This window comes from Curtobacterium sp. PhB190 (genome assembly GCF_004365385.1).
Classification (GTDB): Bacteria; Actinomycetota; Actinomycetes; order Actinomycetales; family Microbacteriaceae; genus Curtobacterium.
The window spans coordinates 57,672-115,342 of record NZ_SODN01000001.1 but is presented as its reverse complement, the minus strand read 5'-3'; the positions used below and the strand labels follow the sequence as shown (position 1 = coordinate 115,342).

Annotated in this window: 46 protein-coding genes (2 of these 46 cut by a window edge); 13 read left to right on the top strand and 33 right to left on the bottom strand. The window is 70.2% G+C overall.

Going from position 1 to position 57,671, the window contains the following annotated elements; all coding sequences use genetic code 11:
• Together lepA and EDF47_RS00475 are read right to left on the bottom strand one after the other, a co-directional pair.
• Nucleotides 1-593, bottom strand: the 5' portion of a protein-coding gene (gene lepA / locus EDF47_RS00480; protein ID WP_123292544.1) for a translation elongation factor 4. Its footprint begins 1,255 nt before the window's first position; the window shows 593 of its 1,848 coding nt (coding positions 1-593); the start codon lies at nt 591-593; the stop codon falls past the left edge of the window.
• Between the two features lie 144 nt (nt 594-737).
• Entirely contained in the window at nt 738-1,904 is a 1,167-nt protein-coding gene (locus EDF47_RS00475) for an aminotransferase class I/II-fold pyridoxal phosphate-dependent enzyme (protein WP_133938209.1), read from the bottom strand.
• A gap of 200 nt (nt 1,905-2,104) precedes the next feature.
• Here EDF47_RS00475 and rpsT point away from each other — a divergent pair, with 200 nt between their 5' ends.
• Entirely contained in the window at nt 2,105-2,365 is a 261-nt protein-coding gene (gene rpsT / locus EDF47_RS00470; RefSeq protein WP_111085752.1) for a 30S ribosomal protein S20, read from the top strand.
• Nucleotides 2,366-2,590: 225 nt separating this feature from the next.
• Here rpsT and holA read toward each other — a convergent pair whose 3' ends face one another.
• The 12 genes from holA to EDF47_RS00400 all read right to left on the bottom strand — a co-directional run bounded on the left by holA (nt 2,591) and on the right by EDF47_RS00400 (nt 19,773).
• The gene (gene holA, locus EDF47_RS00465) at nt 2,591-3,610 is read right to left on the bottom strand and encodes a DNA polymerase III subunit delta (protein ID WP_123292542.1); all 1,020 of its coding nucleotides are present in this window, start codon (nt 3,608-3,610) and stop codon (nt 2,591-2,593) included.
• Between the two features lie 2,455 nt (nt 3,611-6,065).
• Complete coding sequence (locus EDF47_RS00450) at nt 6,066-6,782, bottom strand: helix-hairpin-helix domain-containing protein (protein WP_243833980.1); 717 nt, start codon at nt 6,780-6,782, stop codon at nt 6,066-6,068.
• 211 nt (nt 6,783-6,993) lie between these two features.
• Nucleotides 6,994-9,534 (bottom strand): leucine--tRNA ligase, encoded by a 2,541-nt coding sequence (gene leuS / locus EDF47_RS00445; RefSeq protein ID WP_131846233.1) that lies wholly within the window; start codon nt 9,532-9,534, stop codon nt 6,994-6,996.
• 50 nt (nt 9,535-9,584) lie between these two features.
• A complete protein-coding gene (cydC, locus tag EDF47_RS00440; protein ID WP_131878950.1) occupies nt 9,585-11,273 on the bottom strand; it encodes a thiol reductant ABC exporter subunit CydC in 1,689 nt (562 codons plus the stop codon).
• The gene (gene cydD, locus EDF47_RS00435) at nt 11,270-12,928 is read right to left on the bottom strand and encodes a thiol reductant ABC exporter subunit CydD (protein ID WP_131878952.1); all 1,659 of its coding nucleotides are present in this window, start codon (nt 12,926-12,928) and stop codon (nt 11,270-11,272) included. The genes cydC and cydD overlap by 4 nt, the downstream gene beginning before the upstream one ends.
• Before the next feature lie 10 nt (nt 12,929-12,938).
• Nucleotides 12,939-13,943 (bottom strand): cytochrome d ubiquinol oxidase subunit II, encoded by a 1,005-nt coding sequence (gene cydB / locus EDF47_RS00430; RefSeq protein WP_123340389.1) that lies wholly within the window; start codon nt 13,941-13,943, stop codon nt 12,939-12,941.
• A gap of 1 nt (nt 13,944) precedes the next feature.
• Nucleotides 13,945-15,357: a cytochrome ubiquinol oxidase subunit I gene (locus EDF47_RS00425; protein WP_123292497.1), complete on the bottom strand. Its 1,413-nt coding sequence runs from the start codon at nt 15,355-15,357 to the stop codon at nt 13,945-13,947.
• Between the two features lie 274 nt (nt 15,358-15,631).
• The gene (locus EDF47_RS00420; protein ID WP_133938205.1) at nt 15,632-16,552 is read right to left on the bottom strand and encodes an ABC transporter substrate-binding protein; all 921 of its coding nucleotides are present in this window, start codon (nt 16,550-16,552) and stop codon (nt 15,632-15,634) included.
• The gene (locus EDF47_RS00415; protein ID WP_111085762.1) at nt 16,549-17,277 is read right to left on the bottom strand and encodes an ABC transporter permease; all 729 of its coding nucleotides are present in this window, start codon (nt 17,275-17,277) and stop codon (nt 16,549-16,551) included. Before EDF47_RS00415 ends, EDF47_RS00420 begins: the two co-directional genes overlap by 4 nt.
• Nucleotides 17,274-17,990, bottom strand: coding sequence for an ABC transporter permease subunit (locus tag EDF47_RS00410; RefSeq protein ID WP_123292494.1), 717 nt, complete (start codon nt 17,988-17,990; stop codon nt 17,274-17,276). The genes EDF47_RS00415 and EDF47_RS00410 overlap by 4 nt, the downstream gene beginning before the upstream one ends.
• Nucleotides 17,987-18,910 carry an ATP-binding cassette domain-containing protein gene (locus EDF47_RS00405; protein WP_123292493.1) on the bottom strand — a complete coding sequence of 308 codons (924 nt, stop codon included), beginning with the start codon at nt 18,908-18,910 and terminating at the stop codon, nt 17,987-17,989. The genes EDF47_RS00410 and EDF47_RS00405 overlap by 4 nt, the downstream gene beginning before the upstream one ends.
• 215 nt (nt 18,911-19,125) lie before the next feature.
• A complete protein-coding gene (locus EDF47_RS00400) occupies nt 19,126-19,773 on the bottom strand; it encodes a TetR/AcrR family transcriptional regulator (RefSeq protein ID WP_166673162.1) in 648 nt (215 codons plus the stop codon).
• Nucleotides 19,774-19,912: 139 nt separating this feature from the next.
• On the opposite strand from EDF47_RS00400, the gene EDF47_RS00395 reads away from it, so the two are divergent.
• On the top strand, nt 19,913-20,977 hold the full coding sequence (locus EDF47_RS00395; protein ID WP_131878956.1) for a phosphatase domain-containing protein: 1,065 nt from the start codon (nt 19,913-19,915) through the stop codon (nt 20,975-20,977).
• A 122-nt stretch (nt 20,978-21,099) separates the two neighbouring features.
• A complete protein-coding gene (locus tag EDF47_RS00390; RefSeq protein WP_131878958.1) occupies nt 21,100-23,031 on the top strand; it encodes a glycoside hydrolase family 15 protein in 1,932 nt (643 codons plus the stop codon).
• A 102-nt stretch (nt 23,032-23,133) separates the two neighbouring features.
• Here EDF47_RS00390 and EDF47_RS00385 read toward each other — a convergent pair whose 3' ends face one another.
• The 6 genes from EDF47_RS00385 to EDF47_RS00360 all read right to left on the bottom strand — a co-directional run bounded on the left by EDF47_RS00385 (nt 23,134) and on the right by EDF47_RS00360 (nt 29,938).
• A complete protein-coding gene (locus tag EDF47_RS00385) occupies nt 23,134-24,507 on the bottom strand; it encodes a glucose-6-phosphate dehydrogenase (protein WP_133938203.1) in 1,374 nt (457 codons plus the stop codon).
• Nucleotides 24,508-24,740: 233 nt separating this feature from the next.
• Nucleotides 24,741-25,157, bottom strand: coding sequence for a cytochrome c oxidase subunit 4 (locus EDF47_RS00380; RefSeq protein WP_111085768.1), 417 nt, complete (start codon nt 25,155-25,157; stop codon nt 24,741-24,743).
• 4 nt (nt 25,158-25,161) lie between these two features.
• Nucleotides 25,162-26,898, bottom strand: coding sequence for a cytochrome c oxidase subunit I (gene ctaD, locus EDF47_RS00375; RefSeq protein ID WP_173168381.1), 1,737 nt, complete (start codon nt 26,896-26,898; stop codon nt 25,162-25,164).
• A gap of 11 nt (nt 26,899-26,909) precedes the next feature.
• Nucleotides 26,910-27,812, bottom strand: coding sequence for a cytochrome c oxidase subunit II (gene coxB / locus EDF47_RS00370; RefSeq protein WP_111085770.1), 903 nt, complete (start codon nt 27,810-27,812; stop codon nt 26,910-26,912).
• A gap of 268 nt (nt 27,813-28,080) precedes the next feature.
• Complete coding sequence (locus EDF47_RS00365) at nt 28,081-28,452, bottom strand: iron-sulfur cluster assembly accessory protein (RefSeq protein ID WP_111085771.1); 372 nt, start codon at nt 28,450-28,452, stop codon at nt 28,081-28,083.
• A 58-nt stretch (nt 28,453-28,510) separates the two neighbouring features.
• The gene (locus tag EDF47_RS00360; protein ID WP_131878960.1) at nt 28,511-29,938 is read right to left on the bottom strand and encodes a dipeptidase; all 1,428 of its coding nucleotides are present in this window, start codon (nt 29,936-29,938) and stop codon (nt 28,511-28,513) included.
• Nucleotides 29,939-29,991: 53 nt separating this feature from the next.
• Between EDF47_RS00360 and EDF47_RS00355 the strand changes: the two genes are divergently transcribed.
• Nucleotides 29,992-30,567 (top strand): DUF3043 domain-containing protein, encoded by a 576-nt coding sequence (locus tag EDF47_RS00355; protein WP_235035956.1) that lies wholly within the window; start codon nt 29,992-29,994, stop codon nt 30,565-30,567.
• 419 nt (nt 30,568-30,986) lie between these two features.
• On the opposite strand, the gene EDF47_RS00350 is transcribed toward EDF47_RS00355, so the two are convergent.
• The 3 genes from EDF47_RS00350 to hisD are packed head-to-tail and all read right to left on the bottom strand — an operon-like array spanning nt 30,987 to nt 33,926.
• On the bottom strand, nt 30,987-32,063 hold the full coding sequence (locus EDF47_RS00350) for a quinone-dependent dihydroorotate dehydrogenase (protein WP_131878962.1): 1,077 nt from the start codon (nt 32,061-32,063) through the stop codon (nt 30,987-30,989).
• The gene (gene nrdR, locus EDF47_RS00345; RefSeq protein WP_131878964.1) at nt 32,060-32,605 is read right to left on the bottom strand and encodes a transcriptional regulator NrdR; all 546 of its coding nucleotides are present in this window, start codon (nt 32,603-32,605) and stop codon (nt 32,060-32,062) included. Before nrdR ends, EDF47_RS00350 begins: the two co-directional genes overlap by 4 nt.
• A 13-nt stretch (nt 32,606-32,618) precedes the next feature.
• The gene (hisD, locus tag EDF47_RS00340; protein ID WP_131878966.1) at nt 32,619-33,926 is read right to left on the bottom strand and encodes a histidinol dehydrogenase; all 1,308 of its coding nucleotides are present in this window, start codon (nt 33,924-33,926) and stop codon (nt 32,619-32,621) included.
• Nucleotides 33,927-33,978: 52 nt separating this feature from the next.
• On the opposite strand from hisD, the gene EDF47_RS00335 reads away from it, so the two are divergent.
• The 4 genes from EDF47_RS00335 (at nt 33,979) to EDF47_RS19680 (ending at nt 39,750) form a co-directional block, all read left to right on the top strand.
• A complete protein-coding gene (locus EDF47_RS00335) occupies nt 33,979-35,373 on the top strand; it encodes a hypothetical protein (RefSeq protein ID WP_133938201.1) in 1,395 nt (464 codons plus the stop codon).
• Nucleotides 35,370-36,854: a glycosyltransferase family 2 protein gene (locus EDF47_RS00330; protein WP_131878970.1), complete on the top strand. Its 1,485-nt coding sequence runs from the start codon at nt 35,370-35,372 to the stop codon at nt 36,852-36,854. Before EDF47_RS00335 ends, EDF47_RS00330 begins: the two co-directional genes overlap by 4 nt.
• Nucleotides 36,854-39,493 (top strand): glycosyltransferase, encoded by a 2,640-nt coding sequence (locus EDF47_RS00325; RefSeq protein WP_131878972.1) that lies wholly within the window; start codon nt 36,854-36,856, stop codon nt 39,491-39,493. Before EDF47_RS00330 ends, EDF47_RS00325 begins: the two co-directional genes overlap by 1 nt.
• 101 nt (nt 39,494-39,594) lie before the next feature.
• The gene (locus EDF47_RS19680) at nt 39,595-39,750 is read left to right on the top strand and encodes a hypothetical protein (protein WP_165900991.1); all 156 of its coding nucleotides are present in this window, start codon (nt 39,595-39,597) and stop codon (nt 39,748-39,750) included.
• 82 nt (nt 39,751-39,832) lie between these two features.
• On the opposite strand, the gene EDF47_RS00320 is transcribed toward EDF47_RS19680, so the two are convergent.
• Both EDF47_RS00320 and EDF47_RS00315 read right to left on the bottom strand, forming a co-directional pair.
• Entirely contained in the window at nt 39,833-40,402 is a 570-nt protein-coding gene (locus tag EDF47_RS00320; protein WP_243698061.1) for an SGNH/GDSL hydrolase family protein, read from the bottom strand.
• A gap of 102 nt (nt 40,403-40,504) precedes the next feature.
• Nucleotides 40,505-41,185, bottom strand: a complete 681-nt coding sequence (locus EDF47_RS00315; RefSeq protein WP_166673161.1) for an SGNH/GDSL hydrolase family protein — start codon at nt 41,183-41,185, stop codon at nt 40,505-40,507.
• Nucleotides 41,186-41,256: 71 nt separating this feature from the next.
• Between EDF47_RS00315 and EDF47_RS00310 the strand changes: the two genes are divergently transcribed.
• Nucleotides 41,257-42,372 (top strand): glycosyltransferase, encoded by a 1,116-nt coding sequence (locus EDF47_RS00310; RefSeq protein ID WP_131878978.1) that lies wholly within the window; start codon nt 41,257-41,259, stop codon nt 42,370-42,372.
• A gap of 43 nt (nt 42,373-42,415) precedes the next feature.
• On the top strand, nt 42,416-43,264 hold the full coding sequence (locus EDF47_RS00305) for a DUF6270 domain-containing protein (RefSeq protein ID WP_131878979.1): 849 nt from the start codon (nt 42,416-42,418) through the stop codon (nt 43,262-43,264).
• 20 nt (nt 43,265-43,284) lie between these two features.
• Here EDF47_RS00305 and EDF47_RS00300 read toward each other — a convergent pair whose 3' ends face one another.
• Nucleotides 43,285-44,988: a glycosyltransferase family A protein gene (locus tag EDF47_RS00300; RefSeq protein WP_131878980.1), complete on the bottom strand. Its 1,704-nt coding sequence runs from the start codon at nt 44,986-44,988 to the stop codon at nt 43,285-43,287.
• Nucleotides 44,985-46,550 (bottom strand): glycosyltransferase family 2 protein, encoded by a 1,566-nt coding sequence (locus EDF47_RS00295; protein WP_131878981.1) that lies wholly within the window; start codon nt 46,548-46,550, stop codon nt 44,985-44,987. Before EDF47_RS00295 ends, EDF47_RS00300 begins: the two co-directional genes overlap by 4 nt.
• 120 nt (nt 46,551-46,670) lie before the next feature.
• On the opposite strand from EDF47_RS00295, the gene EDF47_RS00290 reads away from it, so the two are divergent.
• Complete coding sequence (locus EDF47_RS00290; protein WP_131878982.1) at nt 46,671-49,400, top strand: CDP-glycerol glycerophosphotransferase family protein; 2,730 nt, start codon at nt 46,671-46,673, stop codon at nt 49,398-49,400.
• Here EDF47_RS00290 and EDF47_RS00285 read toward each other — a convergent pair.
• The 3 genes from EDF47_RS00285 to EDF47_RS00275 are packed head-to-tail and all read right to left on the bottom strand — an operon-like array spanning nt 49,334 to nt 51,605.
• Entirely contained in the window at nt 49,334-50,032 is a 699-nt protein-coding gene (locus tag EDF47_RS00285) for an acyltransferase (RefSeq protein WP_243698055.1), read from the bottom strand. The genes EDF47_RS00290 and EDF47_RS00285 overlap by 67 nt on opposite strands.
• Before the next feature lie 26 nt (nt 50,033-50,058).
• Nucleotides 50,059-50,787, bottom strand: a complete 729-nt coding sequence (locus EDF47_RS00280; RefSeq protein WP_222660739.1) for an ABC transporter ATP-binding protein — start codon at nt 50,785-50,787, stop codon at nt 50,059-50,061.
• Nucleotides 50,784-51,605: an ABC transporter permease gene (locus EDF47_RS00275; protein ID WP_111103526.1), complete on the bottom strand. Its 822-nt coding sequence runs from the start codon at nt 51,603-51,605 to the stop codon at nt 50,784-50,786. Before EDF47_RS00275 ends, EDF47_RS00280 begins: the two co-directional genes overlap by 4 nt.
• A 168-nt stretch (nt 51,606-51,773) precedes the next feature.
• On the opposite strand from EDF47_RS00275, the gene EDF47_RS00270 reads away from it, so the two are divergent.
• Together EDF47_RS00270 and EDF47_RS00265 are read left to right on the top strand one after the other, a co-directional pair.
• A complete protein-coding gene (locus EDF47_RS00270) occupies nt 51,774-53,144 on the top strand; it encodes a glycosyltransferase family 4 protein (protein WP_131878983.1) in 1,371 nt (456 codons plus the stop codon).
• Nucleotides 53,141-54,595, top strand: coding sequence for a glycosyltransferase family 2 protein (locus tag EDF47_RS00265; RefSeq protein WP_131878984.1), 1,455 nt, complete (start codon nt 53,141-53,143; stop codon nt 54,593-54,595). The genes EDF47_RS00270 and EDF47_RS00265 overlap by 4 nt, the downstream gene beginning before the upstream one ends.
• Before the next feature lie 53 nt (nt 54,596-54,648).
• Here EDF47_RS00265 and EDF47_RS00260 read toward each other — a convergent pair whose 3' ends face one another.
• The 3 genes in view from EDF47_RS00260 to dnaE are tightly spaced (at most 13 nt apart) and all read right to left on the bottom strand, a layout consistent with a single transcriptional unit that may run on beyond the window.
• A complete protein-coding gene (locus tag EDF47_RS00260) occupies nt 54,649-55,500 on the bottom strand; it encodes a hypothetical protein (RefSeq protein ID WP_131878985.1) in 852 nt (283 codons plus the stop codon).
• On the bottom strand, nt 55,497-55,847 hold the full coding sequence (locus EDF47_RS00255) for a DUF2200 domain-containing protein (RefSeq protein WP_131879175.1): 351 nt from the start codon (nt 55,845-55,847) through the stop codon (nt 55,497-55,499). The genes EDF47_RS00260 and EDF47_RS00255 overlap by 4 nt, the downstream gene beginning before the upstream one ends.
• A gap of 13 nt (nt 55,848-55,860) precedes the next feature.
• Nucleotides 55,861-57,671, bottom strand: partial view of a DNA polymerase III subunit alpha gene (gene dnaE, locus EDF47_RS00250; protein ID WP_131878986.1) — the 3' portion only. It continues 1,723 nt past the right edge of the window; the window shows 1,811 of its 3,534 coding nt (coding positions 1,724-3,534); the start codon falls outside the window, past its right edge; its stop codon occupies nt 55,861-55,863.

The window sequence follows — 57,671 nt, the reverse complement described above, 5'->3', positions numbered from 1 at the left end:
ACCGGTGCCGGCACACGCCGGACCACCAGGTCGAGGAGCTCGGGGACACCGACGCCGGTCTTGCCGGAGACGCGCAGGACGTCCTCCGGCTTGCCGCCGATGAGCTGCGCGAGCTCGGCCGCGTACTTCTCGGGTTCGGCCGCCGGCAGGTCGATCTTGTTGAGGACCGGGATGATCTCGAGGTCGTTCTCGAGCGCCAGGTACAGGTTCGCCAGCGTCTGCGCTTCGATGCCCTGGGCGGCGTCGACGAGCAGGATCGCGCCCTCGCACGCTGCCAGGGAACGCGAGACCTCGTACGAGAAGTCGACGTGCCCGGGGGTGTCGATCATGTTGAGCGCGAAGGTCTCACCGTCGAGCTCCCACGGCATGCGGACGGCCTGCGACTTGATCGTGATGCCGCGCTCGCGCTCGATGTCCATGCGGTCGAGGTACTGCGCGCGCATCGCGCGCTCCTCGACGACGCCGGTCATCTGCAGCATGCGGTCGGCCAGCGTGGACTTGCCGTGGTCGATGTGCGCGATGATGCAGAAGTTGCGGATCGCGCCGGCCGGGGTCGCGGCGGGCTCGAGCGGAGCGGATGCTTGTGGGCTCACGGTTCCTCAGGTGGGTCGGACGGTCGGCCCAGTCTCCCATGCTTCACCCGCTCTGGAGGCACGGCGCGGCTGCGCGACGTGCGATGCGGAACGCGGGGCGGGCCTCCCGTGCGTCACCCGCCCCGGTCCGGACGGTCGCCGCCGTCAGACGGAAGCGTGCGCCGGCGCCGGCAACGCGCCCAGGCCGCGCCGCAGGTCGTCAGGGGTGGCGGCCAGGCAGACGCGGATCCAGCCCTCGCCGGTGCGGCCGAACGCGCTGCCGGGCGCGACCGCGACGGCCTCGCGCTGCAGGAGGCCGAGCGCCCACGCCGCGACGTCGCCGTCCGAGGCGTGCGACACGTCGACCCAGAGGTAGAAGGCGCCCCGCGGGTCGAGGTACCGGATCCCGGCGGCGTCGAGGACCTCCTTCGCGACCTCGAGGTTCGCCCGGTAGTGCTCGCGGGCGTCGCGGACCGCGGAGTGGTCCCCCACGATCGCCGCCAGCGCCGCGTACTGGTCGGGCTCGGCGACGCAGCTGATCATCGCCTCCTGCGTGGTGCGCATCGTCGGCCCGAGGCCCTTCGGCGTGACGAGGTACCCGACCCGGACACCCGTCATCGCGTAGGTCTTGCTCAGCGAGAACGCGGAGAACACCCGGTCGTCCTCGTCGAGCGCGGCCAGGCTGACGTGACGGGTGCCGTAGGTGAAGTACTCGTAGACCTCGTCGCTGATCACCCACAGGTCGTGCCGCTTCGCGAAGGAGAGCAGCGCGCGGAGGGTGTCCTCGCTGAACACCGAGCCGAGCGGGTTCGACGGCGAGTTCACCACGAGCACGCGCGTGCGCTCGGTGACGCTCGCCTCGAGTGCCTCGAGGTCGGGTTCGAACCCGTGCTGCGGTTCGAGCCGGTACGGCACCGGCGTGGCCCCGAGGATGTGCGCGTTCATCGTGAAGGTCGTGTAGCCGGGGTCCGGCACCAGGACCTCGTCGCCGGGGCTCAGCGTCAGCGTCATCGCCTGGAACAAGGCCTGCGTCGCACCGATCGTCATCCAGATCTGTTCGAGGTCGGCCTCGATGCGGTTCTCGCGGCGGAGCTTGTCGCGGATCGCCTCGCGCAGGGGTGCGATGCCGCCGTTCGGCGTGTAGTCGGTGCGGTCCTCGGTCCACGCGCGACGGGCCGCGTCGCCGATGTGCGGCGCCACGGCCACGTCCGGTTCACCGATCACGAGCATCGTGACCGCGGTGCCGGCGGACTGCAGCAGCGCTGCCTGCTCGAAGACCCTCCGGATGCCGGAGGCGGGCACGGTGTCGATCCGAGGCGCGAGGGATGGCATGCCCGTCACCGTATCCGGTGCATGTTGCCGCGAGATCACGCCGATCCGGCGGTGTTTCGTGCTTTGGTGGCGGGCCGTTCGCCTGGTAATGTTGGTGGCTGGCTTGCGCGTTCCCCGCCCACGGGTGGAACGCGATGCGACCGAGGGCCCCTCTACCCCGCGGTCGCGCCCACCCGTACGAGACGAAGCAGGAGCTACACATGGCGAACATCAAGTCGCAGATCAAGCGAATCAAGACCAACCTCAAGGCCACCGAGCGCAACAAGGCCTACAAGTCGGAGCTGAAGACGTTCATCCGTCACACCAACGACGCCGTTGCCGCTGGCGACAAGGACAAGGCCGTTGCCGCTCTGGCCACCGCGTCGAAGAAGCTCGACAAGGCCGTGAGCAAGGGTGTCATCCACCGCAACCAGGCCGCGAACCGCAAGTCGGCCATCGCGAAGAAGGTTGCGTCGCTCTGATCTCCTGAGCGCTGCACGAAGGCCCCGCACCGAACGGTGTGGGGCCTTCGTCATGTGCGGGGTGTGTTGGGCGTGGGCGGTGGGCGTCTGGGTGGTGGCGGCGGCGAGCCGCACGCTTCGTGAGCAGAAATGGTCGAGTGCCGGTCGGCACTCGACCATTTCTGCTCACCAAGTGCGCGGGTGTGGGCGCGACGAGCGCGCGACGACCGGGAGGCGCGGGTCGCCTCAGCGCGCCTCGCCGCGTCGGGCGATGGTGCGGACCATGACCTCGAGTGCGTAGTGCGCGTCGCGCGAGCCGCCCTTCACCGCGGTGTCCGCCTCGGCGATGCTCGTGATCGCGTTCGCCAGACCGGTCTCACTCCACGAGGCGACGTCACGCTGCGCGCGCTGCACCTGCCACGGAGCCATGCCGAGCGCCGACGCCGCCTGACCGCTCGGCCCGCGGAACGCGCTGACCTTCGCCATCGTGCGGATCTTGCTCGCGAACGCCGCGACGATCGGCACCGGTGCTTCGCCCGTCGCCAGCGCGTGCCGCAACTCGACGATCGCCGGAGCGGACCGTCCGGCCAGGGCGATGTCGGCCACCTTGAACGCGTTCGTCTCGACGCGGCCGCCGTAGTACTTGTCGACGACCTTGTCGGTGATCTCCTGCGCTTCGTCCGCCAGGAGCTGGCGGCACGCGGCGGCGAGCTCGGCCAGGTCGTCCGCGAAGGCGACCACGAGGGTGCGGACCGCCGACGGCGCGATCTTGCGTCGGGCGGCGCGGAACTCGGCGTTGACGAAGTCGATGCGGTCGGTCTCGCGCTTGAGTTCGTCGCACAGGACCTCGACCCCGCCGCCGACCCCGCTGCGGATCGTGTCGAGCAGCTTCTTGCCACGCACCCCGCCGCCGTGCCGGAGCACCAGGGTGACGTCGTCGGCCGGGGCCTGCAGGTACGAGATGGTCTCGGTGATGAAGGCGTCGGTGCACTTCTCGACGTTGGTGACCCGCACGAGTCGCGGCTCGCCGAACAACGACGGGCTGGCGAGGGTCGCGAGCAGCCCGGGAGCGTACTGGTCGGCCTCGAGGTCGTGCACCTCGAGCGCCGGGTCCTCGCCCACGAGCAGGTCTTTGAGCACACTGCTCGCCCGGTCGGCCAGGAACGCCTCGGGCCCGGTGACGAGCACGACCGGGGCCGGGCGGATCCCCGACCAGGGGACCTGGTCGATCTTCGCTGCGGCGCGCGCGGGCTTCTTGGCGGGCATGCGGTCCTTCCGGTGGTGCCGACCCGGACGGTGCCGGTGCGACGAGTGCTCCGACGATCCTACGGGCGGCCACCGACGGCGTGTGCTCCGTCCACACCCGCAGGTCGTCCGCACCCGTCCGACCCACCACGACGGTGCCGAGTTCGTCGGTCCGGTAGGTGGCGGTCCCCGACGATGCGAGCGTCGACAGCGCCGACCGTGTCGGGTGGCCGTAGGTGTTGTCCGCGCCGACGCCGACGAGTCCGACGCGGGCCGCGAGCTGCCGGTACAGCAGCGGGTCCTGGTCGGCCGAACCGTGGTGCGAGACCTTCACGACGTCGACGGCGCCGTCGGGGAGCGCACTGCCGGAGCGGACCCGACGCTGCGCGGTCTCCCCCAGGTCGCCGAGGAACACCCCGGACAGGCACGTGGGGCAGTCGCCGCCCGGCAGCGGTTCGGTCACGAGCACGATGCTCGCGTCGTTGCCGGCGTCCGGGCTGCCCGCCCGCGGCCACACCACGCGCCAACCGAGCGGCCCGAGCACACCGGACACCCGGTCGTCGGCCTGCCGGACGTCGACGCCGCCGCGCTGCAGGTCCTGCACGACGCGGCTGTCCGACGCACGGCCGACGGGTCCGACGAGCGCCGTGTCGACGATGCCCGCGACCTCGTCGACCGCCCCGACGTGGTCGCGGTCGAAGTGCGTGAGGACGAGCAGGTCGATCCGGCGGACCCGCAGCAGGTCGAGGCAGGCCCGGAGGCGGTCCGGGTCGTCCCCGGTGTCGATCAGTGCCGTGCTGTCGCCGCCACGGACCAGCACGGCGTCACCCTGTCCGACGTCGCACGCCGCGACCGCCCAGTCGCGCGGGACGGTACCGCGCACGACCAGCACGGGTACCGCGACGGCGGCGACACCGACCACGACGACGACTCCCGCGACGAGCAGCAGGCGGCTCCGCACCATCGGAGTGCTCAGCACGGCGACCGCGAGGCACGCGCTGACGACCACGGCGCCGACCACCCCGACGGTCCCACCCGGCCACGGCGCCGACGCGTACGGCAGCAGCGCTGCGCCGTGGGCGATGCCGCCGACCGCCGACGCGGGGGCCCAGGCGACGGCTGCCAGCACCGACCCACCCCACGGCCAGACCGGCGCGAGCAGACACACACCGAGGCCGACGACGGTGACGATCGGTGCCAGGGGCTCGGCGAGCAGGTTCGCCGGCACCGCGTAGGTCGGCAGCGCCGCGGACAGCGGGATCGTCACGGGCCAGCAGGCGACCTGCGCCGCTACCGGCACGGCGAGGGCAGCGGCCGCCGGGTTCCACAGCCGTCGGGCGAGGAGCGTGGTGAGCGGTGGTCCGAGCACCACGATGCCGGTCGTGGCGAGCACCGACAGCGCGAACCCGAACGACTGCGCGAACCAGGGGTCGACCACCAGCATGCCGATCGCGGCCAGGGCGATGAGGGGCACGCCACGCACGGGGCGGCCGGACAGGTGCACGACCAGCACGACGACCGCCATCACCGTGGCCCGGACGATCGACGGGTCTGGCCGTACGAGCACCACGAACGCGAGCAGCACGGCGACGGCCGACGCCGCCCGGAGCCCCCGAGGCACCCCGCAGAGTCGCCCGACCACCACGACGAGGCCGACGATCACCGCGCAGTTCGCCCCGGACACCGCGGTCAGGTGGGTCAGCGCCGAGGTCTCCATCGCTGCCTCGGTCGCGGCGTCGAGGCCGGACCGGTCGCCGATCGCCAGGCCTCGCAGGAGCGCGGCCCCGGGCTCGGGCAGGTCCGCCGTCGCACGGACGAAGGCCCGACGCGCGGTGTCGGTGGCTCCGAGCAGTCCCCCGGGTGGCTCAGTGGCGGGCACACCCCGGAGGAACAGCACGAACGCGGTCGCGGAACCGGGGAGGTCGGCCTCGATCGTCCCGGTGCCGGTCACCCGCGTGCCCGCGGCCAGCACGCGGTCGTCATCGTCACCCGGCGGGACGAGCGCACCGTCGCCCGGCGGGACGAGCCGGACCGGTACCCGGAGCGCACGCTCCGTGTCGGCACGCTCGAGCGTCGCGAGCACGGAGCGGTCACCCGGGCCCAGGTCGCGCGACAGGACTGCGTCGAACGAGACGGTGCCCGGTCCGGAGGCGAGTGCCCGGAGCACCTCCGGCGTCCGTCGGGTCTCCCCCACGGTGACCGACACCGCGAGCAACGCGGTCAGCGCCGCCGCGACGAGCACCGGGCCGGCACCGGCGGTCACGGTGCGGCAGCGACGGCCCGAGCGACGACGACCAGCGACGACCGCACTCCCTCCGGCGAGCACGGCCAGTACGGCCAGCACGGCGGCCACGATCCCGACCACCGGCGCTGCCGTCGGTCCCCCGACGAGCACGGTCGTCACGATCCAGGCGATCGCCACCGGCACCGCAACCCGCAGGTCCGTCGCACTGGGTCGCAGCTGCAGGGGCACGGCTCAGACCCGCACGCGGTCACGCAGCTCCGCGAACCGGACGTCGCCGATGCCGCTGACGTCGAGCAGGTCCTCGACCGCGGTGAACCGGCCGTGTTCGTCGCGCCAGGCGAGGATCCGGCCGGCCAAGCCCGGGCCGATGCCGGGCAGGGTCTCGAGCGCAGCCTGGTCGGCGCTGTTCAGGTCGACGACGGAGTCGGCGCCGGTTCCCGAGGCAGCCGCGGCACCCGTACTGCTGCCCCCGCTGCTGCCCGCCGCGGCCGCACCGCCGTCGACCGGATCGAGCGCCGCCGGCACCTCGTCCTCGCCCACGCGCGGCACGTACAGCCGCTCGCCGTCGGTCAGGACCCGTGCCAGGTTCAGTCGGTCGAGGTCCGCGTCCGCCGTCGCGCCGCCGGCCCGCTCGATCGCGTCGGTGACCCGGCTCGACGGCGGCAGGCGCACCACGCCGTCGCGCTCGACCGCCCCGAGCACGTGCACCACCACACGCGCCGCACCAGACCCAGCGGTCGGCACCCCGGCGGTGGGCGCACCAGCGGTCGGCACCCCGGCAGTCGGCGCGCCGGCGGTGGGCGCATTACTGACGACGACCCCGCCCGCGCCGGCACCACCACGCCCCGTCAGCGACCCGACCAGGACCACCACCAGCGCCACAGCCACGACGACCCCGGCCAGCACCACCGCGGCCCGCGGCGACAGCACCAGTCGCGACCAGGGCACGCGTCCCGATGCGGGCGCGCCGTCCACTGACCGAGGGTCCGGTGACGATGGCGACGACATGCCCCGAACGCTACGGAGCCCGGCCGATCGGCCGGGCTCCGGAATGCTGGTCTGTGGACAGGTGCGTCGGACGCCCACCCTGTGGACGGCCAGACGCCCACCCTGTGGACGGCCAGACGCCCACCCTGTGGACGGCCGCGCCGCCCGAGGACTACCCCTTGATGGCGATGTTCACGAGCTTCGGCGCCCGCACGATGACCTTCACGATCTCGCGGTCACCGATGTACCGCTGCACGTTCGCCGAGTTCCGCGCGAGTTCCTCGAGCTCGGACGGCTCGATCGACTTCGACACCTCGAACGAGTCGCGCACCTTGCCGTTGACCTGCACGACGGCGGTGAGGGTCTCCTGCACCAGCAGCGTCGGGTCGGCCTTCCGCCAACCGTGCAGCGCGACGGTGGCCTCGTACCCGAGCTGCTCCCACATCTCCTCGCCGGTGTACGGCGCGAACACGGCGAGGCCGAGCGTGACGGTCTCGACGGCTTCGCGCACGGCGGGGTCGGCGGCACCGGGGCCGCTGTCGATCGCCTTGCGGGTCACGTTGACCAGGTCCATGAGCCGCGCGATCACGACGTTGAACTTGAACGACTCCATCAGGCCCGGCGCATCGGCCAGGAACCGGTGCGTCACCTGGCGCAGGGCGCGGTCGCCCTCGGCCCAGACGACGTCGGGGGTCGACGTGACGTCGGTCGCCAAGCGGTAGGCGCGGGCCAGGAAGCGTGCCGAGGCGGACGGCGAGACGTCCTCCCAGTTGATGTCGTCCTCGGGCGGGCCGGCGAAGCCCATCACCAGGCGGATCGCGTCGACGCCGTTCGCGTCGAGCTCGTCACCGAGCGAGACGCCGCCCTTGGACTTCGACATCTTCGAACCGCCGGACAGCACCATGCCCTGGTTGAGCAGTGCCGAGAACGGCTCGGTGAAGTCGAGGTAACCGAGGTCGAAGAGCACCTTGGTGACGAAGCGCGCGTACAGCAGGTGCAGGATCGCGTGCTCGATCCCGCCGATGTACTGGTCGACCGGCGCCCACTTGCGGGCGACCGCGGGGTCGAACGCCTGGGTGTCGTCGTTCGCCGCCAGGAAGCGCAGGAAGTACCACGACGAGTCGACGAAGGTGTCCATCGTGTCGGTGTCACGGAGCGCGGGCGTACCGTCGACGGGGTTCGGGACGTTGACCCAGTCGGTCGCTCCGCCGAGCGGCGAGGTGCCCTTGGGCTTGAGGTCGAGCCCCTCGGTGTCGGGCAGCCGCACCGGCAGCTGGTCGAGCGGCACGGGGTGCTCGCTGCCGTCGGCGCCGTGGATGATCGGGATCGGCGTGCCCCAGAAGCGCTGGCGCGAGATGAGCCAGTCGCGCAGGCGGTAGGTCTTGGCGGCGCGACCGGTCCCGCGCTCCTCGAGCAGGGAGATCGCGGCGGTGATCGCGTGCTGCTTCGACATGCCGTCGAGGGGGCCGGAGTTCATCATCCGGCCCTGACCCGTCAGTGCCTCGCCCGTGGTGGCGGGGTTGAGGTCGGGCAGCTCGGTGTCCTCGGTGATCACCGGGATCGCTCCGGTGACCGCGGCGTTGGTGTCGACGACGACCTTCACGGGCAGGTCGAACGCCCGGGCGAAGTCGAGGTCGCGCTGGTCGTGCGCCGGGACGGCCATGACGGCGCCGTGACCGTAGTCGGCCAGCACGTAGTCGGCGGCCCAGATGGGCAGGCGCTCCCCCGTCAGCGGGTGGATCGCGAAACGGCCGAGCGGCACACCGGTCTTCGGGCGGTCCGCGTTCTGCCGGTCGATCTCCGACGTCTTCTGGGTGGCGACGAGGTAGGCATCGAAGTCCGCACGGACGGAGGAGGACGCTGAAGCGACCAGCGACGCCGCCAGGTCCGAGTCCGGTGCGACGACGAGGAACGTCACGCCGTGGATCGTGTCGGGACGCGTCGTGAACACCGTGACGGGCTCGTCACGGCCCTCGATGACGAAGTCGACGTCGGCGCCGACCGACCGGCCGATCCAGTTGCGCTGCTGCGCGATGACCTTGGCGGGCCACCGTCCCTCGAGCTGGTTGAGGTCGTCGAGCAGGCGGTCGGCGTACTCCGTGATCTTGAAGTACCACTGCGTGAGCTTCTTCTTGACGACGACGGCGCCGGAGCGGTCCGAGGTGCCGTCGGGCAGGACCTGCTCGTTCGCGAGCACGGTCTGGTCCACCGGGTCCCAGTTGACCCAGCTGTCCTTGCGGTACGCCAGGCCCTTCTCGTACATCTTCAGGAACAGCCACTGGTTCCACTTGTAGTACTCGGGGTCCGAGGTGTGGATCTCGGTGCTCCAGTCGAACGACGGCGCGTAGCGCTTGAAGGACGCCTTCTGCTGCGCGATGTTCGCGTAGGTCCAGTCCTTCGGGTCCACCCCGCGCTTGATCGCGGCGTTCTCGGCGGGCAGACCGAAGGAGTCCCAGCCGATGGGGTGCAGGACGTTGAAGCCCTGCTGGCGCCAGTAGCGCGCCACGAAGTCGCCGAGGGCCCAGTTCTCGGCGTGCCCCATGTGGAGGTCGCCGGACGGGTACGGGAACATCTCGAGGATGTACTTGCGCGGACGCGTGTCGTCCAGGTCGGTGGTGAAGAGCCCGAGCTCTTCCCAGCGGGGCTGCCACTTCTCCTGGATACGACGGAAGTCGTAGGCGTTCGGGTCCTCGGCGTGCTGCTCGGTGGTCACGGACGTCAACGATACAAGCCGGGAGGCCCGTCCAGCGTCCGCCTGTCGGGTCATCCGACGAGCAGGCGGCCGGCGGCCATCCGCAGGGTGCGGTCGACCAGGTCCGCCCGGACCGGCACGTGCGACACGATCACGACCGTCCGTCCCGCTGCGCGCGCCGTCGTGACGAGGTCGTGCAGGACGGCGTCGCCGAGGTCCGGGTCGATGTCGGCCGTGGGTTCGTCGAGCACGAGCACCGGGAACGCGTGCAGGAGCGCGCGCGCCAGGGCGAGCCGGTGCGCCTGTCCGCCGGAGACGAGGCCACCGCGCTCCCCCACCGACGCATCGAGCCCGCCGCGACGTCCGACCCACTCGCCGAGGCCGACCCGGTCGAGCACGGCGAGCAGCTCGTCGTCGGTCGCGGTCTCGCGGGCGAACAGCAGGTTCTGTCGGACGGACTGGTCGAAGACGAACGGGTCCTGCTCGATGAGCCCGATGCGGGCACGGACGGCGTCGGGGTGCATGTCCTTCGCCGAGACCCCGTCGAGCGTGTACGAGCCCTGGTGGTCGACGAACCGGACGAGCGCGTCGACGAGGGTGGACTTCCCCGCGCCGCTCGGCCCTTCGAGCACGACGACCTCGCCGGGGTGCAGGTCGAGCGAGACCCCGTCGACCGCCGGCGTCGTGGCTCCGGGCCACTGCACGGTCAGGTCGCGCACCGCCACGGTGACCGGACCGGACACCGCCAGTTCGGCCGGGTCGGCGTCCTGCTCGGGTTCGGGCACGATGCCCGCGGGCACCCGTGCCGGGACGACCTGCTCGACCCGCTCGGCGGCGGCGCGCACCCGGCGCAGCGTGAGGACGGCGAGCGGGACCCCGCCGACGACCTCGAACAGGGCGAGCGGCACGAACACGGTCAGTGCCCAGAGCGGTCCGTCGAGCGCCCCGGACACCACGGCGGGTGCACCGACGGCCAGGATCCCGATGACCGCGCCGCCGCCGACCAGCCCGACCAGGGCACCGACGAGCGCCTCGACCGTGCCACGGCGGCGCACCGCACGGGTGACGCCGGCGTCGAGACGGGCGATGTGCGCCAGCCGCTCGTCGAGGGTGCCGTAGGCCGCGAACACGTCGAGCGTCCGCACGGTGTCGAGCACGAGGTCGGCGACCCGACCACGGTCCGCCGCGGTCTCACGGTCGGAGCGCTCGGCGATCGACCCCGTCACGACCGACCCGAGCAGCGCCGCGACCGCCAGGCCGAGCACGAGCACGAGGGCGGCCGGCACCGACACGATCGCCACCGCGACGACGGACAGCAGGGCGACGACCCCGGCGGACACCAGCGGCCCGACGACGCGGATGGGCAGGTCCTGCAGCCGGTCGGTGTCGGTGACCAGGCGGGTCATCAGGTCGCCACGGCCGGTGCTGCCGAGCCCTGCCGGTGCGACCGAGGCGAGCCGCCGGTACATCTCGGTGCGCACCACCGCGAGCTGCCGGAAGGACGCGTCGTGCCCGGCGAGCCGGTCGACGTAGCGCAGCGCCGCACGCCCGAGTGCGAACGCCCGCACGCCGACCATCACGAGGGTCAGGTAGAGGATCGGCGGGTGCTCCGCGGCACGGGTGATGAGGTAGCCGCTCGCGGCGAGGAGCGCCACGGCGCAGACCGCACTGAGCGCGCCGGCGGCGACCGCCTTCGCCCAACCCGACCCGTGGGGCATCGCGAGGCGCAGGACCGACGCGCCACGAGCCTCCCGGCTCATGCGCGCACCCCCGTCCGGACGGTGACCGACCCACCGGTGCCGATGTCGACCCGGACGTCGGCCGCGGCCACGACCGCCGGTCGGTGGCTGGCCACCACGACGACCGCGCCGTCGGCCGCCAGGCCGCGGATCGCGGCGACGACGTGGGCCTCGGCCTCGGCGTCGAGCGCCGACGTCGGTTCGTCGAGCAGGACCAACGGCGTGCCGACGCGGCGGGCGCGGTACAGCGCCCGCGCGACGGCGACGCGCTGCGCCTGGCCGCCGGACAGTCCGCTGCCGCCGGCGCCGATCGGGAGGCCCGGGTCGACCCCCAGCCCCGCGTCGCGCAACGCGGTCTGGACGTCCACGGCGTCGGGGGTCGCGCTGAGCGCGACGTTCTCGGCGACGGTCCCGCGCACGAGGCGGGGTCGCTGATCGGCCCAGGTGGTGCGGCCGGCGGCGGTCGTACCGGCGGCGCCCGGGACGACCACGGTGCCGTCGTGCGGCAGGACGCCGCGGAGTGCGGCGATGACGCTCGACTTGCCCGAGCCGCTCGGACCGGCGAGCACGACGACGGTGCCGGGGTCGGCGTGCAGGTCGAGCGGGCCGATCACCACGTCGGGCCGGCGGACGGTCAGACCGTGCACGGCCAGCGCCGCGGCAGCCGGAGCGGTCGCCGCGGGGTCCGTGTCGTGGTGCGGCGCGGGCTCCGTGTCGTCGTCGAGGACGTCGAGGACCGCTGCCGATGCCTCGACGCCGTCCTGGGCGGCGTGGAAGTCCGCGCCGACCTGGCGGATGGGGGCGAACGCCTCGGGGGCGAGCACCAGGACGAACATCGCGGCGCCGAGCCCGAGCGAGCCGTCGACCAGCCGGATGCCGATCGACACCGCGACGAGGGCGACGGACAGGCTCGCGGCGAGCTCGAGCGCGAACCCGCTGACGAACGACAGCCGGAGCACCCCGAGCGTGCCGCGACGGTACTCGTCCGTGACGGCGCCGATGCGGCCGACCTGGCGCCGGGCGCGACCGAACACCTTGAGGGTGGCCAGGCCCTCGACGGCCTCGAGGAAGGCACCGCCGAGCTTGGCGAGGGCATCGGACTGCTTCCGCTGCAACGACTGGGTCGCGAGTCCGATCAGGATCATGAACACCGGGATGACCGGCAGGGCGAACAGGATGATCAGCCCGCTCGTCAGGTCACCGAGGCCGATCGCGACCAGCAGCAGCGGTGTGGCGATCGCGGTGAGTGCGAGCTGCGGCAGGTAGCGACCGAAGTAGGCGTCGAGCGCGTCGAGGCCCGGCCCGAGGGTGGTGGCGAACCCCGCACTCGACCGGCCCGCCAGCCAGGACGGACCCCGCTCGGCGGCGCGGGCGAGCACCGTGGTGCGCATCTCGCTCTTCACCTTCGCCGCGGCGCGGGCGGCCAGGTCGTCGGTCGCCCAGGCCGCCACGGCACGGAGCACGAACGCGCCGCCCAGCAGCGCGAGCGCCTGCCCGAAGGCGCCCGGGACACTGCCGTCCTGGACCGCGTCGATGCCGAGGGTCACGGCGGCGGCGATCCCCCACGCGATCGCGATGGTCGCGACCGTGCGGAGGACGCCGGTGCCGGCGGCCGCGACGATGAAGCCGCGCGCCGTCCGCGACAGGCGCAGGAGTCGCGGGTCGAGCGGCTTCACCGTCGCCTGCCTAGTGCGCGGCCTGGGTGACCTGGGCCCGCGAGACACGCTTGCGGAACACCCAGTACGTCCAGGCCTGGTACGCGAACACGAGGGGCACGAAGATCAGCGCCACCCAGCTCATCACCGTCAGCGTGTACGAACCGCTCGAGGCGTTGTACACGTTCAGGCTGTTCGCCGGGTCGTTGGTGGCGGGCATGACGTCCGGGAAGATCGCCGTGAACATGGCGAGCACGATCGCGGCGATGGTGACGGCCATGAGCGTGAACGCCCGGCCCTCCTTGCCCCAGGCGTTGCACAGCACGGCCAGGACGAGCGCGAGTGCCGCGACCACCGAGAGCACGAGCGAGGCAGGGGTCGCCCGGACGAACGCCATCCAGACCAGGAACGCGGCACCGACGACGATCGTCAGGATGCCGGCCCGGGTCGCCAGGCGCTTCGCCCGCTCGCGGATCTCGCCCTCGGTCTTCAGCGCCACGAACACGACGCCGTGCGTGAAGAACACCAGCAGCGTCGCCACGCCGGTCAGGAGCGCGAACGGGTTGAGCAGGTCGAAGAGCGTGCCCGTGTAGTTGTGCCCGGAGTCCATCGGGATCCCGCGGACGACGTTGCCGAACGCGACGCCCCAGAGGAACGACGGCAGGGCAGAGCCGACGATGATCATCAGGTCGAAGCGACGCTTCCACTCGAGGTGCTTGTTCTGGTGGCGGTACTCGAACGAGACACCGCGCAGGATCAGCGCCGCGAGGATGAGCAGCAGCGCCAGGTAGAACCCGGAGAACATCGTCGCGTACCACTCGGGGAACGCCGCGAACAGGCAGGCGCCGGCGACGATGACCCACGTCTCGTTGAGGTCCCAGACCGGGCCGATCGTGTTGATGAGCACCCGACGGTCGGTGTCGTCCTTGCCCAGGAAGGGCAGGGACATGCCGACCCCGAAGTCGAAGCCGTCGAGGACGAAGTAGCCGACGAAGAACACGCCGACGATCGCGAACCAGAGGACAGGCAGATCCATCTCAGTACACCGTCACTTCGTGCTTGACCTCGCCGGTCTCCTCGTCGACCTCTGCCGGAGCGGCAGGGCCCTCTTGCGCGACCTTCTTGATGAGCTTGAACTCGACCACCGCCAGCGAGCCGTAGATCACGGTGAACACGACGAGCGAGATGAGGACCTCGAGCCCGGTCACGTTCGGCGAGACGCCGTCGCTGGTCTTGAGCAACCCGAACACGAGCCACGGCTGGCGACCCATCTCGGTGAAGATCCAGCCGACGATCATCGCGGCCATCGGGAGCGGGACGGTCCAGGTGGCGACGCGCCAGATCCAGCGCTTCGTCGGGAACCGGCCCTTGCGGGTCAGCCAGAGGCCGGCGAGCGACACCATGACCGCACCGACGCCGAGCGCGATCATCCAGCGGAACGACCAGTAGGTGACCCAGATGATCGGCTTGTAGTCGCCGGGCCCGTACACCTGGGTGTACTGCGCCTGCAGGTCGTTGATGCCCTCGACCGTGCCGTTGAAGGTGTGCGTGGACAGGAACGACAGCAGGTAGGGCACCCGGATCGAGAACAGTTCGTGCACGCCGTCGGGGGTGCCGAGCGTGAAGATCGAGAACGAGGCGTCCTTGCCGGTCGCCGTGTTGTAGAGCGCTTCGGCCGCGGCCATCTTCATCGGCTGGGTGTCGACCATGGTCAGGCCGAGCTGGTCGCCGGTGAGCACCGTCAGGGCCCCCGCAGCCACCATGGTCCACATGCCGAACTTGAGCGCCGGCATCATCGTCTCGAGGTTCTGGTTCCGCGCCAGGTGGTAGGCGGCGACCGAGATGATCACTGCTGCGGCGACCATGAAGCAGGCGAACAACGTGTGCGGGAAGGCGGCGAGGGCGACCTTGTTGCCGAGGACCGCCCAGATGTCGGTGAGCTCCGCGCGGCCCTTGGCCTCGTTCATCGAGAAGCCGACCGGGTGCTGCATGAACGCGTTCGCGGCGATGATGAAGTACGCCGACATGATCGTGCCGGCGCTGACGCACCAGATGCTCGCCAGGTGCAGTCCCTTCGGCAAGCGGTCCCAGCCGAAGATCCAGACGCCGATGAACGCGGCTTCGAAGAAGAAGGCCAGGATCCCCTCGAGCGCGAGCGGGGCGCCGAAGACGTCACCGACGAAGCGCGAGTAGTTCGACCAGTTCATGCCGAACTGGAACTCCTGCACGATGCCCGTCACGACGCCCATCGCGAAGTTGATCAGGAAGATGCGTCCGAAGAACCGGGTCAGCTGCAGGTAATGCGCGCGACCGGTCCGGTACCAGGCGGTCTGGAACACGGCCACCACGGCGGCCATGCCGATCGTCAGCGGGACGAAGAGGAAGTGGTAGATGGTCGTCAGACCGAACTGCCACCGCGACAGGATGAGCGGGTCGAGGAGGTCGGTCATGCGGCACTTCCCAGTCGGGTCGCCGCGCGCAGTCGGTGCACGTCAGTGTCTTCCTGTGGAACGGATACATCAGATGTCACAGCCGTTGGGACTCTTCAACGGTACCGCGTCACCACCGACTTCGACAACTTGTAGAAATGTTCCCTGCACGAACGTGCAAGGGTGCTGCACGGCACAACCGTGCGGCACGGATGTGCCGATCCCCGCTCCGCCGAACGACGACAGGCGCCGGGCAGTTGCCCGACGCCTGTCGTCTAACGCACGAGGACTGCTGTTACAGCAGGCCCTCGTCGGTCAGGAACTCCTTGGCGATGGTGGACGCCTTCTCCTTGTCCGCCGTGCTCTTGGTGTTGAGCTCGATCAGGGCCTCGGGCGTCAGCTTCTCGTTGACCGAGTCGATCGCGTCCGCGGCCTTGTCGTTCACCTTGTCGGAGACGACGGGGATGACGTTCTGCGGCAGGATCAGGTTCTCCGGGTCCTCGAGCGTGACGAAGTCGTTCGCCTTGATGCTCGGGTCGGCGCTGTAGATGTCGGCGAGCTGGACGGTGCCGTCCTTCAGCGCCTTGACCGTCAGGGCTCCGCCGGAGTCCTCGACCGCCTTGAAGTCGACGTCGACGCCGTAGACCGACTTCAGGCCCTTCGGACCGTACGGACGGGTCTGGAACTCGGAGTTCGCGCCGACGGTGAGCTTCGACGTGACGTCCTTCAGGTCGGCCAGGCTCGTCACGTCGTTGTCCTCGGAGAACTTCTTCGTGACGGTGTAGCCGTCCTGGTCGGTCGCCTCGGCCTCGTCGAGGACCCGGAGGCCCTTCGGCAGCGCCGTCTCGAGGCCGTCGTCGATCTGGTCGGCGGTCTTCGCCGTGGAGTCCTTGTCGAAGTACTGCAGCAGGTTGCCGCTGTACTCGGGCATGACGTCGATCGCGCCCTTCTCGAGCTGCGGGATGTAGACCTCGCGCTGCCCGATGTTGAAGTTGCGCTTGACCTCGAAGCCGTTCTTCTCGAGGACCTGTGCGTACAGCTCGGCGATGATCTCGTTCGAGTAGTACTGCTGCGAGCCGACGACGATCGTCTTGGAGTCGGACGACGCGCTGGAGCCGCTGTCGAGCGGGTCGCTCGACGCGCAGCCGGTCAGGGCGGCGGCGACGCCCAGTGCGAGCGCTGCTGCGACGCCCGCACGGATCTTTGCTGTGATCACGATGGATTTCCTTCCGGGATGGGATTGCGGGCTCGCTCGCGCGATCCCTGGCGCTGCCGGGCCGACGGGTCGGCGGTGCCCTTGGGCACCGACGCCCGCTGCAGCACGGCGAACACGATCTCGAACGCGATCGCGAGTGCGATCACGAGGATGGAGGCGCCGAGCATCTCGGCGTAGTCCTGGGTCTTCAGACCGAGGAAGAAGTAGCCGCCGAGGCCGCCGGCACCGACGTACGCGGCGAGCGTCGCCGTGGCCACGACCTGCAGCACGGCTGCGCGGAAGCCGCCGATCAGCAGGGGCAGGCCGAGCGGGACCTCGACCTTCCACAGGATCTGCCACCCCGTCATGCCCTGGGCCTTGGCGGCGTCGACGGTCACGGGTTCGACCGACTCGATGCCCGAGTACGCACCGGCCAGCACCGAGGGGATGGCGAGCACGACGAGCGCCAGGAGCGGAGCCTGCAGGCCGATGCCGAGCAGGAGCCCGAACAGGGAGAGCACGCCGAGCGTCGGCAGTGCGCGGATCCCGCCGGACACGGCGATCGAGAAGCCCCGTGCGCGGCGCGTGTGGCCGATGGCGTACCCGATCGGCACGGCGATCACCGAGGCGATCACCACGGCGAGCAGCGTGATCCAGATGTGCTCCCAGAGGCGGCCGGGGATCGCGTTGTACCCGGAGTAGTTGGTGGGGTCGAAGACCCAGGCGAAGGCCTGTCCGATGATCACGAGGCGACCTCCGCTGCTTGCAGGACACGGCGGGTCCGGCGACGCGACACCGAGGTCGTCCGGGTCCACGGCATGACGATCCGGCCGAGCAGCACCAGGATCCCGTCGAGCACGAACGCCAGGACGAGGACCATGACGATGCCGGAGATGATCTCCTCGTAGATCCCGCGGCCGAGGCCGTCCGTGAACAGCGAGCCGAGGCTCTGGATGCCCAGGACGGCGCCGACGGTGGTCAGCGAGATCGTGGACACCGAGACCACCCGCAGCCCGGCGAGCAGCACCGGCCCGGCCAGCGGCAGTTCGACGCGGAAGAACCGCTGCGCCGACGAGTACCCCATCGCGGTCGAGGCCGACTTCGTCCCCGAGTCCACCGAGGTGAGCCCGTCGACGGTCGACCGGACCATGAGCGCGAGGCCGTACAGGGTCAACCCGATCACGACGTTGACCGGGCTCTGCAGCCCGGTGCCGATGATGCCCGGCAGCGCCACGAACAGCGCCAGGGACGGGATCGCGTAGAGCAGCCCGGCGAACGTCACGATGCCGCTGCCGACACCCGAGGCGAACCGCGATCCACCGGGGCGCTGGAGGCGGACGACGAGCCAGCCGATGGGGATGGACAGCAGGAACGCGATGATGATCGGCGGGATGGCGATGGCCAGGTGCGCGACCGTGGCGTCACGGATCGTGTCCAGGTTCGCGAGGACCCACTTCACCGCGTGCCCTCACCCTGCGCCGGAGCACCCGGGGCGTCGAGCGACGCTCCGGCCTGGTTCGATGCGGGGTCGGCCTGCACCGCTGCGGCGGCGTCGACGACGTTGACCGGTCCGGTGAGGACACCGGCTGCACGCCCGTCGCCGTCCACGACGATGGGGCCCGTGGGGGTGTGCTCGACGCGCAGCGACCGACGCCCACGGCCCACACCGATGAAGTTCGCGACGAAGTCGTCCGCCGGCTCGGCGAGGATCTCGGACGGCGTGCCCTGCTGGGCGATCTCGCCGCCCTTCTTCAGGATGACGACCTGGTCGCCGAGCTTGAACGCCTCGTCGATGTCGTGCGTCACGAACACGACGGTCTTGCCGAGTTCACGCTGCAGGCGGATGAGCTCGTCCTGCAGGTCGTTGCGGACCAGCGGGTCGACGGCGCCGAAGGGCTCGTCCATGAGCAGGATGTTCGGGTCGACGGCGAGGCCGCGGGCCACACCGACGCGCTGCTGCTGCCCGCCGGACAGCTGGGACGGGTACCGGTCGGCGAACGCCCGGTCGAGTCCCACGGTGTCCATGAGCTCGAGCGCACGCGTGCGGGCGTCGGCCTTCGACACCCCGGTGAGCAGGGGCACGGTCGCGATGTTGTCGACGACCTTGCGGTGCGGCAGCAGACCGGAGTTCTGCATGACGTACCCGATGCTCCGCCGGAGCTTCACGGGGTCGACGCCGGAGACGTCGGATCCGTCGATCTGCACGGAACCCGAGGTGGGGTCGACCATGCGGTTGATCATCCGGAGCAGCGTCGTCTTGCCGCAGCCGCTGGAGCCGACGAAGACGGTCGTGGTCCGGGACGGGATCACGAGGTCGAAGTCGTCGACCGCGGTGGTGCCGTCCGGGTAGGTCTTTCGTACCGAGCGGAACTCGATCATGGGTGCCCTTCTGTTCGGAGGTAGCCCGACTCCGGATGAGAGTACCCGTCGGGTCCGACAGCGGTTCACCCGTTCCGGCACGCGGCGCGTCCCGGACAGGTGCGCACCGCCGTGGACCGGACCGAGCGCACGACGGAACCAGCGCGGACGACGACGCCCGCGCCTCCTGTTCGGAAGCACGGGCGTCGTCGGATGGGTGCGGGACCCCGCGGCGGTCAGCCGGCGGCGACCACGGACTCCATGTGGGCACGGCTCATCGTGCGGTACTCGGCGATGAGCGCCGAGTCGGGGTGCTCGCGGTCGCGGTGCGCCCGCGCCAGCACGGCGTGGCCGGACTCGGCCAGCACGACCCAGGCACGTGCGATGCGCTCGTTGTCGGGCAGCCCGAACCGGTCGCGCATGATCTGCCCGACGGCGGCGCCGAGCGCTCCCATGCGGTCCTCGGCGTCACCGGTGCCGGTGTCCGCGGTGTCGCCGAAGCGGATCGCGCGGAACCCGGGCTCGGTGCGGTACAGCTCGGCGGTCTCGTCGATCAGCGCGTCGCAGGCCTGCTGCCAGGTCTCCGCGCCGCTCGCGTCGAGCGCCGCGACGAAGCGCGCGGCGAGCCGCTGCGTGCAGCGGATCGCGAGCGCGTCGACCACGGCGATGCGGTCCGGGAAGTAGCGGTAGACGGTGCCGATGGACGCGCCGGCCCGCTCGGCGACCATCGCGGTCGTGAGTCGCTCGAACCCGATCTCGTCGATCACCGCGGCAGCAGCGTCGAGCAGACCCGCGAGGCGCGCCGAACTGCGGGCTTGGACCGGCTCGTTCCTGAGCAGTGATGATCCCCCCGGCAGAGCGTTCGTTACCTCGGTGACGAGCACGTGTTCTCCTCTTGCGCTCCAGCGCGGTTCGTTGGTGTGACGAGGACGATTTTCGCAGAGACCGGCTGGAACATGGCTGCGACTCACCACAGGTGCCGCGGGACGTGGACTTCCGGGTCCTGCATGGGATGATGGGGCGATGCCCGACCCGACGCCCCACGAGCCGTCGTTGGCCGAGCCGCTCCTGCACCGCGCGGCCCGCATCGAGGACGCCGTCCAGGAGTTCCGCGAGCACCGCGCCCGAAGCCGTGGCCTGGTCCCGACCGTCGTCCCCTACACCGGCTACGGCGCTCCCGGCTGGGTCCGCATCCTCTGCCGCGTGCTGCTGACCCGCCGTGGCCTCGCCTCCGACGTCTCGTACGCCGGTGTCCGCGGGTGGAAGAGCTTCACGAGCGTCGCGGTCGACCACGCCGAGGTCACCGTCACCGCCGGTGGGGTCTCGCACGTCGTCGAGACCGACCGTGGCGGGGTCGTCGACACCATCGTGCCGATCGACCTCGAGCCGGGCTGGCGCACCGTCCGGTTGTCGGCCGGCGGCGGGCGCGACGTCGAGGCGGACGTGTTCGTCGTGCACCCCGACACCCGCTTCGGGTTGCTGTCCGACATCGACGACACCGTCATGGTGACCTCGCTCCCCCGTCCGATGCTGGCGGCGTGGAACTCCTTCGTCCTCACCGAGCACGCCCGCCGCCCCGTGCCGGGCATGTCCGTGCTGTACGAACGCGTGCAGGCGCAGCACCCCGGCTCCCCGACCGTGTACCTGTCCACCGGTGCCTGGAACGTCGCGCCGACCCTGCAGCGCTTCCTGACCCGCAACATGTACCCGTCCGGCACGCTCCTGCTCACCGACTGGGGCCCCACGCACGACCGGTTCTTCCGGAGCGGGCAGCTGCACAAGCAGCAGAACCTGCGGCGCCTGGCGAAGGACTTCCCGGACGTGCAGTGGCTGCTCGTCGGCGACGACGGCCAGCACGACGAGTCGCTGTACGGCGAGTTCGCCCGCGAGCACCCGGAGAACGTCGCGGGCGTCGCCATCCGGCAGCTGTCCACGAGCGAGGCGGTCCTGGCCGGCGGACGCTCCCGGGCGCAGGAACGCTCCCGCGACACCTCGGCGCCGTGGGTCTACGCACCCGACGGTGCCGGGCTCTGGTCCGAACTCGCGCGGGTCGGGCTCGCCGAGGCGGACGCCTCCGACCCGACCTGAGCGAGGCTTCATGCACACCGACGGCACACTGCCGCCAGACGGCCGACGGCACGCGGCCGCCAGAGGGCCAGCGGACCGTCCGCGCGGCCACGACGCTCGGCCTCCGGGTGTTCGATCGGGGCATGAGCACCGACACGGACCGGACCGCCGACACCGAGCGAGCACCCGCGCCCCCCGCGACTCCCCCGAACCTGATCGAGGACCACGCCGTCATCGGCGACACCTCGACCGCCGCGCTCGTCGGTCGCGACGGCACGATCGACTGGGCGTGCCTGCCGCGCTTCGACAGCGCCGCCACGTTCGCCTCGCTGCTCGGCTCCGAGGACCACGGGCACTGGACGCTCCGACCGACCGACCCCGCCGCGACGGCGCACCGGAAGTACCGCGGCGACACGCTCGTCCTGTCGACGGTCTGGACCACGGCGGACGGTGCCGTCGAGGTGACCGAGTTCATGCCCGTCGGCGCCCACCGCCCGTCCATCGTCCGGCGTGTCCGCGGCCTGAGCGGCACGGTCGAGGTGCAGCAGACCCTGCGGATCCGGTTCGACTACGCCCTCGCGCTGCCGTGGGTGCGCCAGATCGGCGGCGACGAGGACCCTGCACTGCTCGCCACCGCCGGCCCCGGGTCGGTCATCGTGCGCGGCCCGCGCTTCCGGGCCTCGGACCACCGGCACACGGCCACCGCGACGATCCACGACGGTGACGTGCTCGACACCGTGCTCACCTGGTACCCCTCGCACCGCGAGCCCCCGGAGCCCGTCGACGTCGACGCCGAACTCCACCGCACCGTGACGTGGTGGACGGACTGGATGGCGACGGCGCGCACCGAGGGACGCTACGCCGACGCCGCCCGCCGCTCACTCTTGCTGCTCCGCGCGATGACCCACGGCGAGACCGGCGGCGTGGTGGCCGCCGTGACCACGAGCCTGCCGGAGGACCCGGGCGGTGAACGCAACTGGGACTACCGCTACGTCTGGCTCCGCGACGCCTCCCTCGCCCTCGCCTCGCTCATCGCGCACGGCTACCGCGACGAGGCGGCTCACTGGCGCGGCTGGTTGCTCCGCGCCATCGCGGGCGACCCCGCCGACGTGCAGATCATGTACGGCATCGCCGGGGAGCGCGAACTGCCGGAACGGGAGCTCCCGCACCTGCCCGGGTACGCCGGCTCGACGCCCGTCCGGGTCGGCAACGGCGCGTACACGCAGTACCAGGGCGACGTGTTCGGCGAGGTCCTGGCCGCCCTGCACGACGCCCGCGAGCTCGGGGTCGAGGAGAACGCCGACTCGTGGGCACTGCAGCGCGCCCTGCTCGGCTACGTCGAGGAGCACTGGCAGGAGCCCGACAACGGCATCTGGGAGATGCGCGGCCCGCGACGGCACTTCACGCACTCGCGCGCGATGATCTGGGCCGCGTTCGACCGTGGGGTCGCCGCGGTCGAGGAGTTCGGTCTCGAAGGGCCCGTGGACCGCTGGCGCACCCTGCGCGACCAGGTCCGGGCCGAGATCGAGGAGCACGGCTGGAACGCTGCACGCGGCAGCTACCGGCAGCACTACGACACCGACGAGGTCGACGCGAGCCTGCTCGTCCTGCCGCAGATCGGCTACGTCTCCGCCCACGACGCCCGCATGACCGGCACCGTCGCCGCCATCGAGCAGGACCTGTCCACCGGCGCCGACGGCCTCGTGCTGCGGTACCGGACGTCGTCGGGGTTCGACGGGCTCGCCGGCGCGGAGCACCCGTTCCTGGCGTGCTCGTTCTGGCTGGTCGAGCAGTACGCGGCATCGGGGCGGATCGACGACGCCGAGCGCCTCATGGACGTGCTCGTCGGGTACGCCAACGACGTCGGCATGCTCTCCGAGGAGATCGACGTCGCCACCGGACACCACGTCGGCAACACGCCGCAGGTGCTGTCGCACCTGACGCTCGTGTCCGCGTCGGACGCGATCGCGCGGGCGCGGGGCGCGTCGACCGGGCACCGCACGCGGCTGCCCGTACACGACGGTGGCACCCGCTCGTGGACCGGCGAGGGCGAGCGGGCGGGCAACCCCGCCTGATGCGGTGGTCCTGACCACGAAACGGACGGGAGGCACGGTGCCAGCTGGCACCGTGCCTCCCGTCCGCAGTTCCGCCCGTTCAGGGCGCGACGGTCACGTCCGTCAGGACGACGACTCCCAGTCCGCCGGGCCGCGCGAACCGGCGCGGTACTCCTCGAGCGGGACCTCGTCGGCCTTCCATGCCTTGACGACCGGCTCGACGATCTCCCAGCAGCGCTCGGCCACGTCGCCGCGGATCGAAAGCAGCGGGTCGTCGTGGAAGATGCCGTTCAGGACCTCGCCGTAGGGGGTCAGCTCGCCGTCGCTGAACGACGACGACAGGGTGACCTGGCCCATCTCGAACGGGTTGCCACCGCCGTTGGCCGACACGGTCAGCTCGATCTCGTCCGGGTTCAGGACGATGCGGAGCGTGTCCGCCTTCGGGCGACCGCTCAGGCCGGAGGGCAGGCGCGTGACCGGCTTGAAGGTGATCAGCACCTCCTTCCGGCTGTTGCCGAGTGCCTTGCCGGACCGCAGCGTGAGCGGGACGCCCTTCCAACGGGCGGTGTCGACCTCGACCGAGATCTCGGCGAGCGTCTCGGTGCTCCGCGACTTGTCGACGCCGTCCTCGTCCTGGTACGACGGCAGCTCCTTGCCATCGATCGTGCCGGCCGTGTAGACGGCACGGCGCGACGCGATCTTCGCGTCGTCACCCTTGAGCCGCGTCGAACGGAGCACCCGGGCCAGGGACGAGCGGAACTCGACCGCGTCGATGTCCGCCGGGGCGTCCATCGTCACGATGCCGAGGATCTGCAGCAGGTGCGACTGGATCATGTCGACCATCGCGCCGGCCTCGTCGTAGTACTGGGCGCGGTTCTCGAGACCGAGGGTCTCGTCGTAGAAGACGTCGACCTTCTCGATGTTGTCGGCGTTCCAGATCGGCTCGAACAGGCGGTTCGCGAAGCGCAGACCGATGATGTTCAGGACCGTGGTGCGTCCGAGGAAGTGGTCGGTGCGGTGCACGCGCTCTTCCGGGACCAGCTTCAGCACGGTCTCGTTGAGGGCCTGGGCGCTCGCGACGTCGGTGCCGAACGGCTTCTCGAAGGCGAGGGTGGTGCCAGCGGGGAGCTCGACCTGCTGCAGTGCCTCGCAGATGTCGGAGGCGATCTGCGGGGGCAGGGCGAAGTAGAGGATCGGCTCGGCCTCGGCCGCGTCGAGCAGTGCCGTGAGGTGCTCCGGGTCGGTGGGGTCGCCCTGGATGAACTGGGTCGACGCGAGCGTGGCGTCGACCTCGGGGCCCTTCACGTCCTGCGACGCGAAGGACTTCGTGACGATGTCCTTCCACTGCTCTTCGCTGCGGGCGCTGCGGCCCGTGCCGATGAGCTGGACGGGAACCGCTCGACCGCTCTGCAGGAACGTGCCGAGGCCCGGCAGCAGCAGGCGGGAGGCGAGGTCGCCCGTCGCGCCGAAGATGATGAGGGTGCGCTTGTCGGTCACCTGAGGTGACTCCTTTCGCTGTGGTGGGAGGTCCGCTCCAGTCAAGCCGCGGGCGGGCCCGTTTGTTCCGGATCGGGGACCGGAGATCGTGGGGCGCTGTGGTGTGCAGCGCCGGGTCGTGCGCTGCGTTGGCAGCGCCGGGTCGTGTGCTGTGGTCGTGCAGCGCCTGGACGCACTTCGGGCGGCACCGGATGTGGTGCCGCCCGAAGTGTCAGGTGCGTTGCAGCGTCAGGTCAGTGCCCGAAGTTGCCGCGGTAGTACTCGTAGACCCAGCCGACCAGGGTGACCGCCACCAGGGCGAGTCCGATCGGGACGATCCACAGCCCGGCTGCGACACCGAGGAAGCAGACGGCGACCGCTGCTGCCAGCAGGATGGGCCACCACGACCACGGGCTGAAGTGCCCGAGCTCGGCGTCGCCGTCCTCGATGTTGGCGTCAGGGCGGTCCTCGGGCAGCACGCCGCCCTGGGACGCCATGACCTTGCCGAGGTAGAAGGCGATGAACGCGGACATGATGCCGGTCAGGCCGATCGCCACGGTGCCGACCCACTCCGGGTGGCCGTAGTAGAGCAGCGCCCAGATCGTGTACGCGGCGTCCGCGAGGATGAAGAACCCGAAGAGGATCCAGAACAGGTTGGTGTTCGCGCGCATCGGCTTACTTCACCTCGCCCTTCGCGGCGTCGTAGGTCGGGGCATCCGGGGCGTCCTTCGCGGGGCCGACACCGATCGGCACACCTGCCTCGGGGTGGTTCAGGTCGAAGGCCGGGGACTCGGAACGGATCCGCGGGATCGACGTGAAGTTGTGGCGGGGCGGCGGGCAGCTGGTGGCCCACTCGAGCGAGCGGCCGTAGCCCCACGGGTCGTTCACGGCGACCTTCGGTGCGTTCCGGGCCGTCACGTAGACGTTGAAGATGAACGGCAGGAACGAGATCGCGAGGATCATCGAGCCGATCGTCGACAGCTGGTTCATCCAGGTGAAGCCGTCGTTCGGCAGGTAGGTCGCGTAACGACGCGGCATGCCGATGACGCCCAGCCAGTGCTGGATGAGGAACGTGGTGTGGAACCCGATGAACAGGAGCCAGAAGTGGATCTTGCCGAGACGCTCGTTGAGCATCTTGCCCGTCCACTTCGGCCACCAGAAGTAGAAGCCGGAGAACATCGCGAAGACGACGGTGCCGAAGACCACGTAGTGGAAGTGCGCCACGACGAAGTACGAGTCGGACACGTGGAAGTCGAGCGGCGGCGACGCCAGGATCACACCGGTGAGGCCACCGAACGTGAACGTGATGAGGAAGCCGACGGCCCACAGCAGCGGGGTCTCGAAGGTCACCGAGCCGCGCCACATGGTGCCGACCCAGTTGAAGATCTTCACGCCGGTCGGGACCGCGATGAGCATCGTCATGAGCGAGAACCAGGGCAGCAGGACGCCACCGGTGACGTACATGTGGTGCGCCCAGACCGTGACCGACAGGGCCGCGATCGCGATGGTCGCGTAGACGAGGGTCTTGTACCCGAAGATCGGCTTGCGGCTGAAGACCGGGAAGACCTCGGACACGATGCCGAAGAACGGCAGCGCGATGATGTACACCTCGGGGTGCCCGAAGAACCAGAACAGGTGCTGCCAGAGCAGGGCACCGCCGTTGGCCGGGTTGAAGATCTGCGCGTCGAACACCCGGTCGAGCCCGAGGCCGAACAGCGCGGTGGCGAGCACCGGGAAGGCCATCAGGACGAGCAGCGCCGTCACGAGGGTGTTCCACGTGAAGATCGACATGCGGAACATCGTCAGACCCGGGGCACGCATCGTGATGATGGTGGTGATGAAGTTCACCGCGCCGAGGATCGTCGAGAAGCCGGTCATGCCGAGTCCGAAGACCCAGAGTGTGCCGCCGAGCCCTGGTGTGAACGTCGTGTCACTCAGTGGCGCGTAGGCGAACCAGCCGAACGAGGCCGCACCCTGCGGGGTGAGGAAGCCGCCGACCGCGATGAGCGAGCCGAACAGGTAGAGCCAGAACGCGAAGCCGTTGAGTCGCGGGAAGGCAACGTCGGGAGCACCGATCTGGAGCGGCATGATCGCGTTCGCGAATCCCGAGAAGAGCGGCGTCGCGAACATCAGCAGCATGATCGTGCCGTGCATCGTGAAGAGCTGGTTGTACTGCTCCTTCGTCGCGACCACGTGCAGGCCGGGCTCGAACAGCTGGGCACGGATGACCAGGGCCATCACACCCGCGAGCAGGAAGAAGACGAACGACGCGATCAGGTACATGTACCCGATGGTCTTGTGGTCGGTGGAGGTGATCCACCGGACGATGATGTTGCCCTTCCGGCCCACCTTCGACGCCTGGAAGTCCGGCGAAGCAGTCTGGGTCGGTTGGCCGACGAAAGACGTTGTCATCTGACGAGCCCCTACTTGTTCTCGCTGGACGCCTCGACCGGCGCCTTGTTGTTCGGTTCGTTCGTGTTGGTGTTGTACTCGTCACCGAGGAGCCCGACCTTGCCCTGGTCCTTCAGGGTGTCGAGGTAGTCCTGGTACTGCGCCGGCGTGACGACCTTCACCTGGAAGAGCATCAGCGAGTGGTACTCACCGCAGAGCTCCGCGCACTTGCCCTGGTACGTCCCGAGCTTCTCCGGGATGAAGTACTCCCAGTTCGTCTTGCCGGGGAGCATGTCCTTCTTGTACAGGAAGTCGATGATCCAGAAGGAGTGGTCGACGTCGCGCGAGGAGAGCTCGATCGCGACCTTCTTGCCCTGCGGCAGGTAGAGGGTCGGCAGCTGCGACTCGTCGATGGCGCCCTTGGCGTTCTCTTCTTCCTGGGCCTGGATGCCCTGGTAGTAGACGCTGTCCTCGGGGTTGTCCTTGTTGATGTAGTTGAAGTCCCACGCCCAGCGCTTGCCGTACACGTGCACGGTGGCGTCGGGGTCGTCGAACGGCTTCTCGATCGCGGCCTGGTCCTTCGCGGTGAAGGCGAAGAAGCCGAGCACCAGGATGAGCGGCACGATCGTGTAGAAGATCTCGAGCGGCATGTTGTAGCGCATCTGCACGGGCAGGCCGGTCTGGCCCTTCCGGCGGCGGTACACGATGGCGGCCCAGATGATCAGGCCCCAGACGATGAGACCGACGGCGAGGAGCACCACCCAGCTGGTGGTCCACAGGCCGACGATGCGGCTCGTGTGGTTGGTGACGTCCTTCGTCTCCTCCGTGCCGGGGAGCCATCCGTTCATCTGCTGCTGCGTGCAGCCAGCCAGTGCGATGACCAGACCGACGGCCACCGGGACGGCCGCCCAACGTATACGGCGATTCGAACGCACTGTTACCTCTCGCAAAAGACGTGAGCCCGGAGCCGAACCCGCCGAGCCGCACGAAGGCGACACTTGGCTGGCTCCCAGCTTGATTGGAACACTCCTAGCTTACTCGCAGCTCGGTACCGCTCGCGCACACCCGACACGCTCATCGCCGCGATCCGCACTCCTGACCGGCCGTTTTCCCCGGTCACACTGCGACCGCATCCCCCGACGAACGCGAGCGGGGAGCGACCGTGTCGGTCGCTCCCCGCTCGCGTGTCGGATCGGCTGGTGATCAGTGGAAGCTGTCACCGCACGCGCAGCTGCCCTGCGCGTTCGGGTTGTCGATCGTGAAGCCCTGCTTCTGGATGGTGTCCTCGAAGTCGATCGTCGCGCCATCGAGGTACGGGACGCTCATCTTGTCGACGACGACCTCGACCCCATCGAACTCGGCGGTGACGTCACCGTCGAGCAGGCGCTCGTCGAAGTACAGCTGGTAGATCAGACCCGAGCAGCCCCCGGGCTGGACGGCGAGGCGCAGTCGCAGGTCGTCGCGGCCCTCCTGCTCGAGGAGACTCGCCACCTTGCCGGCCGCGGCGTCGCTCAGGAGGACGCCGTGCGAGGCCGCCTCGGTCACCGGTGCGTCGGTGGTGATGGTGTCGCTCATCGCGCGTCTCCCTCCGGGCGGTGCGGTTCACCGCGCCTGGCCTCGATTGTAAGCACCGTCAGCTGCGCGTCGCGAGCCTGGCGAGCAGGATCGCCTCGGACGCGATGGCCCGGTGCAGGACGCCGAGGTGCTGCGACTCGTTCGGGCTGTGGGCGCGGGTGTCCGGGTCCTCCACCCCGGTGACCAGGATCTGGGCCTCCGGGAACTCCGCGGCGAGGTCCGAGACGAACGGGATCGAGCCGCCGATGCCCTGTTCGACCGCCTCGGCACCCCAGCCCTCGCGCATGGCCGTGCGGGCCTCCTGGACGGCCCAGCCGGCCGTGTCGACGAGGAAGCCGTCGCCGCTGTCCGGCTCGGAGATCTCCATCCGGGCACCGAAGGGCACGTGTGCCCGCAGGTGCCGCTCGACGGCCGCGTACGCCTCCGTGGCGGGTTGGCCGGGTGCGACCCGCACCGACACGCGGGCGGAGACGGTCGGCAGCAGCGTGTTGGAGGCGTTCGCAACGCTCGGCACGTCCATGCCGGTCACGGTGATCGACGGCTGGAACCACATGCGCGACAGGACCTCGCCGGTGCCGATCGGTCGGACGCCCTCGACCAGGGCCGCGTCCACGGCGAGCTCGTCGTCGGTCCGTGCCGGGACGTCGGCATCGTACGAGGTGAGCCCGTCGACGGCGACCGAACCGGCGTCGTCGTGCAGCGACGCGAGCAGCTTGACCATCGGGATCATGGCGTCCGGCGCCGCTCCCCCGAACATCCCGCTGTGGCTGGCGTGCTCGAGGGTCGTCAGGGTGAGCTTGAAGGTGACGTTGCCGCGGAGCGAGACCGTGATCGACGGCACGTCCACCGACCAGTTGTCACTGTCGGCGACCACGATGACGTCGGCTGCCAGGCGCTCCTTCTGGTCGGCGAGGAAGGTGCGGAAGGACCGGGAGCCGAACTCCTCCTCGCCCTCGACGAACAGGACGACACCGAGGTCGAGGTCGTCGCCGAACTGCGCGTGGATCGCTCGGAGTGACGCGATGTGGGTCATCACACCGGCCTTGTCGTCCGAGGCGCCGCGACCGTACAGCCGGTCACCGCGGAGGGTCGGCTCGAACGGCGGCGTCTCCCACAGGGCGTCGTCGCCCTGCGGCTGCACGTCGTGGTGGGCGTAGAGCATGACGGTCGGCTTGCCGTTCCGGGCCGGGCGGACGGCGAGCACGGCGGGCTGACCGAGCTCGAGCGGCTCGTCGTCGCTGATGGCCGAACGGATGATCTCCACCTCGTCCTCGGCGAAGACACCGGTGCTCAGCGCCAGGTCCGCCACGGCACGCGCGCTCGCGAGCACGTGCGACTCGTCGAACGCCGACCACGACACCGACGGGATCCGCACCAGCGCGGACAGATCGGCGATCGTCGTGGGCAGTGCACCCTGCACCTGTTCGCGCAGGGCGTCGAGGAGAGCGGGGTCGGTCGCGGAGCTGGGCTGTGCGGTGTCGGTCATGCCCGGTAATCTAGAGGACGATCCCGCACGCACAACGCCGTTAGGAACGCACCGTGGCGAAGGCAGCCCCCAAGACCAACACGACCGTGAACCCCACCGAGGAAGAACTCCTCGAGCAGGGCAAGGGCCGCCCGACGCCGTCCCGCCGTGAGCGCGAGGCAGCGAACCGCCGCCCGCTCGTCGGCAACACGCCGGTCGACAAGAAGGCCGCCCGCGCGCGTCTCAACTCGGACCGCGAGCGTGCCCGCGTCGGCATGGCGAACGGCGAGGAGCGCTACCTGCCGGCGAAGGACCGCGGTGAGCAGCGTCGCTTCGTCCGCAACTGGATCGACGCACGCTGGAACGTCGGCGAGATCATGATGCCGGTGCTCGTGCTGTTCCTGATCGTCGGCTTCGCCGCCTCGCAGACCGCGATCGCCTCGTACTCGCTCCTGCTCGTGTGGGCGTTCGTGGCCCTGTTCGTGATCGACTGCGTGGTCCTCTGGCTGTCGATGCGTCGCAAGCTCACCACCAAGTTCGGCGAGATGCAGCGCGGCACGTTCCTCTACATCCTGACGCGCGCGTGGCAGCTGCGGTTCCTGCGTCTGCCGAAGCCCCAGGTCAAGCGCGGGCAGTACCCCGCCCTCTGACCCCAGGGTCGCTGTCCGAAGCGCCGTCCGGCCTCGCCGGGCGGCGCTTCGTCGTTCCGGCGTGCGCGCGCTGCCGAGGTTCCACGACTCGCCGCGTGCGCGTCGCCGAGGTTCCACAGACGGCCCGCCCGCGCGCCCAGGTTCCGAAATCTCGGACACTCAGCGGCCGCGGCCGGGCTTGGCCACGCACCGACGGACGGGAGGCCCGTGGCGGGACCGCACCGGGCCTCCCGTCCCAGGGGTGGCCGGCGAGGTTCCACGACTCGCCGCATGCACGCCGCCGAGGTTCCACAGACGGCCGCCGAGAGCCGCGAGATGCCGAGATTTCGGAACCTGGAGGGTGCCAGGCGGGACGGCCGGGAACGACGGGCGGGACGTCCGGGACGCGCCGGACGGCACGCGCCCGCCCGCCCGCCGGCTCAGCGCGCGGCGCGGCGCAACCGCTTGCGCCGCAAGCGGTTGATGCGCGTGGCCCAGCTCGGCCCCTCGTAGAGGAACGCCGTGTAGCCCTGCACGAGGGTGGCCCCGGCGTCGATGCGGTCCTGCACGTCCTGCTCGGTCGTCACCCCGCCGACGGCGATGACACAGAACTCGGCGGGCACCGCGGCACGGACCCGACGCAGCACCTCGAGCGAGCGCGCGGCCACGGGAGCGCCGGAGAGTCCCCCGGCACCCATTGCCTCGACGTCGGCCGGGTCCGCGGCGAGCCCCTCACGGGAGATCGTCGTGTTGTTGGCGATGATGCCCGACAGCCCGAGCGACACCGCGAGGCCGGCGATGGCGTCGACCTGCTCGTCGGTCAGGTCCGGCGCGATCTTCACCAGCACGGGCGTGTCACCGGCGGCGTCGCGGACGGCGGACAGCAGCGGTCGGAGCTGGTCGAGTTCCTGCAGGCCGCGCAGGCCGGGCGTGTTCGGGGAGCTGACGTTGACCGCCAGGTAGTCGGCGAACGGCGCGAGGCGTCGTGTCGACTCGAGGTAGTCGTCGATGGCGTCCTCGACGGCGACGACCCGGCTCTTGCCGATGTTCACGCCGATGACCGGGCGACCCGGGTTGCGTCGGGCGCGCTCGAGCCGTCGGGCAGCAGCACCGGCGCCGTGGTTGTTGAAGCCCATCCGGTTGATGAGGGCGCGGTCCTCGATGAGACGGAACAGGCGCGGACGCTCGTTGCCGGGCTGGGGCTTCGCCGTGATCGTGCCGACCTCGACGTGACCGAAGCCGAGCAGGCCGAGGCCGCCGATGCCGCGGGCGTCCTTGTCGAACCCGGCGGCGAGGCCGAAGCGCGACGGGAAGTGGATGCCCATCGTCGTGATGCCGTCAGCAGCTGCCGGGCGGGAGTACCGCTCGACCAGACCGCCGACGAACGGGACGTGGGGCAGCGCCTTGATGACGGCGAACGCCAGGTGATGGGCCCGCTCGGGGTCCATCTTGGCGAAGACCGACCGGAAGACGACGGCGTACCCGGACCGGACCAGGCCTTCCGCGACCCCGCTCACGCGCCGGCACCCGCCGGCGAGCCGGCGGCACCCGAAGGCGACGCGCCGGCACCCGAAGGCGACCCGGCACCCGCAACCCCAGCGGCCGCAGCACCGTGGTGGTCACGGCGGAGCTGGCTGATGGCGTCCTCGAAGTCCTCGAGCGAGTCGAAGGCCTGGTAGACGCTGGCGAACCGCAGGTACGCGACCTCGTCCAGCTCACGGAGCGGCGCGAGGATCGCGAGGCCGATGTCGTTCGCGTCGATCTGGCTCGAGCCGGACGACCGCACGGTCTCCTCGACGCGCTGCGCGAGCACGGCCAGGTCGCCGTCGGTGACCGGTCGCCCCTGGCAGGCCTTGCGCACGCCGGAGACGATCTTGTCGCGGCTGAAGGGTTCGGTGACGCCGTTGCGCTTGACGACGTTGAGCGACGCGGTCTCGGTGGTCGAGAAGCGTCGTCCGCAGTTCGGGCACTGTCGACGGCGGCGGATGGAGGTTCCGTCGTCGCTCGTCCGTGAGTCGACGACGCGGGAGTCCGGGTGGCGGCAGAAAGGGCAGAACATGTCGTCGCCCAGGCTATCGGTTCGTGCGCTCCGACACGGCGGCGCCGTGCGCGGGGAGCTGCTCCTCGGTCGACAGCGCGACGATGTGCGCGGCGACCTCGTCGAGCGCGGACGCCGAGTACCGGATGACCTGCTGCGGACGCAGGAACGTCGACGCGGACAGCCCGGAACCGAAGCGCGCCTGGCCGCCGGTGGGCAGCACGTGGTTCGACCCGGCCAGGTAGTCCCCCAGGCTGACGGGCGTGCTCGGCCCGACGAACACCGCTCCGGCGGCGTCGATGTCGGCGAGCACCGCGTCGTCGTCGGCCGTCTGGATCTCGAGGTGCTCCGGCCCGTACGCGTTGCTCACGGTCGCGGCGTCGGCGAGGGAGTCCACCAGCACGATCGCGGACTGCGGTCCGTCCAGGGCGGTCTGGAGGCGCGCAGCCGTCCCGAGCACCGCCGTGCGTTCCGGGATGGCGGCTTCGACTGCATCGGCGAACGTCGCCGACGTCGTCACCAGCACACTCCCGGCCTGCTCGTCGTGCTCGGCCTGGCTGATGAGGTCGGCGGCGACGAACCCGGGGTCGGCGGTCTCGTCGGCGATCACGAGGATCTCGGTCGCGCCGGCCTCGGCGTCGATGCCGACGACACCGCGCACCAGGCGCTTCGCGGCGGCGACGTAGTTGTTGCCAGGACCGGTGACCAGGTCGACGGGCTCGAGGTCGATCGCGGGGACGCCGTACGCCAGCGCGCCAATTGCGCCGGCGCCGCCCATCGCGTAGACCTCGTCGATGCCGAGCAGTCCGGCCGCGGCCAGGATCGTCGGGTGGACCGCACCGCCGTGGTCGCGCTGCGGCGGGGACACGAGCGCGATCGACCGGACCCCGGCGACCTGTGCGGGCACGACGTTCATGACGACGCTCGACGGGTAGACGGCCTTGCCGCCGGGCACGTAGAGGCCGACGCGGCGCATCGGCTGCCAGCGCTGGTGCACCTCGGCGCCGTCGGCGAGCGTGGTGACGGAGCCGGCCGGCACCTGTGCGGCGCTGGCGGCTCGGACGCGGCGGATGGCTTCGTCGAGCGCATCCCGCAGTTCGGGGGTCAGCCCGGCGACGGCTGCCGCGATCTCGGCGACCGGCACCCGGACGTTCGCCGGGGCGCCGCCGTCGAAGCGTTCGGCCTGGTCGTGCAGTGCGTCCGCTCCACGGTGTCGGACGTCCTCGACCAGCTCGCGGGCGGCGTCGACCGCGTGCGAGACGTCACCCACGGCGCGCGGCATGAGTCGGAGGAGTTCGGCACGGGCGGGCAGGCCGCCACGGAGGTCGATTCGCTGCATCATCAGGGGACAAGCCTACCGAGGTGCTCCCCCACGCCCAGTAACGTGAGGGTCGATGAACTTCGAGAAGACACGGCGCCTCGTCAGCGACCTCGTCCGGGTGAACGAGCGGTACGCGCGGGACGGCCACTACCGCAACGACGTCCGCGAACGACTCGGGCGCACGGTGTCCCGCGTGGACGTCGGCGTGGCCCGGCGCGAGCGTGACCGCGCACCACTGGCTGCCCGACCGTTCGAGGGGCTGGTCGAGACGAGCCTCGCCCTGGCGGGCATCCGGACGGTCGGCCGGGAGCCCGAGGTGGTGCTCGTCGTCGACGAGCTCCGCGAGGGCGCGGCGTTCGCCGGGGTGCAGACGGCGCTGGCCGTCGCGATCGCGCTCGGTGCACGCCTGGGCCGGTCGGTCCGGGTCGTCATGGTCCGCTGGACCACGCCCGGCAACAGTGCGGCCGCGGCCGAGGCGCTCGTGGCGGACCGGTTCCCGGAGTCGCGGGTCGACGGCCGCCCGGGGGTCCGCGTGGTCCGACGCGAGGACGTCCTGGACACCGAGTTCGGCCGCGACGACGTCTGGATCGCCACGCACTGGAAGACCGCGCACCCGATCGACGTCGCCGTGACCGCCGGGGTCGTCCCGCGCGACCGGGTGGTGTACCTGGTGCAGGACTACGAGCCCGGCTTCAGCCCGTGGTCGACCGAGTACGCCGTCGCCGCCTCGACCTACCGCGCCGGCTTCCGGGTGCTCGTCAACTCGGAGCCCCTGCGGAAGTACCTGGCCGACGTCGAGGACCTGGACGTGCCGGCGGAGCGGACCTTCGCACCGCACCTGGACGTGGAGCTGCTCGAACGCGTCGCCACGGCCCGACGGCACGAGGACGTGGTCCGGGTGCTGTTCTACGGCCGCCCGAGCAAGCACCGCAACCTGTTCCGGCTCGGTGTCGCCGCCCTGCGCGTCGCGGTGCAGGAGCTCGCGGCCGACGGGATCCGGGTGGAGTTCCACTCGGCCGGCGAGCAGCACGGCGACGTCGAGCTCGACGGCGGCAGGGGCGACGTCAAGCTCGTGAGCCACGGCACGATGCCCTGGGACGACTACTTCCGCTTCATCGCCTCGACCAACGTCGTCCTCTCGCTGCAGCACAGTCCGCACCCGAGCCACCCGCCGTTCGACGGTGCGATCTCCGGCGCCCGCGTGGTCACGAACGAGTTCCGCGGCACCCGTGCGCACCTGCACCCCAACCTGACGGCCGTGCCCGCCGACGCCCGGTCGCTCGGCCTGGCCGTCGCCGACGCCGTCCGCCGCGCCGCGGCCGAGGGCCCCACCGGCTTCGCCCCGCTCGCCGAGCACGCGCTCGGCGGTCCGCTCGACGCGGCCGTCGACGCACTCGCGAACGCGCTCGAGCACGACAGTCGCGACAGCCACGACGACCAGCACGACCACGAGGAGTCCACCCGATGACCCGCACCACCCTCGTCGTCGTCCCCGTCTACGGAGACCTCGAGTCCCTGCTGCGCTGCGTGGACGGACTCGTCGAGCACCTCGACACGTTGGTGCACCGGGTGCTGCTCGTCAACGACTGCGGCCCCGACGCCGACGCGATCGAACGCGCCCTGCTCGAGCGGATCGACGGCCGGCCGGGGTTCCGGTACGAGCGCAACGACGGCAACCTCGGGTTCGTCGGCACGTGCAACCGTGCCGTCCTCGAGCTCGACCGCGGCACCGGCGACACCGGCACCGGCACCGGCACCGGCACCGGCACCACAGGAGAGGCCGTCCTGCTGCTCAACAGCGACGCCGTACCCACCGCGGGGTTCCTGGACGCCATGCTCGACGTGCTCGACGAGGACCGCACCGGCGTCGTCACGGCACGGAGCGACAACGCCACGATCGCGAGCATCCCGTACCGACTGACCAACCGGGGTGCCGCACGCACCGAGGAGCGCACGCGGGCCGTCTGGGGCGCGGTCGCCCCGCTGCTGCCGGTCTCGCAGGTCTTGCCCGTCGCGATGGGCTTCTGCTTCCTCACCCGCCGCGAGCTGATCACCGAGCACGGGTTGTTCGACGACGCGTTCGCCCCCGGGTACGGCGAGGAGAACGACTACTGCCTGCGCCTCGCCGAGCACGGCTGGACGTCGCGGATCGCCAACCGCGCGCTGGTCCTGCACGCCGGTGGCAAGAGCTTCTCCGGCAACCGCAACGCCCTCCGCGCTGCGCACCAGCGCGAACTCGAGCACCGCTACCCGTTCCTGCCGGACGCCGTCGCCGCCTACCAGCGGCACGGCTCGACGGCGACGGAACGCTTCGCCGACGCGCTGGTCCCCGCGGGTCCCCCGCCCCGCCTCGCCGTCGACCTGCGGCACGTCGAGGACGCCGGTGGTCTGGTCCGCGAGATCGACGCGGCCTTCGCGGACGGCTTCGACCTGGAGGCCCGGCTCGCCCCCGGCACGTCGGCCCCCGGTGAGTGGACGGTCACCTCCGACGCCCCGATCCCGGACGACCTCGTCACCGTCACGGTCCTCGTGGACCCCACACCCGCCGAGGTCGTCGCCGCCAACCGACGGTCGCTGGAGCTCGTGGTCGTGCGGTCCGCACCGACCGCCCTGCCGTGGTCATCACCCGCGCACCGAGCCGGAGCGGACCAGGTCGCCGTGCTGCTGGACCCGCACGTCGTCGCCACGACCCGCGGCGGACTCGTCGCGGCGCGCGAGCAACTCGACCGTCGCCTGACCGCGCCGCTCGCGTCGCGCTCCGAGGCCCTCGAGAGCCGATGGGCAGCGCTCCTCCCCCTCGACCTCACCGCCGCCGAGGTCGCGGTGGGGAACGCCTCCGACGAGGTCACCCGGCTCCGCCGCGAGCTCGACGACCTGCGCGCGAGCCGCTCGTTCCGCACCGGCCAGGCGATCGCCAAGGTCGCCGCACGGCTGCCGGGTCGCCGCTGATGGCCGAGGCGAAGGGCCTCGGCCGCGTCGCGCGACGCCTGGCGCGCCCGTTCCGTGGCCCCGAGAAGCCGTTGACCGTCACGGACCGGCTCGACCGCTGGGCCCGGCGGATCGCCGAGTTCGGTGTGCTCGACCGCGCGTACTTCGAGGCCCAGACCGGACGGACGTTCGACAGCGACGCCGACGCCATCGCGTTCTACGTGCACAACGACGGGCAGCGAGGGCTCTCGCTGCACCCGCTGATCGAGCACGAGTGGATGCGCGAGCACCAGCCCGTCCCGGCGATGTCCTGGTACGACGCCCTGCACCAGGAGGGCCCGGAGCTCTTCCAGACCGGACCGCTCTTCGACGCCGGCGTGTACGCCGCCTCGGTGCCGGAAGCCGACCGCCCGGCGTCCACGCTCGATGCGCTCCGCGACTTCCTGCGGAACGCGACCGACGCGACCACGCTCCCCGTGCCTCCCGGCCGCCGTGGCCACGCACCGACCTGGGGCGCCGCACGCGACGCAGCCGTCTCCGCTGCCCGCGCCTTCGCCGACGCGCAGCACCGGACCCGGCGCCGCTACCGGGCCACGTGGGACGGGCCCGACGTCGCCGAGGCGCTCGGCCGGTACCCGCGCGGTGTCGCGCGACGCGACGCGGAGCAACCGCTCGTGTCGATCGTGATGCCCGTGTACCGACGCGCCGACGTGGTCGGTGCGGCGATCGCCTCGGTGCGCGCGCAGCGGCACGCGAACTGGGAGCTCCTCGTCGTCGACGACGGGTCCGGCGACGAGACCGCCGAGGTCGTGCGTCGGATCGCCGCCGACGAGCCGCGCGTCCGCCTGGTCGAGCGGGAGAACGGCGGGGCGGGAGCCGCGCGCAACACCGGACTCGCGGCGGTGCGCGGCGACTTCGTCGCGTTCCTCGACGCCGACAACACCTGGCGACCCGAGCACCTGTCCGCCGCACTCGCCGGGCTGCTCGAGACGGACGGCCCCGGCGTGCACACCGGCGTCCGGATGATCGGCGCGAACAACGCCGACGACTCCACCGCCCCCGCCGAGACGTACCGCGGCGAGGACGGCACGCTCGACGACCTGCTCGCCGGCAACTTCATCGACCTGAACGCGCTCGTCGTCCGTCGTGACGTCGCCGCTGCCGTCGGGCCGTTCGACGAGACCCTGCGCCGCTGGATCGACTGGGAGTGGCTGCTGCGCATCGGGAAGCGCTCCGGCGTGCCCGCGTACGTGCCCGTGATCGGCGTCGACTACGACAACGTCCGCGACCCCCGACGCGTCTCCTCCGCACAGCCCGCGTCGTGGCAGGAGGTCGCGCTCGCCCGCCACCGCATCGACTGGGACGCCCTTGCCGAGGCAGCACCGGCGCGCGACGCCGGACTCGTCTCCGTCGTCGTGCCGGTGTTCCGCGACTGGACAATGACCCGGCGCGCCGTGGACGCCGTGCTGCACGCCGCCGACCACGAGGGCGACCGGGTCGAGGTGGTCCTGGTCGACAACGGCTCACCGCGCTCGGTCTCGGCCGTGCTCGGCGCCTGGTTCGGCGACGAGCCGCGAGTCCTGCTGCAGCGCGAGGACCGCAACCGGAACTTCGGACTGGGCAGCGACCTCGGCCTGGCCCGCTCCACCGGCGGCACCGTCGTCATGCTCAACAACGACACCGAGGTCACGACCGGGTGGCTGCGGCCGCTGGTCTCCGCGCTGGACGACCCGTCCGTGCTCGGCGCGCAACCGCTGCTCGTGTACCCGGACGGGGTCGTGCAGGCAGCGGGCACGGTGTTCGGCGGGGACAAGGTGCTGCCCTGGCACTTCCTCGGCGACCACCCGCGGCACGATGCTTCGCGGGCGTTGGCGGGTGCCGGGACCGCACGGCTGGGTGCTGCCGGTGGTCGCCGCTTCTCGGCGATCACTGCTGCTGCCGCTGCGTTCCGGGCCGTCGACCTGATCCGCTGGCACGGGTTCGACCCGGTGTTCGCGAACGGGCTCGAGGACGTCGACCTGTGCCTGCGGGCCCTCGATGCGTCGCCGGACGGCTCGGCGTTCGCCGTCGTGCCGTCGTCGGTCGTCGTGCACCACGAGAGCCGCACCCCCGGTCGCGACGACGCCCGGGTGGACAACCGGCGGGTGTTCGACGAGCGCTGGCGTGGGCGGTACCCGGCGGCGGACGCCGGAGCGCACTACGAGGCGGCCGGGCTGCGGTGGCTCGGTGTCGAGCCGGGGCTGCCGAAGGGGCACGCCGTGATGGTGCGGTCGTCGCGGCCGATCGTCGTCCGGGACTTCGCCGGGGCCGCTGGTCCTGCCGGCGCTGCCGGCGGTCCCGGTGCTGCCGGTCTTCGGGTCGCGGTGAAGCACGACGGGAGTCGGGTGGCAGACGTCACCGCGCTGGTGACCTCGCTCGAGGCTGCCGGTCACTCCGTGCAGATCGACCTGCCGACGTCCTGGTACCGGGGGTCGAGCGGACTCGACGACGTCACGGTGCTGGTCAGCGGCGGCGCGGGATCGGACGTCTCGTCGTTCGTGCCGCAGCCGGGCGCGCGGAACGTCGTGTGGCTCGCGGCGGGGCAGGTCGTGGCGGACGGGGACTTCGCCGCAGTGGTGCCGGCCGGTGCCGGTGCCGATCAGGTCGTCCGGACGCTCTGACCCGAGGCTTCGTCGCGTCCCAGGCGGATTCTTCGGGGTCGTTCACCCGCTTCCGAGGCGATCGCTCCCCGTTGTTCACCTTCGGCGCGCAGCATGGTCGCATGTCGCTCATCTCAGACGTCGTGCGGTCGACCTTCACGACCAAGTGCTCGGTGTGCGGTGCAGTCATCCTGAAGCGCGATGCGCTCGACCACGAGGGCCAGGCGTTCTGCTCGGTCCTGCACGAGGCCGAGTACATCGTCGCCACGCTCGACTGACGCCGCAGACCACGAACGGCAGGTGCGCTCCGCACCTGCCGTCACCCTCGCTCGATCCGTCACCGATCGTGCGCACGCGGGATCATCCGGCGCGCACAGGTGCCTCTCGTGCCTTCTGGTTGAGGCCGGACGTCGCGGCCGCCTGTCGGATGAACAAACGCATGCGAACTGCTGCCTCAGCGGAGACGTGCGGCAGCGGGTGTGTGCCGTCGTCACTCGACCCCCCACCCCACGAGTTGTTCGATGCTCGGGCGAAGGCGAAGGGGTCCGCGACGACCCACCCTCGCCGCGCGCCGAGGTCGAAGAGGTGCCGGTTGGCCACGACGCCGTTCGCTCGCTGGTTCACCGGCCCGTCGCTGTGGTTGCTCGGGGGAACCAGACACAAGAGTGCGGTCTGGCACTCGGCGAACCGGACGATCTTCTCGATGTTCGCCGTCATCTCCTCGAACGGGACGCTCTCGCGGACGTCGTTCATCCCGAGCATCACCACGAGGACGTCGGCCAACGATCGACGGACCTGCCCGAAAGCCCGTTCCGATGTCGCGCCGTCTTCTGCGAAGCCGCCCACCAACCGGAGACGGCGGTCTCCGAGCTGATCCCGCCACGAGTCCGGTCTGGCCGTCACGGAGTCTCCCGACACGGCGAAGGTCATCGATGAATCCGGGGTGATCTTGGCACGAGCTCTGAACATCCGACGATGCTATCCACCGCAGTGCCTCTGCGCCGTCCACGGACAGTGGAGACCGTCGCGCGATCACTCTGCGGCGAGCGTGATCGCCTCGTCGTCGTGCGCGCGCAGGATGAGTTCACGCATCGCGTCACCGAGCCGACGGTACTGGTCGGGCCCCGCCGGGTGCGTGCCGTCCGCACTGACCCCGTCGACCCAGGTGGACCCGTCGCGTGCGAACTTCCACGGGTCACCCCAGAGCCACCCCTCCGAGACCGCCAGCTCGCGCAGCGCTCGGTTGTACGCCGCAGCGGCATCGGGCTGCCAGTCGTACGGCGGGAGCGCCGCGATGAGTACGGAGTGCGGGCGGATGGAACGCACGACGTCGCGGTAGGCGTCAGCTTCCTCGGCAAGGGTCCGGTGCAGGCGAACTGCGTTCGTTCCCGCGAGGATCACCAGGACGTCGACGTCCGGAACCGGTTGCACGTGCCGGGCCATCTGATCGGGCGTCGCCCCAGAGCGGGCCCAACCGCCCACGAACTCGATGTCGTCGCCCACCGCGGACGTGATCCACGTCCCGTCGTCGAGACCGTTGCCGAGGTACCGGGATGCTCCGGCACTGAGCGAGTCACCGACCACCGCGAGCCGGACCGGAGCGGACACCGCCGTCCCGACGGCCTGCGGCTGAGGGCCGTCGAGGGCCCGTGCCGACACCGCGAAGGCCGCGATCACGATCACCACGACCAAGAGGGCTCGAACCACACGCACACGTCCATCCTCCACGATCATTCGCCGACGACGTGTCCGAGGCCGACACGCAGCCCTCGTAGGATCGCTCTGTGGCAGCAACAGAGCGCTCGCGCCCTCGGGACGACGGGCGTCCCCCGCGACTCGCGGTCTTCCCCGTCTACCGCGACAACCCCTACGTGAACCTCATGCTCCTGGCGCCACGCGCCTCGGGGTGGGACGTGGTCGAGTCGGCGAGGCTCGAGCGCTTCGAGCGGGATCTCGAGCCCCTCGGCTCCGGCGACGTGGTGCACGTCCACTGGACTGCGCCGATCGTGCAACGGGCCGACGGGGCGGACGAGGCGGCCGAGCGACTCGATCGTTTCCGAGCAGCCGTGGACACGGCACGAAGGCGTGGAGCGAAGGTCGTCTGGACCGTCCACAACACGCTCCCCCACGACGTGCGACACGACGACCTGGAGATCACGCTCAACCGGTACCTGGCTTCGACGGCCGATGTGGTCCACGTGATGAACTCGAACACGAGCGACGTGGTCGCTCCGTACTACGACCTCTCCGGGCGATCCGTCTCGCACATCCCACACCCGAGCTACCGGGGCGTCTACGACGGCGTCGGCTCACGAGCGGATGCACGAGCACGATTCGGTCTCGGTGAGGACGATCTCGCGGTCCTCTTCTTCGGTCAGGTCCGCCCGTACAAGGGCGTCGACGTACTGATCGAGGCCCTGCAACAGGCTGAACGACCGGAACGTTTCGTCTTGTTGCTCGCGGGCAAGACATCTGCGGAGGACGTTGCGACCATCGATCGGTTGGTGCCGCCCGGCCTGCGGACGGTCCGACACCACGGCTACGTGGACGACGCGGACGTCAAGTCGTGGTTCGACGCGGCTGACGTCTCGGTGCTTCCGTACCGGCGGATCCTCAACTCCGGGAGTCTCCACCTCGCCGCGACGTTCGACGTGCCGACCGTGCTCCCCGACGAACCGCACCTGCGGGGTGACTTCGGGCACGAGCCGTGGGTTCGTTGGTTCGAGCCGGGCAACCCCGCTGCACTCGCGCACGTCCTGTCCCAGCCGTTGCCAGCTCGAGGAGCAGCGCACGACTTCAGCGCCAGGCTCGCCCCGTTCGCCGTCTCCAGACGCTACGACGCACTCCTCAGCGCGATCTCGAGCCTGCCGGAGCGGGTCGGGTCCGATCCTGAGGCATAATCGATCCTCGTCGTGCGCCTCGCTCGACTGGACGGAGAACAAGGTGTCACGGATCAAGGTCGGGATCATCGGCTCGTGCGTCACGCGAGAGGCCTTCATCACGCGGAACAACCCGCAGTACAAGGACGTCTACGACCTCGGCCCGCTCGCTTGGCAGACGGGTCTCGTGAGCTTCCTGTCGAAGCCGGTCGCCGGTGACGTCGCGGAGTCCATCGAGCCCGGGGCGAAGGTCAACGAGCACGGCGCCCGAACCATGGCGCGCGACATCGCGAAGACCGATCGGGCGGACCTCGAGGCGTTCGCTCCCGATTACCTGCTCTTCGACCTGTACTCCGACGTACGGTACGGGCTTGCGCGCATCGGGGACGCGACCATCACGAACAACCCGAACAGCTTCCGCAAGACCGACTACTTCGCCGCAGGCGAGGGCTTCACAACACTGCACATGGCGAACGCGAGTGCGGAGTACGTGCCGCTCGTCGAAGCTGCTGTCGACGACCTGGTCGAGTGGCAACGACGAACGCTCCCGCAGACGACCCTCGTCCTGAACTGCTTCCGGTACAGCTCCTACTACCGGACGAGCACCGGCGACCTCAACTTCGTGAAGTACCGCGGGGATCAGAAGCGGGACGACCTCTACCGCCGCCTCCTCCGGGAGAACGACCGCTACGACTCGCTGTACCGCTCGATCACGGCCCGACACGATCTCCGGACGATCGACAACCGGGATCGCTCGTACCACTCAGACGGAGACCACCCCTACGGCATCTCCCCTTGGCACTTCGGTCGTCCCTTCTTCCAGGACTTCATGGCCGATCTCGACCGCATGGTCCTCGACGACACGGTGGTCGGGACCCGTGCCGCCGCGGCCCTCGCGAGCGTCGGCTCCTGAGCTGATCGATCGCCTGTCGGTCACCTGCCGAGAGTGGCTCGCGCCGCTCGTAGGAGGCGTCGCGCGACTGACGGGTTCGGCGCACGTCGGTCGATGAGGAAACGCCAGCCGTCACTTCGATCAGCCAGGGGCTGGAGCCGCACGTCCTCCGCGACGGGCGGCAACGGCATCCGCGCGGTCACCACTGTGAACTCGAGGCGTTGGTCGCGGAACGCGATCCGGAACGCCGTGTGGTGCCGACCCGCGTGCACGTCGTCGTCCTCGACGCGGAGCCACCACCGAGCGTCGTCGTGGTCGAGTCCGAGCAGGATCTCGTCTCCGTCAGGGCCGGTGAGCGCCAACTCGAGGGAGGCTCCGTCGGGCACCGTCGCCCCCAACGGCCCAGCCAACGTCAGCAGTCCGACTCCGGGATCTGCTCGGTCCACGACGAGGGGCGCCAGGTGGCGTGCTCCCGACACGAGTTTCACGCCCACCGGGTCAAGCGCACGCACGGCTCCGGACACCGCCCGGAGGACCTCCGAACGGCCCTCGACGCCGGCAACCAGACCGACGAGGTCCGTCACGGCGGAGTCGAGGACCATCACGTCAGTGTGTTCGGCACGGTTGGCCAGGAGGACCAGCGGCCCGTCGTTCACGAGCTTCTCGCGATCGAGCGCGAACTCGGCCTCCTGACCGAGTTCGACGACCGTGCGGATCACCTCCGACCAGCCACGAACGATCGGCAGTGGAACGGCGTGGTCGTCCTGGCCCTCGTGCATCGCCGAAGCGAACCGCACGGCGACGTCCGCCGCTCCGTTCGCCAACAGGAACCAAAGTGCTCGACGTTCCGCGCGGACCGCCTCGCGATCGTCCCCTGGGATGACCCGCAACAAGCGACGCACCACGTCGATGACCGCGTCCAGCTCGTGCGCGGTCGGCTGCCCGCGGAGGAACCGATCGAGGTGGACGTACCCGTCGGCGCCGAGGACGACTTCGGCATGGGCACGGCGGACGTTCGGAGCGGCGTCCGCGAGCAGCGACGCCACCTCCATCTCCTGTCCGAGGTAGCTGGTCACGCCGTCGACGCTCGACGCTCGTGCGGTCATGGAGGACGTCCCCGGCCGTTCCCGGTAGAGGTAGACGACCTCAGACACGACAGCGATCCGGTCCGCCGCGACGTAGGCGCGGACCATCGGGACGATGTCGTTCGAGCGTGCCACGTCGGGAAACCGGATCCCCTCCGCACGCAGGAAGTCGGTCCGGAACACACGGTTCCAGCACGCCCGGTTGGCCACGAGTCTCGGCGTGGACTCGAGATCCGTGACGCCGCCGTCGTGAACGTCGTACCACGACGCCATCGGTTCCCACGTTGCCCCCGAGCTGAACTTGAGGTGCCGGCCCACCGCGATCGCCGCGTTGCTCGATTCAGCCGCCTCGACGAGGCATCGGTACGCACCGTCGGGCACGAGATCGTCCCCATCGGCGAACACCAGGTAGTCGCCCTGCGCGAGGTCGAGCCCCTGGTTGCGAGCGGCGCCGCCGCCCGCTGATCCGGACCGGTGGAGTCGCACCCGCTCGTCACGCAATGCGACTCGCTCCACCAGCGCGAAGGTGTCGTCGCTCGACCGGTCGTCGATGACGATGACCTCGAGATCGACGTCCTGACGCAGGACGCAGTCGAGTTGCTCCTCGATCCACGGAGCGACGTCGTGCACCGGCATGACGACGGAGAGCTGGACCGTCAACGGAGTCGCCCACTCCGCGCTCGGATGGCGTTCCTGACCCGGGTGATCCCCGACGGGGCCGCTGCGACCTCGACACGGTGCCGTCGACCACCGCTCAACGCGAACTCGACGGACCACAGGTCACCGGGGCGGGCGGACGACGCGACGACCGTGTCGGAGGACAGCATTCCCTGGTGGACGACCGTGGTCACCCCGTCGCGATCGCGGAGGATGCGCCCCTGTGCGGAGCCCTCGAGGCCCTCGAAGCTGATCCTGAGTGCGCCGAGGCGGCGATCGGCGACTGGGTGGACACGCCGGTTCCGACGCAGGAACGCGACATCCTCCACTGCTCCGTCGCGCAGAGCCGAGAGGACCCGCTGTTCGTTGTCGTCCAACCCGCCACCCACAAACGCCTCCCAGAACTCCACGACGCTCTCAGGGCGGATCGGGAGCACCTCACGCCGCTGCGCCGCGTCGAGGACCGGCCGGAACATGCGCTCACGCCAGAGGTCGGCAGCCAAGTCGCCACCGGATGCGATCGCGCGGCCGACTTCGGGGGCAAGGCGGCGCCATCGCTCGACGGCGTCGTCCGCGGGTTGGTCGAACGCCCTGACGAAAGCAGCGACGAGGTGGGTCTCGCGCTGCCGGAGCAGCGCGTACGCGGTCCCGGGGAACGCGCTGAGCTGCTCGAACTCGGTCGGCTCTGCCCACGATCCGATCCAGGCCACGAAGTCAGCGAGCACCTGTGCATCCGATGGGCTGAGCGCATCGATCGCCCGGACCCGTGTCCAGGCTTCTCGGCGGATCAACCGCCTGCCCAGTGCAGCGCAGGCTTCACGTGCACCGTGCGCTTCGTACGTCTCGACGGCTGCTCTGGTCTGCACGACCCAGTCGCTCAGGTCGTCACCACGACCGATGCCCGCCGTCACCGAAGCGTCGTGTCGACGATGGCGGTAGACGACCTCCGGAACGACGTCGACCGTCGCGCGCACCACGAGCTGCGCCCACCACGAGACGTCTTCGCACGTGGTGCGTGTGGCGAACTCGACGCCGGTGTCGAGCAACCACGTCCGCTTGAAGACCTTGTTCCACGGCGTGTGGTCGAACGCGAGGACTGGAGTGTCCGACAGGCGGAGACCGCGTCCACCCGTGGCCCAGAGTGCGTCGTCGACCGTCCAGTAGGTCGTCTCCCGGCCGTCCGAGGTGAACTGCTCTGCCCGTCCGCTCACCACGTCGGGGGCGGCCTGAGCGAAGGCGGCGAGCAGTCGCCGGTACGCGTCCGTCGGCACGACATCGTCGGCGTCCGCGAACGCGACGTACTCGCCGGTCGCCGCGCGCAGCCCGACGTTGCGCGCATTGCCCGCGCCGAGCCGCTCGTCGTTCTCGACCACGACCACCCGAGGGTCACGGGCCGCAACGCCGTGAACGGTGGTCCGCGCCGCGAGGTCGAGCCCGTCGAGCACCAGGATGATCTCGAGCTGCATGTGAGTCTGCGACCGCAGCGCCTCGAGCGCGAGGTCGAACCGGTTGTCGACTGTTCCCACCGGCACGACGACCGACAGCACGGGGAGGGGTCCGGTCACAGGTCTGTTCTCCAGGAGTTCAACACGTTCGAGTTGCAGGGTCCGCGACGAGCAGCCCTCGACTTCCGCCCTAAACTATCGCAGCACGTGCCACACGAAGACAGGAAGCTGATCCACCCCATGGCCTCAGGGACCCGGACAACACCACTCATCTCCGTCGTCGTCGCTGCGTACGACGTCGAACGGTACCTGCCCACACTCCTCCGCTCGTTCGAACGACAGACAGTGGACCGGGACCTGCTGCAGTTCGTGTTCGTGGACGACGGTTCGACGGACTCGACGAGCTCGCTCCTGGACGAGTGGAGTCGGTCCGCCGGCTCCGACGTGACCGTGATCCACCAGAGCAACGCCTGGATCGCCAGCGCGAGGAACGTGGGACTGGCGCAGTCCACCGGACAGTGGGTCACCTTCGTCGACGCGGACGACGAGCTGGACGAGCGCTACTTCGAAGAGGTCGCCAAGTTCATCGACCTGCACGCCTCCGACGAGGTGGCCCTCCTCGCCGCCCACCTGCTCCTCCTGGACGACGACGGCAACGTGACCGACGGCCACCCGTCGCGCAAGCGTTTCGAGAAGGGCTCGCGCATCGTCGACATGCGCTTGGACCCGATCGTGCAGACCGGGGTGAACGCGGCGTTCATGCGTCGCGATCTCATCGAGGCATCCGGGCTCGAGTTCGACGAGCGGGTCCGCCCGACGTTCGAGGACGCGCACTTCGTGGCCCGTTACCTGCTGCGGAACCACCTGCACAAGATCGGCCTGATGGCCTCTGCGAAGTACCGGTACCGGCAGCGCGGTGACGGCAGCTCCACCATGCAGACGAGCCACGACGACCGCAGGAAGTACACCGACGTACTCCGACACGGTCACCTCGGGCTCCTCGAGGAGGCTTCGGCGATGGGGGCGGTCGATCGTTGGGTCGCCAACACGGTCCTCTACGACCTCGTCGGGTACTTCCGGCGCGAACGTGCGATCCGCTCCCCCTCTGCGCTTGCTCCGGTCGACGCCTTCGACGAGTTCCACGAACTGGCGGCAGCAGTCCTCGACAGAGTCGGCTCCGAGGCCGTTCGCTCCTTCGACCTCCTCCCGGTCGAGTTCGCCGTCCGCCGCGCGATGCTCGTGGGGTACCGGACCGATGCCGATCGTCCGAGCACCGTCAACCTTGCCCAGGTCGACGAATCCCATCAGCTCGTCCAGCTGCAGTACTGGTTCACCCGCGACATCCCCGTCGAACGGATCACGGTCGACGGTCACGAGGTCACCCCCGAGTTCGAGACCGTCCAGGACTTCGTCTTCTACGGGCGCCCCTTGGTCCGCCGACGTGTCCTGTGGATCCCTCGCGGCTTCGTCACCGAGATGCACGTCGACGATCAGCAGGTCGTCTTCGCGCGGGGTGAGGTGCCGAACCACTACGCAACGCTGACCAGACGTCAGCTCGAACCCCAGATCCTCGCGCAGCGTCGAAGGGTGGTCGATCCGAACGAGGTGGAGCTGACGAACAAACAACACGTCTGGCGGGCCGTGCGCGAGCGCGCGATCAGCACCAGGAACTCCCTGCGGAAGACCGCCATCCGGAACGCCGTCGCGCCGGCACTCGCCCGCTCGCGGCGAGCCCGCGACAAGTTCGAAGGCGCGTGGGTGTTCATCGACCGGGACACGGATGCGAACGACAACGCGGAGCACGCGTACCGGTACGTGCGACGGCACCGTCCGGACATCAACGCCTTCTTCGTGCTGAACCGCGACTCCAGGGACTGGGACCGCCTGCAGCGCGAGGGGTTCCGGATGGTCGCGTTCCGCTCGCTCGAGTGGGTGCAGCTCATGCTCCACGCTGAACACGTCGCCTCGTCGCACATCGCGGACTTCGTCACGAAGCCCCTGCCGGTGTCGAAGTTCGGCCATCCTCGCTTCCACTTCACGTTCCTCCAGCACGGCGTGATCAACTACGACCTGTCGCGGTGGCTCAACTCGAAGCGACCGGACCTCTTCGTGGTCTCGACGCCGCAGGAGCGGGACGCGATCGCGGGCCACGGCCAGTGGATCTTCTCCGAGCACGAGGTCGTCCTCACCGGCTTGCCGCGCTTCGATGCCCTGCTCGAGAAGAGCCGGTCGAAGCACGAAGCCGAGCGCGATCTCATCCTCGTGATGCCGACGTGGCGCCACTACCTCGTCGGCGCGCAGGTCGCGGGTTCCGGCGCCTGGGAGCGTGACGACCGGTTCATGGAGAGCCGTTTCGCGAAGGAGTACACGGCGCTGATGTCGTCGCCAGAGCTCCGCGCGTTGGCGAAGCGGACCGGCAAGCGCCTCGCACTCATGCCGCACCCGCTCCTCCGCCCGTACCTGACGGACTTCAACCTGCCCGACGACGTGGAGATCCTCGACTTCGCCGTGGACGGTGTACAGGACGTCCTCGCGCGGAGCGCTGCCTTCGTGACCGACTTCTCGTCGCTGGCGTTCGACGCCGCCTTCATCGACGTCCCCGTCGTGTACTTCCACTTCGACCTCCGCGAGTTCTTCGGCGGATCGCACAGCGGTCGTCGCGGCTACTTCGACTACGACGACGCCGGGTTCGGCGAGGTCACCGGCTCCGTGCAGGAGGTCGAACGTGCGATCGAGCGGATCGCCGAGGCCGACTTCCGTCCGTCGGCGACGTTCCGGGAGCGTGCACGGCGGACGTTCGTCACACGCGATGGCCGCAACTCCGAGCGCGTGATCCAGATGATGGAGTGGCTGACGGGGGGACCGCGGGCGGACGAGCCTCAGGCGGAGCCGATCGCCGACGCTCAGTCGTCGGGGTCCGTCAGCTCCCAGAACGGCGAACGCTCGACGGTCGACGCGTCCGGCTTGTAGAAGGGTTCCTTCAGCGACAGGTGCGGTCGCTCCCAGGCGACGTCCCGTCGGACGACCTTGGCCGGGGTCCCGACGGCTATGCAGTTGTTCGGGACCTGGTTGGTGACGATCGACCCGGTGCCGATGACCGATCCCCGTCCGATCGTGGTCCCGCCGAGGACCGTCACCCCGAGGGCGAGCCACACGTGGTCACCGATCTCGATCGACTTCGAGACGTTGACCCGCTTGCCCGTGCGCACGTCGAAGATCGGGTGCGCGTCGTCCGCCCGGATCTGCACGTGCGAGGCGATCATGACGTCATCGCCGATCCGCACGGTCGTCCCCTCGGTTGCCGAGATGACGCAGTTCGCGGTCGTCGAGGAGTTCGCCCCGACGAGCACGGACGAGTCCTGGCCGATCCGGATGTTCGCGACGAACGCCGGAGCGCCGTGGTTCTCAGCGATCTCGAACACGCCGTTGTCGCAGTCCATGCTCAGCACGATCCGCCCGAGGCGAGCACGTTCGTGGACCCTGATGACGTTGTTCGAGCCGCGGAACGTGATCTTCACGTTGCCCCGCTTCGGGCCGCTGTACTCGATCCGGTTGCCCCGCTCGTCCGAGTACGCCGACAGCTCCTCAACATCCGTTTGCACGGATCAACCTTAGGGGCAGCGCGGGGTCAGACGGTGGCCTCGTAGGCCGACACGACCTTCTTCGTCGGACCGATCATCTTGAGCTCGCCTTCGTTGAGCCAGGCGACCTGATCGCACATGTCCTTGACGGTTCCCATCGAGTGGGAGACGAGGATGACGGTGCGGCCCTCGTCCTTCATCTCCTTGAACTTCGTCTGGCACCGCTTGCGGAACGTCGCGTCGCCCACGGCCAGCACCTCGTCCACGACGAGGATGTCCGGGGTGACGGCGACGGCGACCGAGAACCCGAGGCGGACGTACATGCCCGACGAGTAGTTCTTCACCGGCTGGTCGATGAAGTTGCCGACACCGGAGAAGGACACGATGTCGTCGAACTTCCGCGCCACCTCCTTGCGGCTCATCCCGAGGATCGAGCCGTTCAGGAAGACGTTCTCGCGACCGGAGAGCTCGGGGTGGAACCCGGAACCGACCTCGAGCAGCGACGCCTGCTTGCCGCGGGCGGTGATCGAGCCCTCTTCGGGCCAGAGGATCTTGGCCAGGCACTTCAGCAGCGTGGACTTGCCGGACCCGTTCTTGCCGATGAGTCCGAACGTCGACCCGTGCGGCACCTCGAACGACACGTCCTTGAGCGCCCAGAAGTCCTCGTGCACGGACTTCTTGCCACGCATGACCATGCTCTTCAGCGAGTCGTTCCGCTCGTGGTACATGCGGAACCGCTTGGAGATGTGTTCGACAGAGACGGCAGCATCGGTCACAGCAGTTCAGCCAGTTTCTTCTCGTTGCGGGAGAACACGAAGTAGCCGAGTGCGAGCGACACGCATCCTGCGAGGGCGCACGCGACCAGGTCGGTCCAGTTCGGGAGACGGTTGTCGTACATGAGGTTCCGGAAGACCTCGGAGAACCGCTCGATCGGGTTGAGCTTGTAGACGTGGATGATCCACGGGTGTCCGGCCTTGTTCGCGGCGTCCTCGACGAGCGAGAGCGGGTAGATGATCGGCGACAGGTACATCCACATCTGCAGGCCGATGCCGACGAGGTGCTGCATGTCGCGGAAGTGCACGTTGATGATCGACAGGATCAGTCCGAGACCGGCGGCGAACATGGCGAGGAACACCATCGTCAACGCGATCAACGGAAGGTAGATCCAGAAGTTCGACCCCGCGATCGCGAGGGCGATCAACAGCACACCCATCTCGACGAGCCAGGTGAAGCCGAACGACCCGACGGCCGCGAGCGGCAGCGTCATCCGCGGGAAGTAGACCTTCTTGATCAGCGAGCCGTTGGCCACGATCGAGGTCATGCCCGAGTTGATGACGTTGCGCGCGAAGATCCACGGCAGCAGGCCGCACATCAGCCACAGCGGGTAGATGTTCAGTCCGCTGGGGTCACCGACCTCGAGACGCGCCCGGAAGATGAACGAGTACACGATCGTGTAGATCAGCATCGTCGCGAGCGGGTTGATCAGGGACCACAGCTGCCCGAAGACCGTGCGGCGGTACTTGCCCTTGACCTCGCGCGCAGTGAGGTTCGCCAGCAGCTCGCGCGACGACATGAGCTCGTTCAGGTACGTCATGCTTCGGGTGCAGGCTCCTCCGGGGCGCAACGGAGCGCTCCTCACAGGGATTCGGGGACGAGACATTCTCGCACAAAGGTTGCACAACGCATGTTCGACGCGGTGACTTCTGCCCGCGGCGGGTGGCCGGAGCACGAACACTCCGCAAAATCTCAGTAGAGTTGGTGGGTGATCGTCAGCTTCGCCAACCACTCGACGGCGCCCGTCAACCTCGGCGGCGCGGAGCGGTCCCTCCTCCGGTTCGTCGAGGACTGGCTGGCGATCGACCCGACGATGACCCCGACCTTCGTCACGAAGGCCCCGAAGGGCAAGTTCATCGAGGCGCTCGACGACCGCGGCTGGTCCTACGACGCCCTGCGGTTCCGCGGGTGGGCGCTGCCGAGCCCGCAGCCGGCTCCGGCGGCGGAACGTGCTGCGTTCGCCACCGTCGACTACGCCGCGGTGAACGCGATCATCCGTCTGTACGAGCGGCAGCGCCCGGACCTGGTGGTCACGAACACCCTCGTCGCACCGTGGGCGTCGTTCGCCGCCGCGGTCCTCGGGATCCCGCAGGCGTGGTTCGTCCGTGAGTACGGCGACCTCGACCACGGGCTGCAGTTCCAGACCGGGCGCGCGGGTGTCCTCGGCGACATCGGCCTGCTGTCCGGCGCCGTCGTCACCAACTCCGAGGCGATGCGCGAGCACCTGGCGCAGTACATCCCCGCCGACAAGCTCTCCGTCGCGTACCCGACGGTCGACACCGAGCGGCTCCTGGCCACGAAGGACGACGAGCCGGCGGTCGCACCGTTCCCGCAGGCCGAGCCCGGCCTCCGGATCACGGTCCTCGGCCGTGTCGAGGAGTCGAAGGGGCAGCACCGGGTCGTGGACGCCCTCGGCGCGCTGCACGAGCGTGGCGTCGCCGCGAGCGTCTGCTTCGTCGGCAGCTGGAAGCACCCCGGCGAGGACCAGCGCCTGACCGAGCGCGCCCGCGCGCTCGGCGTCGCCGACCGTGTCGTGTTCGCGGGCGAGCAGCACACGCCCGCTCCGTTCATCCAGGCGGCGGACGCCTGCATCACGCCGTCGACGATCGAGGCCTTCGGCCGCACGACGGCCGAGTACATGACCCTGGGCAAGGCGGTCGTCGCGACCCGCCAGGGCGGGAGCGCGGAGCTGGTCGACGACGGTGTCACCGGCGTGCTCGTGGACGCCGACGACGTCTCGGCCCTCGCGGACGCGCTCGCGTCGTACGCGGCCGACCCGGACACGGCCAGGAGGCACGGTGCGGCTGCTCCGGACCGGCTCGCCTCGGTCACGGGCGCAGGCCACGACAACGCGGCAGCGATCGCACGCCTCGTCGCGCTGGTCGGCACCGAGGGCTACCGCCTCCCCCAGGCCGCGCGGTACTGGTTCGAGCTCCCGGGCGCGTACGCGTCGCTCGGTGCCACGAGTGCGCGCGCCGCGCTCGGCCTGCTCGCGAACCGGGTGCGCGCCCGCTCCGGAACGGTCGGCCGACTGCTCGCCCGACCGGGTGTGGTCGCACGGAAGCTGGCGCGACGATGAGCCGCGACCGACGTCCGGTGACGATCGTCGTCCCGATCTACGACGACCTCCCGGGCCTCGAGCGCTGCATCCAGGCGCTGCTGGAGACCGTCGACTTCTCGGTCGACCGGGTCCTGCTGGCCAACGACGTCGGGCCCCACGTCGACACGATCGAAGCCCGCGTCCTCGAGCTCGTCGGCGAGCACGCCGGTTTCGAGTACACCCGCAACCCGCGCAACCTCGGGTTCGTCGGCAACTGCAACCGCGCCGTGCTCGAACTCGACCGGACCGGCAACGACGTCCTGCTGCTCAACAGCGACACGGTGCCGATGCCCGGGTTCCTCGACGAGATGACCGCGGTGCTGGCGTCCGACGACGCGATCGGCGTCGTGTGTGCGCGGAGCGACAACGCGACCATCGCGTCGTTCCCGTACGCCCGGCGCAACCCGCGTGCGACGCTGCCGCCGCGCCGGACGCGCGAGCTGCACGGCCGCACGAAGTACCTGCTCCCACGCTCGACCGTGTCGCCGGTGGCGATGGGGTTCTGCTTCCTGATCCGGCGCGAGATGGTCGACCGCTTCGGCCTGTTCGACGAGGTGTTCTCCCCCGGCTACGGCGAGGAGAACGACTTCTGCCTGCGCATCAACGAGCACGGTTTCACGTCGGTCCTGGCGAACCGCGCGCTCGTCCTGCACACCGGCTCGACGAGCTTCAGCGGTGACCGCGGCCCGTCGCTCCGGCTGGAGCACGAGCGCATCCTGCTCGAGCGGTACCCGTTCTACGCCGGCGCCGTCGCCCTGTTCCTCGCTCGCTACCGCGACGCCGTCGACGTGTTCGCCGACGCGTTCCTGCCCGACGACGACGTGGTCCGCGTCGCACTGCACGTGCCGGCGGACCTGACGAACGAAGTCGTCGCTCGAGTCCTCAACACCCTCGAAGCCGCTCCGGACGACGTGGTCGTGACGGTCATCGTCGCGAAGTCGCAGATCCGGACCGCGCGGCAGGCCTTCCCCGGGGCCGCCATCGCCGTGGGCGGTCGCCCGCGGCAGATCTTCGACGTCGCGATCGCCCTCGGCACCCTGACGACGTTCGCACAGCTCTCGGCGCTCAACGCGAACGCCCCCCGCTGGATCCTCGTCGACCCGGTGTCGCAGGACGTGCGCTGGTCGCACGCCGTCGCGAACCACCGTGCCTCGGCGATCGACCGCATCCTGCGCCGCTTCGAGAACCAGAGCACCTCCTGGCGTGGCGGCGAGGGGCTCGTCGAGCTGATCCGGATGGCGGCCGCCACCGAGATCGACCCGGCATCGCTCCGTGCCCGGTGGCACGCCGTCTCCGACATCGCCGAGGCGACGGGCCTGCTCGTCCACCGCGCGACCGTGTCGCTCCGCCGGCTCACCGCGCTGAGCTTCGGGGCGCGCAACCCCCGCGTCGTCGCGCGGATCCGCGCGATCACCGGGCGCGGCGCCTGACACGACGCACCTGCTGACGGGAGGCCCGTGGCGGCCCCGCCACGGGCCTCCCGTCAGACGGCGACCACGTCGACTACCGGACGGTGGCGTGCGACGCACGTCGCGTCCCACGCGCCCAGCTGGTGGAGCGACGCGATGCGGAACACGAGCGCCCGGACCAGCAGCTGACGCCACTCCGGCTCGTCGTCGCCGAGCGCGTCGAGCCGACCGACCGGGACCCCGTGCCAGCACACCGCGTCGACGGCCGCGATCGCGGTGCCGAACCCCGCCGGACGCCAGTACGGCGGCCAGTCGATGATCGTCGGTGGCTGCCCGTCGGCGAACAGCACGTTGCCGAGCAGGTCCCCGTGGACCAGCTGCGACGGTGCTCGGACCGGGCGGAACGCCGCGGCGAGCCGGTCGAGGGTCGGGTCCGACGGCAGCGGTTCCTCGCCCCACGCCATCCGGTCGGCACGTGCCCACGGGTCGGTAGCGGCGCTGGATGCGGTGACGGCCGTGCCGGCGCCGGGATCCGTACCGAGGAACGCGGGTCGCTCCAGGCCGGCGATCGCGCGGTGGAAGGCACGACCCGCCCGGATCACGTCCTCGACGCGGGACTCGTGAGCCGCGCCGGGCACGAACTCCCACGCCTCCCAGTCCCCCGACCGCCAGCTGCCGTCGCGGGTGGCCACGGGTCGGGGTGTGCGGAACTCGGCCGGGTACTCGGAGCCCGCTGCGTGGTCGAGTTCCGCCAGGACGCCGGCACGCCAGTCGGTCACCGCAACGCCGTCGTGCGGCCGGAGGACGATGCCCCCGGCACGCCAGGTCAGCCCGCGCCCACCCGCGAGCGGCACGGGCGTGGACCCGGCGACCCCGAAGGCACGCAGCACCTCGGCGCCGGGAACACTCCCGCCGGCTCCGGTCACGCGGTCCGCAACACCTTCGCCATCGGACGGCCCTTCGCGACCTCGTCGACGAGCTTGTCGAGGTACCGGATCTGCCGCATGAGCGGGTCGTCGATCTCCTCGATCCGGACGCCGCAGATCACGCCCGTGATGAGCGGCGCGTTCGGGTGCAGCTGCGCGGCGGCGAAGAAGCCCTCGAACGTGGTCTCGTCCGCCAGGTGCCGTGCAAGCGCTGCATCGTCGAACCCGGTCAGCCACGTGATGACGGCGTCGAGCTCGCCCTTCGTGTGACCCTTCCGCTCCACCTTCGCCAGGTAGTGCGGGTAGACCCCCGCGAAGGGCGTCCCGAAGATCCGGTGTCCGGCCACGGTCACGCCCCCGCTACACCAGGCAGCGCGGCCCGAGCAGGCTCTTCAGCTCGCCGAACAGGTCGGGTGTCAGGTTCACCGGGAACGGCAGCTCGAACGTGCGCGCGACGTCGTCCTTCAGCAGCTTCAGGCGGACCTCGGTCTCACCCTGGTGCCGTCCGAGCACGGCCGCGAGCTCCGTCACCGTGGACGTGGTGGCCTGCCGCTCCGGCAGCGACAACGTGAGCGGGCCAGAGCCCATCGCGTCGCCGATCGCCGGCTGGAACATGCTCACTGCGTGCAGGGCCTTGCCGTCGTCGCGGACGTTCACACGACCGCGCAGGACCACGATCGAGTCGGCCACGAGCGACGGACCGAACTCCTGGTAGGTCTTGCCGAGGAACATCACGCCGATCTGGCCGCCGAAGTCCTCGATGTCGACGATGCCGTACGGGTTGCCGCTCGTCTTCGCCACCCGGTGTTGCACGCTCGTCAGCAGACCCGCGACCGTGACGGTCTCGCCCTCGACCGAGTCGTCGGCCGCGATGAGGTCGGCGATGGTGATCGACTGGTGCTTCGCGAGCTCGATCTCGAGCCCGGCGAGCGGGTGGTCGGAGACGTAGAGGCCGAGCATGTCGCGCTCGAACGCGAGCTTGTCGCGCTTGGACCATTCCGGACGGTCAGGCACCTGTGACACCGGACCGGTGGCCGGCGATTCCTCGGCGACCTCGGCGAACAGCGAGTCGAAGTCGAAGCCGACGTTGCCGTGGGCCTCGTCACGCTTGACCTTGACGGCGCCTTCGACCGCGCCCTCGTGGATCTCGACCAGGGCGCGGCGGGAGTCGCCGAACTCGTCGAAGGCACCCGCCTTGATGAGCGACTCGACGGTCCGCTTGTTCGCCGACGAGATCGGGATCTTGCGCAGGAAGTCGTGGAACGACTCGAACGCGCCCTTGTCGGTGCGGGCATTCACGATGTCGTCGACGACGTTGAACCCGACGTTGCGGATCGCGCCCATGCCGAACCGGATGTCCTCACCGACAGCGGCGAAGAAGCCGATCGACTCGTTGACGTCCGGCGGCATGACCTTGATGCCCATGCGGCGGCACTCGTTCAGGTACAGCGCGAGCTTGTCGCGGGCGTCACCCACCGAGGTGAGCAGCGCCGCCATGTACTCGGCCGGGTAGTGCGCCTTCAGGTAGGCGGTCCAGAACGAGACCACGCCGTACGCGGCGGAGTGCGCCTTGTTGAACGCGTAGTCGGAGAACGGCAGCAGGATGTCCCACAGCATCTTGATCGCCGCGGCCGAGTAGCCGTTGTCCAGCATGCCCTTCTCGAAGCCCGCGTACTGCTTGTCGAGCTCGGACTTCTTCTTCTTGCCCATCGCGCGGCGGAGGATGTCCGCCTGGCCGAGGGAGAACCCCGCTACCTTCTGCGCGATGGCCATGACCTGCTCCTGGTAGATGATCAGGCCGTAGGTCCCGCCGAGGATCTCCGCCAGGGGCTCTTCGAGCTCCGGGTGGATCGGCGTGATCGCCTGCTCGCCGTTCTTGCGGAGCGCGTAGTTCGTGTGCGAGTTCGCACCCATGGGGCCCGGACGGTACAGGGCGATGAGCGCGGAGATGTCCTCGAAGTTGTCGGGCTTCATCAGGCGCAGCAGGCCGCGCATCGGTCCACCGTCGAGCTGGAAGACGCCGAGTGTGTCACCGCGTTGCAGGAGCGCGTACGCCTCGGGGTCCTCGAGCCCCATGGTCTCGAGGTCGAGCTCGATGCCACGGTTGTTCTTGATGTTGTCGAGGGCGTCACTGATGATCGTGAGGTTGCGGAGCCCCAGGAAGTCCATCT

What these genes read in the sequence shown, in the direction of transcription:
- EDF47_RS00475 (WP_133938209.1), bottom strand. Translation starts at nt 1,904, where the DNA reads ATGCCATCCCTCGCGCCTCGGATCGACACCGTGCCCGCCTCCGGCATC.
- rpsT (WP_111085752.1), top strand. Translation starts at nt 2,105, where the DNA reads ATGGCGAACATCAAGTCGCAGATCAAGCGAATCAAGACCAACCTCAAG.
- holA (WP_123292542.1), bottom strand. Translation starts at nt 3,610, where the DNA reads ATGCCCGCCAAGAAGCCCGCGCGCGCCGCAGCGAAGATCGACCAGGTC.
- cydC (WP_131878950.1), bottom strand. Translation starts at nt 11,273, where the DNA reads ATGAGCCGGGAGGCTCGTGGCGCGTCGGTCCTGCGCCTCGCGATGCCC.
- cydB (WP_123340389.1), bottom strand. Translation starts at nt 13,943, where the DNA reads ATGGATCTGCCTGTCCTCTGGTTCGCGATCGTCGGCGTGTTCTTCGTC.
- EDF47_RS00425 (WP_123292497.1), bottom strand. Translation starts at nt 15,357, where the DNA reads ATGACCGACCTCCTCGACCCGCTCATCCTGTCGCGGTGGCAGTTCGGT.
- EDF47_RS00405 (WP_123292493.1), bottom strand. Translation starts at nt 18,910, where the DNA reads ATGATCGAGTTCCGCTCGGTACGAAAGACCTACCCGGACGGCACCACC.
- EDF47_RS00395 (WP_131878956.1), top strand. Translation starts at nt 19,913, where the DNA reads ATGCCCGACCCGACGCCCCACGAGCCGTCGTTGGCCGAGCCGCTCCTG.
- EDF47_RS00390 (WP_131878958.1), top strand. Translation starts at nt 21,100, where the DNA reads ATGAGCACCGACACGGACCGGACCGCCGACACCGAGCGAGCACCCGCG.
- EDF47_RS00380 (WP_111085768.1), bottom strand. Translation starts at nt 25,157, where the DNA reads ATGCGCGCGAACACCAACCTGTTCTGGATCCTCTTCGGGTTCTTCATC.
- ctaD (WP_173168381.1), bottom strand. Translation starts at nt 26,898, where the DNA reads ATGACAACGTCTTTCGTCGGCCAACCGACCCAGACTGCTTCGCCGGAC.
- EDF47_RS00365 (WP_111085771.1), bottom strand. Translation starts at nt 28,452, where the DNA reads ATGAGCGACACCATCACCACCGACGCACCGGTGACCGAGGCGGCCTCG.
- EDF47_RS00360 (WP_131878960.1), bottom strand. Translation starts at nt 29,938, where the DNA reads ATGACCGACACCGCACAGCCCAGCTCCGCGACCGACCCCGCTCTCCTC.
- nrdR (WP_131878964.1), bottom strand. Translation starts at nt 32,605, where the DNA reads ATGTTCTGCCCTTTCTGCCGCCACCCGGACTCCCGCGTCGTCGACTCA.
- hisD (WP_131878966.1), bottom strand. Translation starts at nt 33,926, where the DNA reads ATGATGCAGCGAATCGACCTCCGTGGCGGCCTGCCCGCCCGTGCCGAA.
- EDF47_RS00335 (WP_133938201.1), top strand. Translation starts at nt 33,979, where the DNA reads ATGAACTTCGAGAAGACACGGCGCCTCGTCAGCGACCTCGTCCGGGTG.
- EDF47_RS00330 (WP_131878970.1), top strand. Translation starts at nt 35,370, where the DNA reads ATGACCCGCACCACCCTCGTCGTCGTCCCCGTCTACGGAGACCTCGAG.
- EDF47_RS00325 (WP_131878972.1), top strand. Translation starts at nt 36,854, where the DNA reads ATGGCCGAGGCGAAGGGCCTCGGCCGCGTCGCGCGACGCCTGGCGCGC.
- EDF47_RS19680 (WP_165900991.1), top strand. Translation starts at nt 39,595, where the DNA reads ATGTCGCTCATCTCAGACGTCGTGCGGTCGACCTTCACGACCAAGTGC.
- EDF47_RS00320 (WP_243698061.1), bottom strand. Translation starts at nt 40,402, where the DNA reads ATGACCTTCGCCGTGTCGGGAGACTCCGTGACGGCCAGACCGGACTCG.
- EDF47_RS00290 (WP_131878982.1), top strand. Translation starts at nt 46,671, where the DNA reads ATGGCCTCAGGGACCCGGACAACACCACTCATCTCCGTCGTCGTCGCT.
- EDF47_RS00275 (WP_111103526.1), bottom strand. Translation starts at nt 51,605, where the DNA reads ATGACGTACCTGAACGAGCTCATGTCGTCGCGCGAGCTGCTGGCGAAC.
- EDF47_RS00265 (WP_131878984.1), top strand. Translation starts at nt 53,141, where the DNA reads ATGAGCCGCGACCGACGTCCGGTGACGATCGTCGTCCCGATCTACGAC.